The sequence below is a fragment of the Kineosporia rhizophila genome (genome assembly GCF_021277265.1).
Classification (GTDB): Bacteria; Actinomycetota; Actinomycetes; order Actinomycetales; family Kineosporiaceae; genus Kineosporia; species Kineosporia rhizophila.
This window is the reverse complement of record NZ_JAJSOH010000033.1, coordinates 1-56,233: the sequence shown is the minus strand read 5'-3', so window position 1 is coordinate 56,233 and position 56,233 is coordinate 1. Positions and strand designations below refer to the sequence as shown.

Annotated in this window: 59 protein-coding genes (1 of these 59 cut by a window edge); 22 read left to right on the top strand and 37 right to left on the bottom strand. The window is 70.6% G+C overall.

Translation table 11 applies throughout. The features are described from left to right. From ruvX to aspS, 8 genes are all read right to left on the bottom strand, one after another. Positions 1-186 carry the 5' portion of a Holliday junction resolvase RuvX gene (ruvX, locus tag LWF15_RS31085; RefSeq protein WP_269811135.1) on the bottom strand. 324 nt of this gene lie to the left of the window's left edge, so the window shows 186 of its 510 coding nt (coding positions 1-186); its start codon is at positions 184-186; the stop codon falls past the left edge of the window. A 5-nt stretch (positions 187-191) separates the two neighbouring features. After that, positions 192-2,864, bottom strand: a complete 2,673-nt coding sequence (gene alaS, locus LWF15_RS31080) for an alanine--tRNA ligase (RefSeq protein ID WP_232814544.1) — start codon at positions 2,862-2,864, stop codon at positions 192-194. A 109-nt stretch (positions 2,865-2,973) separates the two neighbouring features. After that, on the bottom strand, positions 2,974-3,333 hold the full coding sequence (locus LWF15_RS31075; RefSeq protein ID WP_232814543.1) for a DUF6167 family protein: 360 nt from the start codon (positions 3,331-3,333) through the stop codon (positions 2,974-2,976). Positions 3,334-3,340: 7 nt separating this feature from the next. Further along, positions 3,341-3,706, bottom strand: a complete 366-nt coding sequence (locus LWF15_RS31070; protein ID WP_232814542.1) for a DUF948 domain-containing protein — start codon at positions 3,704-3,706, stop codon at positions 3,341-3,343. 153 nt (positions 3,707-3,859) lie between these two features. Next, complete coding sequence (locus tag LWF15_RS31065) at positions 3,860-5,272, bottom strand: replication-associated recombination protein A (protein WP_232814541.1); 1,413 nt, start codon at positions 5,270-5,272, stop codon at positions 3,860-3,862. Positions 5,273-5,320: 48 nt separating this feature from the next. Continuing rightward, positions 5,321-5,506 (bottom strand): hypothetical protein, encoded by a 186-nt coding sequence (locus LWF15_RS31060; protein ID WP_232814540.1) that lies wholly within the window; start codon positions 5,504-5,506, stop codon positions 5,321-5,323. A 137-nt stretch (positions 5,507-5,643) separates the two neighbouring features. Further along, entirely contained in the window at positions 5,644-5,958 is a 315-nt protein-coding gene (locus LWF15_RS31055) for a hypothetical protein (RefSeq protein ID WP_232814539.1), read from the bottom strand. Positions 5,959-6,090: 132 nt separating this feature from the next. Further along, on the bottom strand, positions 6,091-7,911 hold the full coding sequence (gene aspS / locus LWF15_RS31050) for an aspartate--tRNA ligase (protein WP_232814538.1): 1,821 nt from the start codon (positions 7,909-7,911) through the stop codon (positions 6,091-6,093). Between the two features lie 150 nt (positions 7,912-8,061). Between aspS and LWF15_RS31045 the strand changes: the two genes are divergently transcribed. After that, a complete protein-coding gene (locus LWF15_RS31045) occupies positions 8,062-9,261 on the top strand; it encodes an Rv2578c family radical SAM protein (protein WP_232814537.1) in 1,200 nt (399 codons plus the stop codon). Positions 9,262-9,294: 33 nt separating this feature from the next. On the opposite strand, the gene LWF15_RS31040 is transcribed toward LWF15_RS31045, so the two are convergent. Further along, positions 9,295-9,993 carry an MBL fold metallo-hydrolase gene (locus LWF15_RS31040; RefSeq protein WP_232814536.1) on the bottom strand — a complete coding sequence of 233 codons (699 nt, stop codon included), beginning with the start codon at positions 9,991-9,993 and terminating at the stop codon, positions 9,295-9,297. Positions 9,994-10,163: 170 nt separating this feature from the next. On the opposite strand from LWF15_RS31040, the gene LWF15_RS37945 reads away from it, so the two are divergent. From LWF15_RS37945 to LWF15_RS31025, 3 genes are all read left to right on the top strand, one after another. Continuing rightward, on the top strand, positions 10,164-11,009 hold the full coding sequence (locus LWF15_RS37945; protein ID WP_232814535.1) for a peptidylprolyl isomerase: 846 nt from the start codon (positions 10,164-10,166) through the stop codon (positions 11,007-11,009). 74 nt (positions 11,010-11,083) lie between these two features. Next, on the top strand, positions 11,084-12,334 hold the full coding sequence (locus LWF15_RS31030; protein ID WP_232814534.1) for a DUF349 domain-containing protein: 1,251 nt from the start codon (positions 11,084-11,086) through the stop codon (positions 12,332-12,334). Between the two features lie 150 nt (positions 12,335-12,484). Beyond that, positions 12,485-13,069 carry a hypothetical protein gene (locus LWF15_RS31025; RefSeq protein ID WP_232814533.1) on the top strand — a complete coding sequence of 195 codons (585 nt, stop codon included), beginning with the start codon at positions 12,485-12,487 and terminating at the stop codon, positions 13,067-13,069. Positions 13,070-13,150: 81 nt separating this feature from the next. Here LWF15_RS31025 and LWF15_RS31020 read toward each other — a convergent pair whose 3' ends face one another. The 17 genes from LWF15_RS31020 to LWF15_RS30940 form a co-directional block, all read right to left on the bottom strand. Next, on the bottom strand, positions 13,151-15,412 hold the full coding sequence (locus tag LWF15_RS31020) for a RelA/SpoT family protein (protein ID WP_408624387.1): 2,262 nt from the start codon (positions 15,410-15,412) through the stop codon (positions 13,151-13,153). Positions 15,413-15,984: 572 nt separating this feature from the next. Next, positions 15,985-16,512, bottom strand: coding sequence for an adenine phosphoribosyltransferase (locus tag LWF15_RS31015; RefSeq protein WP_408624385.1), 528 nt, complete (start codon positions 16,510-16,512; stop codon positions 15,985-15,987). Between the two features lie 23 nt (positions 16,513-16,535). After that, positions 16,536-17,699, bottom strand: coding sequence for a protein translocase subunit SecF (secF, locus tag LWF15_RS31010; RefSeq protein WP_232814532.1), 1,164 nt, complete (start codon positions 17,697-17,699; stop codon positions 16,536-16,538). Continuing rightward, complete coding sequence (secD, locus tag LWF15_RS31005) at positions 17,699-19,744, bottom strand: protein translocase subunit SecD (RefSeq protein WP_232814531.1); 2,046 nt, start codon at positions 19,742-19,744, stop codon at positions 17,699-17,701. Before secD ends, secF begins: the two co-directional genes overlap by 1 nt. Before the next feature lie 58 nt (positions 19,745-19,802). Continuing rightward, complete coding sequence (yajC, locus tag LWF15_RS31000; RefSeq protein ID WP_232814530.1) at positions 19,803-20,201, bottom strand: preprotein translocase subunit YajC; 399 nt, start codon at positions 20,199-20,201, stop codon at positions 19,803-19,805. Positions 20,202-20,342: 141 nt separating this feature from the next. Beyond that, complete coding sequence (ruvB, locus tag LWF15_RS30995; RefSeq protein ID WP_232814529.1) at positions 20,343-21,461, bottom strand: Holliday junction branch migration DNA helicase RuvB; 1,119 nt, start codon at positions 21,459-21,461, stop codon at positions 20,343-20,345. Then, positions 21,461-22,087: a Holliday junction branch migration protein RuvA gene (ruvA, locus tag LWF15_RS30990; RefSeq protein WP_232814528.1), complete on the bottom strand. Its 627-nt coding sequence runs from the start codon at positions 22,085-22,087 to the stop codon at positions 21,461-21,463. Before ruvA ends, ruvB begins: the two co-directional genes overlap by 1 nt. 101 nt (positions 22,088-22,188) lie before the next feature. Beyond that, on the bottom strand, positions 22,189-22,767 hold the full coding sequence (gene ruvC, locus LWF15_RS30985) for a crossover junction endodeoxyribonuclease RuvC (protein ID WP_232814527.1): 579 nt from the start codon (positions 22,765-22,767) through the stop codon (positions 22,189-22,191). Positions 22,768-22,845: 78 nt separating this feature from the next. After that, positions 22,846-23,604 (bottom strand): YebC/PmpR family DNA-binding transcriptional regulator, encoded by a 759-nt coding sequence (locus LWF15_RS30980; protein WP_232814526.1) that lies wholly within the window; start codon positions 23,602-23,604, stop codon positions 22,846-22,848. 54 nt (positions 23,605-23,658) lie between these two features. Continuing rightward, complete coding sequence (locus LWF15_RS30975; protein ID WP_232814525.1) at positions 23,659-25,092, bottom strand: MFS transporter; 1,434 nt, start codon at positions 25,090-25,092, stop codon at positions 23,659-23,661. A gap of 116 nt (positions 25,093-25,208) precedes the next feature. Further along, positions 25,209-25,832 carry a pyridoxal 5'-phosphate synthase glutaminase subunit PdxT gene (gene pdxT, locus LWF15_RS30970; RefSeq protein WP_269811147.1) on the bottom strand — a complete coding sequence of 208 codons (624 nt, stop codon included), beginning with the start codon at positions 25,830-25,832 and terminating at the stop codon, positions 25,209-25,211. Beyond that, positions 25,826-26,728 carry a pyridoxal 5'-phosphate synthase lyase subunit PdxS gene (gene pdxS / locus LWF15_RS30965; protein ID WP_285622362.1) on the bottom strand — a complete coding sequence of 301 codons (903 nt, stop codon included), beginning with the start codon at positions 26,726-26,728 and terminating at the stop codon, positions 25,826-25,828. The genes pdxT and pdxS overlap by 7 nt, the downstream gene beginning before the upstream one ends. 105 nt (positions 26,729-26,833) lie before the next feature. Next, positions 26,834-27,391, bottom strand: coding sequence for a hypothetical protein (locus tag LWF15_RS30960; protein ID WP_232814523.1), 558 nt, complete (start codon positions 27,389-27,391; stop codon positions 26,834-26,836). Next, the gene (locus LWF15_RS30955; protein ID WP_408624370.1) at positions 27,391-28,569 is read right to left on the bottom strand and encodes a glycosyltransferase family 4 protein; all 1,179 of its coding nucleotides are present in this window, start codon (positions 28,567-28,569) and stop codon (positions 27,391-27,393) included. The genes LWF15_RS30960 and LWF15_RS30955 overlap by 1 nt, the downstream gene beginning before the upstream one ends. Then, positions 28,566-29,489, bottom strand: coding sequence for a phosphatidylinositol mannoside acyltransferase (locus LWF15_RS30950; protein WP_232814521.1), 924 nt, complete (start codon positions 29,487-29,489; stop codon positions 28,566-28,568). Before LWF15_RS30950 ends, LWF15_RS30955 begins: the two co-directional genes overlap by 4 nt. 2 nt (positions 29,490-29,491) lie before the next feature. Further along, positions 29,492-30,124 carry a phosphatidylinositol phosphate synthase gene (pgsA, locus tag LWF15_RS30945; RefSeq protein WP_232814520.1) on the bottom strand — a complete coding sequence of 211 codons (633 nt, stop codon included), beginning with the start codon at positions 30,122-30,124 and terminating at the stop codon, positions 29,492-29,494. 66 nt (positions 30,125-30,190) lie between these two features. After that, on the bottom strand, positions 30,191-30,709 hold the full coding sequence (locus LWF15_RS30940; protein ID WP_269811145.1) for an HIT family protein: 519 nt from the start codon (positions 30,707-30,709) through the stop codon (positions 30,191-30,193). Between the two features lie 73 nt (positions 30,710-30,782). Here LWF15_RS30940 and LWF15_RS30935 point away from each other — a divergent pair, with 73 nt between their 5' ends. Both LWF15_RS30935 and LWF15_RS30930 read left to right on the top strand, forming a co-directional pair. Then, the gene (locus LWF15_RS30935; protein ID WP_232814518.1) at positions 30,783-31,328 is read left to right on the top strand and encodes a hypothetical protein; all 546 of its coding nucleotides are present in this window, start codon (positions 30,783-30,785) and stop codon (positions 31,326-31,328) included. Further along, positions 31,325-32,185, top strand: a complete 861-nt coding sequence (locus LWF15_RS30930) for a hypothetical protein (RefSeq protein ID WP_232814517.1) — start codon at positions 31,325-31,327, stop codon at positions 32,183-32,185. Before LWF15_RS30935 ends, LWF15_RS30930 begins: the two co-directional genes overlap by 4 nt. Here LWF15_RS30930 and LWF15_RS30925 read toward each other — a convergent pair. The 4 genes from LWF15_RS30925 to LWF15_RS30910 all read right to left on the bottom strand — a co-directional run bounded on the left by LWF15_RS30925 (position 32,175) and on the right by LWF15_RS30910 (position 34,119). Beyond that, positions 32,175-32,456, bottom strand: coding sequence for a hypothetical protein (locus tag LWF15_RS30925; protein WP_232814516.1), 282 nt, complete (start codon positions 32,454-32,456; stop codon positions 32,175-32,177). The genes LWF15_RS30930 and LWF15_RS30925 overlap by 11 nt on opposite strands. 122 nt (positions 32,457-32,578) lie before the next feature. After that, a complete protein-coding gene (locus LWF15_RS30920; protein ID WP_232814515.1) occupies positions 32,579-32,824 on the bottom strand; it encodes a hypothetical protein in 246 nt (81 codons plus the stop codon). Positions 32,825-32,947: 123 nt separating this feature from the next. Continuing rightward, positions 32,948-33,658 (bottom strand): hypothetical protein, encoded by a 711-nt coding sequence (locus LWF15_RS30915; protein ID WP_232814514.1) that lies wholly within the window; start codon positions 33,656-33,658, stop codon positions 32,948-32,950. A gap of 53 nt (positions 33,659-33,711) precedes the next feature. Beyond that, entirely contained in the window at positions 33,712-34,119 is a 408-nt protein-coding gene (locus tag LWF15_RS30910) for a thiol-disulfide oxidoreductase DCC family protein (protein ID WP_232814513.1), read from the bottom strand. 18 nt (positions 34,120-34,137) lie between these two features. Here LWF15_RS30910 and LWF15_RS30905 point away from each other — a divergent pair, with 18 nt between their 5' ends. Beyond that, a complete protein-coding gene (locus LWF15_RS30905; RefSeq protein WP_232814512.1) occupies positions 34,138-34,743 on the top strand; it encodes a hypothetical protein in 606 nt (201 codons plus the stop codon). Next, positions 34,740-35,618 carry a hypothetical protein gene (locus tag LWF15_RS30900; protein WP_232814511.1) on the top strand — a complete coding sequence of 293 codons (879 nt, stop codon included), beginning with the start codon at positions 34,740-34,742 and terminating at the stop codon, positions 35,616-35,618. Before LWF15_RS30905 ends, LWF15_RS30900 begins: the two co-directional genes overlap by 4 nt. A 52-nt stretch (positions 35,619-35,670) precedes the next feature. Here the strand turns inward: LWF15_RS30900 and thrS are convergent, their stop codons facing one another. Next, complete coding sequence (thrS, locus tag LWF15_RS30895; protein WP_232814510.1) at positions 35,671-37,650, bottom strand: threonine--tRNA ligase; 1,980 nt, start codon at positions 37,648-37,650, stop codon at positions 35,671-35,673. 185 nt (positions 37,651-37,835) lie between these two features. On the opposite strand from thrS, the gene LWF15_RS30890 reads away from it, so the two are divergent. Both LWF15_RS30890 and LWF15_RS30885 read left to right on the top strand, forming a co-directional pair. After that, positions 37,836-39,848, top strand: coding sequence for a sensor domain-containing diguanylate cyclase (locus tag LWF15_RS30890; RefSeq protein WP_232814509.1), 2,013 nt, complete (start codon positions 37,836-37,838; stop codon positions 39,846-39,848). Between the two features lie 5 nt (positions 39,849-39,853). Next, positions 39,854-41,134 carry an alpha-amylase family glycosyl hydrolase gene (locus LWF15_RS30885; protein WP_232814508.1) on the top strand — a complete coding sequence of 427 codons (1,281 nt, stop codon included), beginning with the start codon at positions 39,854-39,856 and terminating at the stop codon, positions 41,132-41,134. Here the strand turns inward: LWF15_RS30885 and LWF15_RS30880 are convergent. Continuing rightward, entirely contained in the window at positions 41,131-42,504 is a 1,374-nt protein-coding gene (locus LWF15_RS30880) for a serine hydrolase domain-containing protein (protein ID WP_232814507.1), read from the bottom strand. The genes LWF15_RS30885 and LWF15_RS30880 overlap by 4 nt on opposite strands. A gap of 115 nt (positions 42,505-42,619) precedes the next feature. On the opposite strand from LWF15_RS30880, the gene LWF15_RS30875 reads away from it, so the two are divergent. The 7 genes from LWF15_RS30875 (at position 42,620) to LWF15_RS30845 (ending at position 48,893) form a co-directional block, all read left to right on the top strand. Next, the gene (locus tag LWF15_RS30875) at positions 42,620-44,296 is read left to right on the top strand and encodes an L-lactate permease (protein ID WP_232814506.1); all 1,677 of its coding nucleotides are present in this window, start codon (positions 42,620-42,622) and stop codon (positions 44,294-44,296) included. Positions 44,297-44,335: 39 nt separating this feature from the next. After that, the gene (locus tag LWF15_RS30870; RefSeq protein ID WP_232814505.1) at positions 44,336-45,082 is read left to right on the top strand and encodes an SDR family NAD(P)-dependent oxidoreductase; all 747 of its coding nucleotides are present in this window, start codon (positions 44,336-44,338) and stop codon (positions 45,080-45,082) included. Between the two features lie 5 nt (positions 45,083-45,087). After that, positions 45,088-45,933: an aldo/keto reductase gene (locus LWF15_RS30865; protein WP_232814504.1), complete on the top strand. Its 846-nt coding sequence runs from the start codon at positions 45,088-45,090 to the stop codon at positions 45,931-45,933. A 96-nt stretch (positions 45,934-46,029) separates the two neighbouring features. Beyond that, a complete protein-coding gene (locus LWF15_RS30860) occupies positions 46,030-46,719 on the top strand; it encodes a class I SAM-dependent methyltransferase (protein WP_269811139.1) in 690 nt (229 codons plus the stop codon). A 42-nt stretch (positions 46,720-46,761) separates the two neighbouring features. After that, positions 46,762-47,265 carry a tryptophan-rich sensory protein gene (locus LWF15_RS30855; protein ID WP_232814502.1) on the top strand — a complete coding sequence of 168 codons (504 nt, stop codon included), beginning with the start codon at positions 46,762-46,764 and terminating at the stop codon, positions 47,263-47,265. Between the two features lie 86 nt (positions 47,266-47,351). Next, positions 47,352-47,705, top strand: coding sequence for a hypothetical protein (locus LWF15_RS30850; RefSeq protein ID WP_232814501.1), 354 nt, complete (start codon positions 47,352-47,354; stop codon positions 47,703-47,705). A gap of 54 nt (positions 47,706-47,759) precedes the next feature. Then, positions 47,760-48,893 (top strand): glycerate kinase, encoded by a 1,134-nt coding sequence (locus LWF15_RS30845; protein WP_232814500.1) that lies wholly within the window; start codon positions 47,760-47,762, stop codon positions 48,891-48,893. Here the strand turns inward: LWF15_RS30845 and LWF15_RS30840 are convergent. After that, positions 48,881-50,341 (bottom strand): benzaldehyde dehydrogenase, encoded by a 1,461-nt coding sequence (locus LWF15_RS30840; RefSeq protein ID WP_232814499.1) that lies wholly within the window; start codon positions 50,339-50,341, stop codon positions 48,881-48,883. The two genes, LWF15_RS30845 and LWF15_RS30840, sit on opposite strands and share 13 nt — an antisense overlap. Before the next feature lie 168 nt (positions 50,342-50,509). Between LWF15_RS30840 and LWF15_RS30835 the strand changes: the two genes are divergently transcribed. Continuing rightward, entirely contained in the window at positions 50,510-51,052 is a 543-nt protein-coding gene (locus tag LWF15_RS30835) for a GrpB family protein (protein ID WP_232814498.1), read from the top strand. On the opposite strand, the gene LWF15_RS30830 is transcribed toward LWF15_RS30835, so the two are convergent. The 4 genes from LWF15_RS30830 to rpmB form a co-directional block, all read right to left on the bottom strand. After that, positions 51,020-51,724, bottom strand: coding sequence for an alpha-ketoglutarate-dependent dioxygenase AlkB family protein (locus tag LWF15_RS30830; protein ID WP_232814564.1), 705 nt, complete (start codon positions 51,722-51,724; stop codon positions 51,020-51,022). The genes LWF15_RS30835 and LWF15_RS30830 overlap by 33 nt on opposite strands. A gap of 2 nt (positions 51,725-51,726) precedes the next feature. Beyond that, positions 51,727-51,978: an Ada metal-binding domain-containing protein gene (locus LWF15_RS30825; RefSeq protein ID WP_232814497.1), complete on the bottom strand. Its 252-nt coding sequence runs from the start codon at positions 51,976-51,978 to the stop codon at positions 51,727-51,729. Between the two features lie 161 nt (positions 51,979-52,139). Further along, on the bottom strand, positions 52,140-52,445 hold the full coding sequence (gene rpsN / locus LWF15_RS30820) for a 30S ribosomal protein S14 (RefSeq protein ID WP_232814496.1): 306 nt from the start codon (positions 52,443-52,445) through the stop codon (positions 52,140-52,142). After that, complete coding sequence (rpmB, locus tag LWF15_RS30815; protein ID WP_232814495.1) at positions 52,445-52,681, bottom strand: 50S ribosomal protein L28; 237 nt, start codon at positions 52,679-52,681, stop codon at positions 52,445-52,447. The genes rpsN and rpmB overlap by 1 nt, the downstream gene beginning before the upstream one ends. 82 nt (positions 52,682-52,763) lie before the next feature. On the opposite strand from rpmB, the gene LWF15_RS30810 reads away from it, so the two are divergent. The 4 genes from LWF15_RS30810 to LWF15_RS30795 all read left to right on the top strand — a co-directional run bounded on the left by LWF15_RS30810 (position 52,764) and on the right by LWF15_RS30795 (position 56,134). Beyond that, a complete protein-coding gene (locus tag LWF15_RS30810; RefSeq protein WP_232814494.1) occupies positions 52,764-53,870 on the top strand; it encodes a GTP-binding protein in 1,107 nt (368 codons plus the stop codon). A gap of 38 nt (positions 53,871-53,908) precedes the next feature. Then, positions 53,909-54,031 (top strand): type B 50S ribosomal protein L36, encoded by a 123-nt coding sequence (ykgO, locus tag LWF15_RS30805; protein ID WP_232814493.1) that lies wholly within the window; start codon positions 53,909-53,911, stop codon positions 54,029-54,031. Position 54,032: 1 nt separating this feature from the next. Continuing rightward, the gene (locus LWF15_RS30800; protein WP_232814492.1) at positions 54,033-54,275 is read left to right on the top strand and encodes a type B 50S ribosomal protein L31; all 243 of its coding nucleotides are present in this window, start codon (positions 54,033-54,035) and stop codon (positions 54,273-54,275) included. Between the two features lie 149 nt (positions 54,276-54,424). After that, complete coding sequence (locus LWF15_RS30795) at positions 54,425-56,134, top strand: HNH endonuclease signature motif containing protein (RefSeq protein WP_232814491.1); 1,710 nt, start codon at positions 54,425-54,427, stop codon at positions 56,132-56,134. Positions 56,135-56,233 lie beyond the last annotated feature (99 nt).

Here is a 56,233-nt window from a genome sequence, read left to right as displayed (position 1 = left end):
CCCGACGATTACCTCACAGACCGCAAGTTCGGTGACTAAGAGTGCGATTCGCTCATAATGCGAATCGTCGCCCTCTGTCCGCTGCACGGTCTCCAGCGGTGTGGCCAGGAGCCCGGCCGCGTCCGAGCGGGAAAGACCCACCCGGACGCTGCCGACGTCCACCCCGAGGCGGACACCCTGACGCATGCCGCTCAGCTGCCGGCCGATCGCTCGGCGACGACGGCCTCGATCCGGCGCATCGCCTCGGCGATCTTTGACGCGTCCGCGCCACCGCCCTGCGCCACGTCGTCCTTGCCGCCGCCTCCGCCACCGAGGACCTTGGCCGCCTCGCGCACCAGTTCGCCGGCCTTGACGCCGCGCGCCCGGGCCTGCTCGTTGGTGGCGACGACCACGACCGGCCGCTCCTTGGCGACCGCGGCGACCGCGACCACCCCGGCCCGGGACTCGGCGATCCGGCCCCGCACGTCGAGCGCCAGCGCCCGGGCGTCGGCCGGGTCGGCCGGGCCCGCGTCGTGCGCGACCAGGGCCACGCCGTTGATGTCGGCGGCCTTGTCGACCAGCGACGAGGCCGCGTTCAGAAGAACCTGACGGCGGCCCTTCTCGAGCTCCTTCTCGGCCTCGCGCAGGCGGGCGACCAGGGCGTTGACCCGCTCGGGCAGCTCTTCGGGGCGCACCTTCAGCGCCTCGGTGAGCTGGCTGACCAGGGCGCGCTCACGCCCCAGGAAGCGCAGCGCGTCGAGACCGACGTAGGCCTCCAGCCGGCGGGTGCCGGCGCCGACCGAGGACTCGCCGATCAGCGAGATCGCGCCGATCTGGGAGCTGTGCTCGACGTGCGTGCCACCGCACAGCTCACGCGACCAGGCCCCGCCCATCTCGACGACGCGGACCTCCTCGTCGTACGTCTCGCCGAACAGCGCCAGGGCGCCGATCTCGCGCGCCTTCTGGATCGGCATGTAGGTGGCCGAGACCGGGTAGTCGTAGCGCAGCGCCAGGTTCGCGACCTGCTCGAGCTCCTCCTTGACGGCCGCGTCGAGCCCGGACGTCCAGGCGAAGTCGAGCCGTAGGTAGCCGGGGCGGTTGAAGGAACCGCTCTGCAGCGCCGTGGGCCCGAGCACCTGCCGCAGCGCCGCGTGCACCACGTGGGTGCCCGAGTGCGCCTGGCAGGCGGACAGCCGCCACTCGCGGTCGACGCTGGCCAGCACGTCGGAACCGGACCGGATGGTGCCCTCGGTGACCTCCACCGTGTGCACGATCAGGCCCTTGACCGGACGCTGGACGTCGAGCACGCGCAGCCGTGCACCGTCGGCGGTGATCTCGCCCTCGTCGGCGATCTGGCCACCGGACTCGGCGTAGAACGGGGTGCGCTCGAGCACGACCTGGATGGTCTGGCCCTTGTCGGCCGACTCGACCGGGCTGCCGTCGAGGATCAGGCCGCGCACGGTGGAGTCGGTGGACAGCTCGCGGTAGCCGGTGAACTCGGTGATGCCGGGCTCGCGAAGCTCGCGGTAGACCGAGGTGTCGGCGTGCCCGACCTTCTTCGCCTTGGCGTCGGCCTTGGCCCGGTTGCGCTGCTCGGCCATGAGCCGGCGGAAACCGTCGTGGTCGACGGTCAGGCCCTGCTCGGAGGCCATCTCCAGGGTCAGGTCGATCGGGAAGCCGTAGGTGTCGTGCAGCTGGAACGCGCGCTCGCCGGAGAGCGTGCTCTCACCCGCCGACTTCGCGCTCGCCACGGCCGTGTCCAGGATCGTCGTGCCGGCGCTGAGGGTGCGGGTGAACGCCTGCTCCTCGGCCTGCGCGATCTGGCTGATCCGGGCGAAGTTGGTCTCCAGCTCGGGGTACGAGGCCGCCATCCGGTCCTTCGACACGGTGAGCAGGTCGGTGATCGCCGCGTCCTGCACACCGAGCAGCCGCACCGAGCGGATCACCCGGCGCAGCAGGCGGCGCAGCACGTAGCCGCGCGCCTCGTTGGACGGGGTGACGCCGTCGCCGATCAGCATCAGGCCGCTGCGCACGTGGTCGGCGATCACCCGCATCCGCACGTCGTCCTGCGCGTCGGCGCCGTAGCGCCGGCCGGTGATCTCCTCGACCCGGGCGATGACCGGGTAGACCTCGTCGATCTCGTAGAGGTTGTCCACCCCCTGCAGCAGGCTGGCCATCCGCTCCAGGCCCATGCCGGTGTCGATGTTCTTCGACGGAAGCGGCGCCTCGACGTCGAAGTCGATCTTGGTGCGGACCTCGCTCAGCATCTCCTGCATGAAGACGAGGTTCCAGATCTCCAGGTAGCGGTCCTCGTCCGCCTCCGGGCCACCGTCGGGGCCGTAGGCCGGCCCGCGGTCGAAGTAGATCTCGCTGCACGGGCCGCCCGGGCCCGGAACCCCCATGTGCCAGTAGTTGTCGGCCAGACCACGCTGGACGATCCGCTCGTCGGGCAGGCCCGCCACCCGGCGCCAGATGCCGCGCGACTCCTCGTCGCCCTGCAGCACGGTGACCCACAGCCGGGACTCGTCCAGGCCGTAGCCGCCGTCGGACTGGTCGCGGGTCATCAGCTCCCAGGCCAGCTCGATCGCCTTCTCCTTGAAGTAGTCACCGAAGGAGAAGTTGCCGTTCATCTGGAAGAACGTGCCGTGCCGGCTGGTCTTGCCGACCTCGTCGATGTCGAGGGTGCGGATGCACTTCTGGACGCTCGTGGCGCGCTGGTACGGCGGCGTCTCCTGGCCCAGCATGTAGGGCTTGAAGGGGACCATGCCGGCGTTGACGAACAGCAGGGTCGGGTCGTCGTACAGCAGCGGAGCACTCGGCACGACCGTGTGCCCACGCGTCGAGAAGTACCGCAGCCAGCGGCGGCGGATCTCTGCCGTCTCCATGGATCTGACCTTTCGCGTCACGGTGCGACCTGCGTCGCGGACCGGTTGTGCCTGTAGCCCCTCACCGTGCCCGGAGGGCGACGGCGGGGGCCAGGGGTTTTCCGGCGATTCAGTAGGGGCGGCGACCGTTGCCCGGCCCGCCCAGGCCGAACTCGTCCTCGTCGTCGTACCGGGGGTACTGCCCCGGGCGGGACGGGCCGGTGGGGTCGTCCACCAGCGATTGTGCGGCCTCGGGACTCATCGTCCCGGCCTCGACACCCAGGGCGAGACGCAGCTCCTGCTCGCGCTCGGCCATCCCCTCACGGATCACCGCGGCCATCTCGCGCAGGCCGTCACCGAGGGAGGAGATCGACGAGGAGAGCGAGTCGCTCATCCCGGCCGGGGAGTACTGCTCGACCGTCTTCGTCAGCTTGCGCACGGCGTAGACGCCGGCCCCGGCGCCGACCGCGATCCAGAAGAGCCTGGCCATCAGTGCCTCACCGCTTCCGCTGACCGGCGGCCTTGCGGCCCCCGACGGCCTGGCGCACGCCGTAGGTGAACGCGGCGACCTTGACCACCGGCGAGCCCAGGGTGGCGGCGAACAGCGCGGTCAGCGCGGAGACGTTGGTGGACACCTGGGCCACGTTGTTCGTGATCGTGTCGACCTTGCCCAGCTGCTGGTTGGTCGAGGCCACGGTGGTGGTCACCTCGGACAGCAGCGGGAGCGCACCGTCGGAGAGGCCACGCACGGTGTTGCGCGTCTCGTCCAGCACCTTGCCCAGCTTGATCAGGGGGATCGCAATCACGCCGACGAGGAGGACGAAGGCTATGGCTGCGATCAGCCCGGCGATGTCGCCCACCATGAGTTATCCCTTTCATCGCGCGCTGCGGACTGGTTCGGCCAGGTCCGGTAAACCGGTCACTTCCCGGCCGAACGGGGTTGACCCTATCGCGGTCCGGCGGTACCGCTGTCCCGGTGGTTCTGCGACACTCCCCGGCCGGTGCCGCAGCGGCGTTCAGCGGCGCCGGTTGCCGCCGCGGAGCACGGATCTCAGGCGGGCCAGGCGTTCGGCCATACCTCGCTCGGCGCCCCGGTCGGTGGGGGCGTAGTACTCCCGGCCGGCCAGGTCGTCGGGCAGGTACTGCTGGGCCACCACCCCGTGGGGATGGTCGTGGGCGTACTTGTAACCCCGCCCGTGGCCGAGTTTCTTGGCACCGGAGTAGTGCGCGTCGCGCAGGTCCGGCGGCACCGGACCGCCCAGCCCGGAGCGCACGTCCTGGGTGGCCGCGTTGATCGCCATGTAGGAGGCGTTCGACTTGGGCGCCATCGCCAGGTGCACCGTGGCCTGGGCCAGGATGATCCGCCCCTCGGGCATGCCGATCATCTGCACCGCCTGGGCCGCCGCCACGGCCACCGGCAGCGCGGTCGGGTCGGCCATGGCGATCTCCTCGGAGGCGGCGATCATGAGCCGGCGGGCGATGAACCGCGGGTCTTCACCAGCCTCGAGCATCCGGGCCAGGTAGTGCAGGGCGGCGTCGACGTCGGAACCGCGGATGCTCTTGATCAGCGCGCTGGTGATGTCGTAGTGCTGGTCGCCCTCGCGGTCGTAGCGGACCATCGCCTTGTCGACGGCCTGCTCCACGTCCTCCACGGTGACGGTCTCGTGCTCGCCCCGGCTGAGCGCGCTGCCGGCTGCCGCCTCGAGCGAGGTGAGGGCCCGGCGGGCGTCTCCGTCGGAGAGCCGGACCAGCGCCGCCGTGGCCTCTTCACCCAGCTCGACCGTGCCGTTCAGGCCGCGCTCGTCCTGCACCGCGCGCTGCAGCAGACCCGCGATGTCGGCGTCTTCCAGCTGCCGCAGGGTGAGCAGCAGCGAGCGGGACAACAGAGGGGAGATCACGCTGAACGAGGGGTTCTCGGTGGTCGCGGCGACCAGGATGACCCAGCGGTTCTCCACCCCCGGCAGCAGGCCGTCCTGCTGGGACTTGGTGAAACGGTGGATCTCGTCGAGGAAGAGGACGGTGCGGGTCTCGGACCGGTCGCGCAGCTGGCGCGCCTCTTCCATCACCCGGCGCACGTCTTTCACGCCGGCGGTGACGGCCGACAGTTCGACGAACCGGCGGCCGCCGGTGTTGGAGACCACGTGCGCGAGCGTGGTCTTCCCGGCTCCCGGAGGACCCCAGAGAATGACGGACGCCGGGCCCGCCAGCCCGTCGGCCCCCTCGGCCAGGCGGCGCAGAGGGGAACCGGGGCCGAGCAGATGCTCCTGGCCGACCAGTTCGTCGAGGGTGCGTGGACGCATACGGACGGCCAGCGGCGGGCGGTCGCCGCTGCCCGCGTGGCCGAGGCTGCCGGGGCGGACAGGGTTGAGCGCGGCCGCCGCCCCCGCGTCGGGGGCCTCGGCTTCGTCGGAGGAGAACAGATCGGCCATCGGTCGCAGATTATCCGCAGCCACCGACAACGATGCGCCGCAGGGTGATCAGCGGGGTGGGGTGCCGTTCTGGCCGCGGTTGAGCAGCCAGTCGACGCCGAACGAGAGCACGGCGGCCACCAGGCCGAGGACCAGCCCCACCACGACACCGTTGCCGAGCACCAGGTTGAGCACCAGGGCGATCACGAAGGCCACGGCCGGGAACAGGAACGACCGCAGCAACTGAGGGCTCACGACCGGACCTTGTGGCTATTGTGTCTCATGAGCACCACCGTAGAGGCCCGAACCGGGGACAGCACGACGGCTGCCACGGCCGGGTCGGCAGTGGCGGCCAGGGTCGCGATGCCGGCGAAGAGGAAAATGCCGGGGTTTCAGTAACTGCCCCCGCCGCCACCCCCATCGCTACCGCCGCCGGAACTGTCTGACGGAGGGCTCCAGCCGCCGTCGTAAGAAGCGGCCGATCCGCCCGCCGCACCGGACGAGCCGACTCCCCGGCCTTTCGTCCCCCCGGCGACCGATGATGCGGTCATCCGCTTCCAGATCATTCCCACGACGAAGGCGACCACGAAGGCGCCTGCCGTGATGCCCAGCGCGACCGGAACGGATGCCCCGCCCAGCAGGCTCACCAAGCCTGCGAACACGGCGACGCCCAGTTCGACGGTCAGCACGATCGCCCCGTTACCCATGTCTCCCCCTCTCCCCCCAACCCAACGACGGTACGGGGGCACGAAGCGTCCATTAATCGGAGGGCGGTGCCGGGGCAGCAAAACACGATCCCCGGCCCGCACGACGCGGACCGGGGATCGTAAATGCGGAAATCAGGCCTGCTTCTGGCCTTCCAGGCCCTGCTCCACGAACGCCTCGTCAGTGGCCGGCTTGGGCTTGGGCGGCACGAAGTCGACCCCGGCCTCCTTGCGCTGGGCCGGGGTGATCGGCGCCGGAGCAGCGGTCAGCGGGTCGTAGCCGCCGCCGCTCTTCGGGAACGCGATGACCTCACGCAGCGAGTCGGCCCCGGCCAGCAGCATGACGATCCGGTCCCAGCCGAAGGCGATGCCGCCGTGCGGCGGGGCGCCGAACTTGAAGGCGTCGAGCAGGAAGCCGAACTTCTCCTGGGCGTCCTCGTCGCTCAGGCCCATCATCGCGAAGACCCGCTCCTGCACCGAGCGCTGGTGGATACGGATCGACCCGCCACCGATCTCGTTGCCGTTGCAGACGATGTCGTAGGCGTAGGCCAGGGCGTTGCCCGGGTCGGACTCGAACTTGTCGATCCACTCCGGCTTGGGCGAGGTGAAGGCGTGGTGCACGGCCGTCCAGGCGCCCGAGCCGACGGCCACGTCACCGCTGGCCACCGCGGCCGAGGCGGGCTCGAACAGCGGGGCGTCGACGATCCAGACGAACTCCCAGCGGTCGGCGTCGATCAGGCCGCAGCGCTTGCCGATCTCCAGCCGGGCGGCGCCCAGCAGGGCCCGGGCCTCGGAGGTGATCCCGGCACCGAAGAACACGCAGTCGCCCGGCTTCGCGCCGACGGCCTCGGCCAGACCGGCCCGCTCGGCCTCGGAGATGTTCTTGGCCACCGGGCCGGACAGCGTGCCGTCCTCGGCGATCAGCACGTAGGCCAGACCCCGGGCGCCGCGCTGCTTGGCCCACTCCTGCCAGGCGTCGAGCTGCCGGCGCGGCTGCGAGCCACCACCGGGCATCACCACGGCGCCCACGTACTCGGACTGGAACACCCGGAACGGCGTGCCCGCGAAGTACTTGGTCATGTCGACCAGCTCGTTGCCGAAGCGCAGGTCGGGCTTGTCGGAGCCGTACCGGGCCATCGCGTCGCCGTAGGTCATCCGCGGGATCGGCGTGGTGATCTCGTGGCCGATCAGCTTCCACAGCGCCTTGACGATCTGCTCGCCGACCGCGATCACGTCGTCCTGCTCGACGAACGACATCTCGATGTCGAGCTGGGTGAACTCGGGCTGGCGGTCGGCCCGGAAGTCCTCGTCGCGGTAGCAGCGGGCGATCTGGAAGTAGCGCTCCATCCCGCCGACCATGAGCAGCTGCTTGAACAGCTGCGGGCTCTGCGGCAGGGCGTACCAGGAGCCGGGCTTCAGCCGGGCCGGGACGACGAAGTCGCGGGCGCCCTCGGGGGTGGAGCGGGTCAGGGTCGGCGTCTCGATCTCGACGAAGTCCTGGTCGAGCAGCACGTTGCGGGCGGCCTGGTTGACCTTGCTGCGCAGCCGGATGGCCGCGGCCGGGCCGCTGCGGCGCAGGTCCAGGTAGCGGTACTTCAGCCGGGTCTCCTCGCCGACCTCGATGTGGTCGTCGAGCTGGAACGGCAGCGGCGCCGACTCGTTGAGCACCTCGACCCGGGTGGCGATCACCTCGATCTCACCGGTGGCCAGGGCCGGGTTCTCGTTGCCCTCCGGCCGGGGCGAGACCTCACCGGTGACCCGCAGGCAGAACTCCGAGCGCAGGCCGTGGGCGACGGCCTCGTCGCGGACGACCACCTGGGCGACGCCGGAGGCATCCCGAAGGTCGACGAACGCCACCCCGCCGTGATCCCGGCGGGAGGCGACCCATCCGGTGAGGATGACGGTTTCGCCGACGTGGCCGGACCGCAGGGATCCGGCCTGATGGGTGCGCAGCACGGTGTGGCCTCTCGAAAGTTGGTGGTTCCTGTCTGGACGACGGCGATTCTACGGATCCACGGCGACGGCTTCACCCGGGTTCCCACCGGTGACACGCAGGGCCGCTTTCCGTACTTGCCCGCAGCTTCGAACACGTGTTCGAATACCGGCATGCGTTGGGATGCACAACGGGTGGGCCAGGCCCATCGAGCCACCACCGGGCCGCTCGGAGGGACCGGCCCGGTGGTGGCTCCGGCTCTGCCCGGTCTCGACGCGCCGGCCGTCCGGGCGATCAGCGGTCTGCTGCGCTCGGTCACCACGCCCGAGTTCGCCGGGATGACGTTCCACGAAGTGGCCGCCCGCAGTGCGCTGAACCAGGTGCCGGGCGGTTCACCGATGCCGTTCCGCTACACGGTCAACGCCTACCGCGGCTGCTCCCACGCCTGTGTGTACTGCTTCGCCCGGGGCACCCACTCCTACCTGGAGCTCGACACCGGCTCCGGCTTCGACACCGAGATCGTGGTCAAGGTCAACCTGGTCGAGGTGCTGCAGCGCGAACTGGCCCGCCCGTCGTGGCAGCGCCAGCACGTGGCGATGGGCACCAACACCGATCCGTACCAGCGGGCCGAGGGGCGCTACCGGCTCATGCCCGGGGTGATCCGCGCCCTGGCCGGCTCGGGCACACCATTCTCGATTCTCAGCAAGGGCGGGCTGCTGCGCCGCGACCTGCCGCTGCTGCAGGAGGTCGCCGCCGACGTGCAGGTCGGCCTGGGCATGTCGATCGCGATCTGGGACGATTCGCTGCACCGCAGTCTGGAACCGGGCACACCGAGCCCGAAGGCCCGGCTCGAGGTGGTCCGGGCCGCCCGCGAGCGGGGTCTGCCGTGCGGGGTCTTCCTGGCGCCGGTGCTGCCCTGGCTCACCGATACGGAAGAGCACCTCGACGAGGCGATCGGCCGGCTGGCCGCCGCGGGGGCGACCGGGGTCACCGTGGTCCCCCTGCACCTGCGGCCCGGCGCCCGTGAGTGGTTCTTCGCCTGGCTGCAGCGCGAGCACCCCAAGCTGGTCCGGCGTTACCGCGAGCTCTACGGCAAGGGCGCCTACGCCACCCCCGACTACCGCCGATGGCTGGCCGAACGGGTGCAGCCGCTGCTACGTCGGCACGGGATTCATCAGGCCGGGGCGGGAACCCGGGGCGACCGAGGCGCTGGAATGGAAGGCATCCCGGGCGATCCGGAGAGCCGCTTTCCGGCCGGCAGCATGCCCGGCGGCGGCTCCGGCCGAACAGACGGCGACCAGTCTGCGACGATCGGGCCCACCTCTCCGAAGGCGACCAACAACCCCGTCCGCGAGCAACTCAAACTGCTGTGACCCGTCCTCAGGCTCGAAACCCGGGATACAGCCTCACATCACCGCTCGCAGGAACGGGTTGTCCCGGCGCTCGCGCCCGATCGTGGTCGGGTCCCCGTGCCCGGGCATCACCAGCGTCGCGTCGTCCAGCGGCAGCACCTGCTCGCGCAGCGACCGGTTCATCGCCTCCGAACTTCCCCCCGGCAGATCCGTACGCCCGATCGAGCCGGCGAACAGCACGTCCCCCGTCAGCATGGTCGAGGTCAGTCCCGCCTCGGCCGCCATCCCCGCCGGTATGCCGTCCAGCGAGAACATCACCGACCCCTCGGTGTGTCCCGGCGCGTGCACCACGCCCAGGTCCAACCCCGCCAGGGTGAGGCGTTCCCCGTCCCTGATCGTGCGGATGTCGTCCGGCTCCTTCCAGCTGGTCGCGCCGTACTGCTGGCGGAGCATGTCGCCGAAGGCCTCCGGCAGCGAGCCCAGCGGATCGGTCAGCCGGTAACGATCGTCCTCGTGCACGCTCATCGCCACGCCGTGCGCCCCGCACACCGGGGTCACCGAGAAGACGTGGTCGATGTGCCCGTGGGTGACCAGTACCGATGCGGGCTTCAGCCGGTACTCCCGCAGAACCGCCGAGAGCCGGTCGAGCACCGCCACCCCCGGGTCGACGATCACGCACTCCTCGCCCGCCACCGGGGCGAGGATGTAGCAGTTGGTGCCGAACACCTCTGACGGGAACCCCAGCAAGAGCATTCCCCGAGCGTACTCAGTCCCCTGACGGCTCCCCCGGCCTCCTACCGTCCACCGCTCGGCACGTCGTGGCAGCTCACTGCGCCGATCACTCACTCCGTACCCCCTAGACTGCCTAACGGGTGACCCGCGGCAGGTGTACCGACGGGGCGACAACGGCTGGAGGGAAGCACGTGACCCCGAAGAATCGGGAGCGCGCGTACGAGAAGCGTCGTTACGAGGAGTGGCAGGGCCGGCTCTCTGCGAAGCAGGTGCGCGCCCAGCAGATCCGGCAGCGACTGGCCATCGGTGGTGGTGCGCTGATCGTCGTGCTCGTGATGGTGATGGCGTTCCTGCTGATGAACGAGGCGGACGACGACGAGTCGACGCCCTCGGCCGGCAGCACCACCCCCGCCGCGACCGCCTCTGCCGCCGCTTCCACCTGCCCTCCGGTCGAGGTCAAGGCCCCGGAGAGCCCGAAGCAGTTCGACAAGGTCCCGGACAAGAGCCTCGCCGCGGGCAAGAGCTGGACCCTCGAGATGAAGACCACGTGTGGCGACATCACCGTCGAACTCGACGGCAAGGCCGCCCCGCAGGCGGTCTCCTCGATGATCCAGCTGGCCCGCGACGGCTTCTACGACGGCTCCCCCTGCCACCGGCTGACCACCGCCGAGCGCTTCAAGGTGCTGCAGTGCGGCGATCCCACCGGCACCGGTACCGGCAGCCCGGGGTACAGCTACGGGCCGATCGAGAACGCTCCCGAGGACCAGGTGTACACCGAGGGCACGGTGGCGATGGCCCGGGCCGGCGGCGACGGTGAAAGCATGGGCAGCCAGTTCTTCCTGGTCTACGGCGACACCGACATCCCGGACGACGCCGCGGGCGGCTACACCGTGCTGGGCAGGATCACCGAGGGCCTGGACGTGGTGAAGAAGATCGCGGAAGGCGGCGAGGACACCGGCTCCGGTGACGGGAAGCCGGTCTCCGCGGTGTCGATCGAGACGACCGGGGTGGCCGAGTTGGCCGAGTTGGCCGAGTAGATGTGAGCAGAAGTGAGCAGGGCACACGGGGTTGACGGGTTTGACATGGGTGGCGAAGCAGAAGGCGTGAGATCGTGACCGGACAAGAGTGGGGCCGCGCGGACGAGGACGGCACCGTCTGGGTGCGGACGGCCGACGGGGAGCGCAAGGTCGGCCAGTACCCGGGTGTCAGCCAGGACGAGGCGCTGGCCTACTTCGTGCGCAAGTACGAGGACCTGGCCGCGCAGGTGAGTCTGCTGGAGCAGCGGGTGAAGGCCGGGCAGGTCTCCCCCGCGGACTCCGAGACCACCATCAAGCGGCTCGAGCCGACGATCCGCGACGCCAACGCGGTGGGCGACCTGGACGGGCTGCTGACCCGGCTCACCGGGCTGGCCCCGGCGGTGGAGCACCTACGCGAGGAGACGCAGCGGGCCAAGCAGGAGGCGCGCGCGGCGATCGTGGCCGAGCGCACCACCCTGGTCGAGGAGGCCGAGGCGCTCGCCGGGGCCGACCCGCAGCGGATCCCGTGGAAGAGCTCCGGCGACCGGCTGCGCGAGCTCTTCGACGAGTGGCGTCGCCTGCAGAAGGAGTCGCGCCTCGACAAGCACACCGAGGACGAGCTCTGGAAGCGGTTCAGCCACGCCCGCACCACCTTCGACCGTAAGCGCCGGCACTACTTCGGCGCCTTGGACGAGGAGCGGCACCAGGCCAAGGCGGCCAAGGAACAGCTGATCGCCGAGGCCGAGGCGCTCAGCACGTCGTCCGACTGGGGCAACACCGCCGCTGCCTACCGCGACCTGATGACCCGGTGGAAGTCCGCCGGGCGGGCCGCGAAGAAGGAGGACGACGCGCTCTGGGCCCGCTTCCGGGCCGCGCAGGACGCGTTCTTCACCGCCCGGCAGAACGCGAACTCGGCGCTGGACGAGGAGTTCCGCGGCAACCTGGAGATCAAGGAGCAGCTGGTCGAGGAGGCCGAGCGGCTCCTGCCGGTCACCGACATCGCCGCTGCCAAGGCCGCGCTGCGGGATCTGCAGGTGCGCTGGGACGAGGCCGGCAAGGTGCCGCGCAACGACATGCAGCGCATCGAGGGCCGGCTGCGGCGGGTGGAGCAGGCCGTGCGCGACGCCGAGCAGGACAAGTGGCGGCGCAGCAACCCCGAGGCCCGGGCCCGGGCGAACGACATGGTCAGCCAGCTCGAGCGCACCATCGCCGACGCCGAGGCCGACCTGGCCAAGGCGCAGGCCTCGGGCAACGCCCGCAAGATCAAGGAGCTCGAGCAGTCGCTGGCCTCCCGCCGCGCCTGGCTGGAGCAGGCCCAGCAGGCGATGAACGAGTTCACCGAGTAGGCCCCGACTTCGGGCGCCGAGGGCAGGTTTTCACCTGCCCTCGGCGCCCGTTGCGTTTTCTGCAGGCTGCGGTCGGCAGGAACCCCCGGTCATCCACAGGCGTGGTCCGGCGGGCTGCGGGCCGGCACCCGGACCGGGCAGATTGCTCCCGTGAGCATGTCGGAGGGCGAAGGGCCGTTCCTGGTCGCCGGATACCGTGAGCGCGCCGAACTTCTGCGCGACGGTCTGGCCCGGGAAGTGCTTGATCTGGTGGTGGTTTCACCCTCCACGCCGATCACGCCGAGCATCCGGGCGCTGGCGGTGCGGGAGAAGCTGGGCCACTGGGAGACGGATCCGGCTCGGGGGCGCTCGATCGGGTTCGGTACTGCGGGCTGGGTTCTCACCGGTTCCTGGCCCTCAGGCAACGCATCGGCCGAGCACGAACGGCGCCTTGATCTGATCATCGGCCGAAATCGACGCTCCCCCCGGCTGGCTCAGGTGCGCGTACGCCAGATCGATGTCCCCGCCGAGCATTTGTACGTCCTGGAGGGTCTCCAGATCACCACCCCGGTACGCACCGCAGCAGACCTGGCGCGTGATCTCCCCCGCGACGAGGCGCTCCCCCGGCTACGGCTTCTGCAGGAGATGCACGACGTGCACCCGCCCCAGGTGCTCGACCTGCTTACGGCCATGCCCTACGCCCGAGGGGCAGCAGTCGCGCGGGCGGTGGTGCGGGAGTGGGCCGAAATGGCCTGACTGCGAAGAGCTCTCCAACAATGGACGGGTGCCCGCCCGCCTTGGGGAGGCGGAGCGGGCTCCCTCCGGATCGGCGTCGTCTCAGTCGAGATCGGTGTCGCTACGGCGCCCGGTGATGCGGTAGGCGTCGAACACGCCGTCCACCCGGCGGACCGCGGCGATCACGTGCCCCAGGTGGGCCGGGTCGGCCATCTCGAAGGTGAACCGGGAGATCGCCATCCGCTCACGTGAGGTGGTCACGTTCGCCGACAGGATGTTCACGTGCTCGTCGGACAGGGTGCTGGTCACGTCGGACAGCAGCCGGTTACGGTCGAGCGCCTCGACCTGGATCTGCACCAGGAACACGCTGGCCTGGTTGGGCGCCCACTCGACCTGCACGATGCGGTCGGGCTCCTCGCGCAGACCGCTCACGTTGTTGCAGTCCTCCCGGTGCACCGAGACACCGGAGCCCCGGGTGACGAAGCCGATGATCGGGTCGCCCGGCACCGGGGTGCAGCACCGCGCGAGCTTGACCCAGACGTCCTCGACGCCCTTGACCACCACACCCGGGTCGCCCATCCGCGGCCGGCGCGGCCGCATCGGGGTGACCGTCTCGGCCAGGTCCTCCTCGGTGCCGGCCTCGCCACCGGCCGAGTCGACCAGCTTCTGCACCACGTGCGCGGCGGAGATCTGGCCCTCGCCGACCGCCGCGTACAGACCGGACACGTCCTGGAAGCGCAGCTCGGTGGCCAGGCCCATCAGGGACTCGTGGGTGAGCAGGCGGCGCATCGGCAGGTTCTGCTTGCGCATCGCCTTGGTGATCGCGTCCTTGCCGGACTCGATCGCCTCCTCGCGGCGCTCCTTGGAGAACCACTGGCGGATCTTGTTGCGGGCCCGGGGGCTGTGGACGAAGTTCAGCCAGTCCCGGCTGGGCCCGGCCGCGTCGGTCTTGGAGGTGAACACCTCGACCACGTCGCCGTTGTCGAGCGAGCTCTCCAGCGGCACCAGGCGGCCGTTGACCCGGGCGCCCATGCACCGGTGCCCGACCTCGGTGTGCACGGCGTAGGCGAAGTCGACCGGGGTGGACCCGGCCGGGAGCGCCACCACGTCACCCTTCGGCGTGAAGACGTACACCTCCTGCGCCTGGATCTCGAACTGCAGCGACTCCAGGAACTCGCCCGGGTCGGTGGTCTCCCGCTGCCAGTCGAGCAGCTGGCGCAGCCAGGTCATGTCGGTGGCGTTGCCGGTGCCCGCGCCCGGGGCGCCGTTCGCGTCGTCCTTGTACTTCCAGTGGGCGGCCACGCCGTACTCGGCCCGGCGGTGCATCTGGTGGGTGCGGATCTGGATCTCGACCGGCTTGCCCTCGGGACCGATCACCGTGGTGTGCAGCGACTGGTACATGTTGAACTTGGGCATCGCGATGTAGTCCTTGAACCGGCCCGGGACCGGGTTCCAGCGCGCGTGCAGCGCACCCAGGACGGCGTAGCAGTCGCGCACCGAGTCGACCAGGACCCGGATGCCCACCAGGTCGTAGATGTCGGCGAAGTCGCGGCCGCGCACGATCATCTTCTGGTACACGGAGTAGTAGTGCTTGGGCCGGCCGGAGACGACCGCCTTGATCTTGCCCGCCCGCAGGTCGGCCGAGACCTGCTCGCGCACCTGGGCCAGGTAGTCCTCCCGGGCCGGGGCCCGCTCGGCCACCAGGCGGACGATCTCGTCGAACACCTTGGGCCAGAGCGTGGCGAAGCTCAGGTCCTCGAGCTCCCACTTGATCGTGTTCATGCCCAGCCGGTGGGCCAGCGGCGCGTAGATCTCGAGGGTCTCGCGGGCCTTCTTCTCGGCCTTGTGGGCGGGCACGTAGCGCCAGGTGCGGGCGTTGTGCAGCCGGTCGGCCAGCTTGATCACCAGGACGCGGATGTCCTTCGACATGGCCACGACCATCTTGCGCACGGTCTCGGCCTGGGCCGCGTCGCCGTACTTGACCTTGTCGAGCTTGGTGACCCCGTCGACCAGCATGGCGATCTCGTCGCCGAAGTCGCCGCGCAGGTCTTCCAGGCCGTAGCTGGTGTCTTCCACCGTGTCGTGCAGCAGGGCCGCGGCCAGCGTGGCCGGGGTCATGCCCAGCTCGGCCAGGATCTGGGCGACCGCCACCGGGTGGGTGATGTACGGGTCGCCGCTCTTGCGCTTCTGCCCCGAGTGCGCCTTCTCGGCGACCTGGAACGCCTTCTCGATGATGGCGAGGTCGGCCTTGGGGTGCGCGTTGCGGACGCTGCGCAGCAACGGCTCGAGCAGGGGCGAACTGGGGGTGCGCGAGGCTGCGCCCAGTCGCGCGATGCGCGAGAACACCCGCACCGGGGAGACCAGCGGCTCGCTGGTGCGTGGGCGGGGCTCGACCGCGGCGCGGGGCGCGGTTGCCGCCGCCGGACGGGGACGGCCGGGCGCGGGCGGGATCTGGTAGCCCGCCGGCTCCTGCCCGGCCGGTTCGCCCGAACCGCCGGAACTCGCGGGGGGTGCTGCGGGAGCGGGGACGGGGCGGGCCGGCTGACCGGCGGCCTCCTGGGCGTCGTGGTCCTTCACGGTCGACAGCGCAGGGCGGCCTTCCCGCCCGTCCCGCAGCGCCTGCTGCGCGACCCTCGCTGCGACCTCTTCGGACACCCGATCCTCCCGACGTCGTACGTCTCGCACGGAGACTCTTGCTGGACGAGTGTAGGGCCCGCGAAGCTCCCGTGCCTCGGCTCTCGGCAAGCTCACCGCCCGCCTTGAGCCCGCCCAGCGGTTACCAGAGCGGCTCCGGACGCCGATTCATTCCCGATTCTGCGGGTAACGGTCACTTCCGATCTTGACTAACCGCCCGACTTGAGCCCTACGTGTTGAATACATCACGGCAGGTCGAACAAAAGGGGTCATCCGCCCCAAAGGGCGGCGACCGCCCGTTCTCAGTAGTTCAGCAACGATTTCACATCGCGCCCGGCGAGCCGCTCCCGGCCGTTGAGGAATCCGAGCTCGACCAGGAACGCCACCGACACGACCTCGGCCCCCACCCGCTCGAGCAGACCGGCCGCGGCCTCGGCCGTGCCCCCGGTGGCCAGCACGTCGTCGAGCAGCAGCACCCGCTGCCCCGGCCGTACCGCGTCGTCGTGCATCTCGATGACGGCGGTGCCGTACTCGAGCGTGTACTCCGCCGACACCGTGGTGTGGGGCAGCTTGCCCTTCTTACGGATCGGCACGAAACCGACCCCCAGGGCCAGGGCCACCCCGGCGCCGAAGATGAAGCCCCGGGCCTCGACCCCGGCCACCAGATCGACCTCGGCCCCGCTGCCCGGCCGGTGCGCCGCGGCGAGCGCGTCGACCGCGGCCGCGAACAGCGCCGGATCGGCCAGCAGCGGGGTGATGTCCTTGAACAGGATGCCCGGGGACGGGTAGTCCGGGATGTCCCGGAGCCCCGCCTCGAGCTTCTGCAGCACGGCCTGGTCGGCCTGGTCGGCGGTCACCGCCGCTTGCCCCGCTTGGGCTGGGCGCGCTGGCCGGAGTCGGCCCTTCTGGTCGCCGGACCTCGGCGGGAAGGTGCCGCCGGAGCGTTGCGCACCGCCGTGGCGGCACCGGCACCCACCGGGGAGAGGCCCTCGCCCTCGTCGGCCGAGCCGTACTCGGGCGCCGGGTCCGCGGCCGGGGCGCCGCCCTCGGCCCGCCGCTTGAGCAACTTGCGGGTGTGCGCGACGATCTCCGGCTCGCGGCGGCGCATGTCCACCAGCAGCGGGGTGGCGATGAAGATCGAGGAGTAGGTACCGGCAGCGATACCGATGAACAGGGCCAGCGAGATGTCCTTCAGGGTGCCCGCGCCGAGCACGAAGGCACCGATGAAGAGGATCGAGGCGACCGGCAGGAGGGCCACCACCGAGGTGTTGACCGACCGCACCAGGGTCTGGTTGACCGCCAGGTTGGCGGCCTCCTCGAAGGTGCGCCGGGTCGAGGAGGTGATCCGCTCGGTGTTCTCCCGGACCTTGTCGAACACCACGACCGTGTCGTACAGCGAGTAGCCCAGGATGGTCAGGAACCCGATCACCGACGCCGGGGTGACCTCGAAACCGGTGAGCGCGTACAGGCCGGCAGTGATGATCAGGTCGTGGAACAGCGCGATCAGCGCGGCCACCGACATCTTCCAGGTCCGGAAGTACGCGGCAATGATCAGCCCGACCAGCAGGACGAAGACCAGCAGACCCTGAACGGCCTTGGTGGTGACGTCGCGGCCCCAGCTGGCGCCGACGAAGTTCGAGGTGACGTCGCTCTCGTTCACCCCGTAGGCCTTGGCCAGGGCGGCCCGGACCTCACCGGTCTCCTCGGGGTCCAGCGTCTCGGTCTGCACCCGGATGCCGTCGTCACCGATCACGGTGACCCGGGCCTCGGCCCCGGAGACCACCTCGCCGACCGCGTCGGAGCCGATGATGGTGCTGGTGTCGGAGACCTGAGAGAGCTGGAACTCCGAGCCCCCGCGGAACTCGATGCCGGGGTTCAGCCGGATCAGGGCGAGCGAGAGGATCGACAGCAGCGTCATGGCGACGGCGATCGCGTACCAGATCCGGCGCTTGCCGACGAAGGCGAAGGAGCGCTTGCCGGAGTGCAGGTCGTTACCGAAGGCGGCGAAGCTGAACATCAGGAGTTCCTCCCCGAGCCGGACGTGGTGACGTGGTCCTGGCCGGACGGACCGCCCGGATCACCGGGCTCGCCACCGTTGGCCGCGCGGGCCGCGGCGGCCCGGCGGGCCGCGATGCTCTCACCCGCAGTAGCGCCGGAGGTGGCGGCCGGCCCGGCGGTGGCGGGGGTCGGGCGCACCCGGCCCCGCCCGGCGTAGGCGTTGGGCCGGCCGAGCTGCTTGGCGCTGAACCCGGACAACGTGTGCCCTTCGGAGAAGAAGCGCGTCCGCGACAGCACGGTCACGGCGGGCTTGGTGAAGAGGAAGACGATGACGACGTCGATCAGCGTGGTCAGGCCGAGGGTGAAGGCGAACCCGCGGACACCGCCGACGGCGACCAGGTAGAGCACGATCGCGGCGACGAAGTTGACCGCGTCGGAGGCCAGGATGGTGCGCCGGGCGCGCTTCCAGCCGGCCTCGACCGCCGAGCCCAGCGGCCGGCCCTCGCGGACCTCGTCGCGGACCCGCTCGAAGTACACGATGAACGAGTCGGCGGTGATACCGATGGCCACGATCAGGCCGGTGACCCCGGCCAGGCTGAGCCGGTAGCCCTCGGTCTCGCCGAGCAGCACCACCAGGCCGTAGGTGAGGGCGGCGGCCATGCCGAGGCTGAAGATGGTGACCAGGCCCAGGGCCCGGTACTGCAGCAGCGAGTAGATCACCACCAGGATCAGGCCGATCAGGCCGGCCAGCAGACCGCGCTCCAGCTGCTCACCACCGAGCAGGGCGGAGATCTGGTTCTCGGTCTGCACCTGGAAGGAGACCGGCAGCGAGCCGAACTTCAGCTGCTGGGCCAGCAGCTGCGCCGAGTCCTGGGTGAAGTTGCCGGAGATCTCGGCCTGGCCGTTGGTGATCGCCGCGTTCGCGGTGGGGGCCGAGACGACCAGCTGGTCGAGCACGATGGCGAACTGGTTCTGCGCGCCGGTGAGCTGGATCAGCCGCTCGGTGACCTCGGCGAACTTGTCGCTGCCCTCGGAGTTGAACTCCAGGTTGACCACCCAGGCGCCGGTGGCGAAGCCCTGCTGGTTGGACTGCATGCCGGCGGTGGCGTCGGAGATGTCCGAGCCGGGAACTTCCACCGGGCCCAGGACGTATTTGTAGGTGCCGTCCTGCTCACAGGTGACCAGCGGCTTCTTCGGGTCGGAGGCCGCGCCCTGGATCTTGGCCAGGTCCTGGCAGGTCTCGGCCTGGAACTGCTCCTGCAGCTCGGGCGTGAGCTGGGCGAGGTCCGAGGCCGTGCCGGTGGAAGGATCGGTGGCCGCCGTCGCGTCGGGAGCCTCGGTGCTGCTGCTCGACGCCGAGGGCTCGCTGCTCTCCTCGGCCGCGTCGCCCTTGTCGGCTGCGTCGGCCTTGTCGGCCGAGCCCGACGGCGAGGAGGTGGGCTCCGTGGTCGGCGTGGAGTCGGCCCTCAGCGCCGACGGCACCAGAGAGTTGTTCTCGTCGCTCTTCTCGTCCGCCTTGTCGTCAGCCTTGTCGTCCGCCTTCTCCGTGGCCTTGGAGGTGGCCGAGGCAGAAGCGGAGGCCGAGGCGGACGGGGTGGCCCCGGTCTCGTCGCCCGACTCGTCACCGGTGGCGGACTCGGTCGGCGTGGTGGTGGGCATGCCCACCGCGGCCGCGACCAGGACCGGCCGGAAGTTCATCTGGGCCGACTGCTTGACCAGGTCACGGGTGGCCTGGTCGGGGTTGCCGGGCAGCGAGACGACGATGTTCTTGCCGCTCTGCGTGGTGATCTCGGCCTCGGAGACGCCCGAGCCGTTGACCCGCTGGCGGATCACGTTCACGGCCTCTTCCAGCTGCTCACCGGTCGGCGTGACGTTCTCGCCGTTGAGCGGCCGGGGCTCGAGGATGATCTCGGTGCCCCCCTCGAGGTCGAGGGCGAGCTGGGGCGTCCAGCCGCCGTCCGAGGTCACCGTGCGGACGCCGACCACGGCGTACACGACGGCCAGGATGGCGACCATGAACAGCAGTGCCCGACCTGGTCGGGAGGCGTTGCTGGATCGTGCCACGGTTGCGGGTCTCTTCTCGTTGTCCCAAGGACGGCGGATGCCGTCGCGGTCTGTCCGGCTAGCGGCCGCTGGTTCCGGGGGTGTCGTCGGCGTCGCTCGGGGGCGCCGCGTGTCCCGCCTCGGAGCGGACGTCGACCACCGGAGCGTCTTCGGTGCTCTGGACGTTCTGGATGTTCTGGCTGTTCTCGGTGCCGGCCGCCGGGTCGTCGGCGGTCACGGTCACGACCTGGGCGATGGCGCGCCGGGTCCACCGGGTGTGCACACCGGGGGCGATCTCGAGAACGACGGCCTCACCGTCGATCTCGACGACCTCGGCGTACAGACCGGAGGTGGTCATCACCCGGGTGCCGGGGGTGACCGAGTCCTGCAGCGCCATCAGCTCGCGCTGCTGCTTGCGGCCGCGGCTGACCATGAGCCAGAGCAGGACCAGCGGGACGGCCAGGATGATCAGTTCCATGTCGTCCTCCACATGGTCGGAGCTGTTCTCGTGAGTGTCACAACCGACCCATCATGCCCGACCGGCCGCCACTCGTGAGCACGCATGCTCCCACAGCAGACTGGGTGCTCTGTTCAGCCGACCCTTGACCTGGGCAGTTCGTCAGACGTCGGGATCGGGTAACGATTCCTGCACCATGCCCGAGCGACTGGTGAGCGTGCTGCCGCCGGTGCCCGCCCCCACCCAGGAGAATCCCGCGGGCGGAGTCAGGCCCAGGTGCTCCCAGGTGGCCGCGGTGGCCACGCGCCCGCGCGGGGTGCGCCCCAGCAGGCCTTCGCGCACCAGGAACGGCTCGGCCACCGTCTCTACCGTCTCGGGTTCCTCGCCGACCGCGACGGCCAGGGTGGACAGCCCCACCGGGCCCCCGCCGAAACGACGGCACAGCGCCTCCAGCACCGACCGGTCGAGCCGGTCCAGACCTCGCGCGTCGACCGCGTAGACCTCGAGCGCGGCCCGGGCGGCATCGAGGTCGAGCACCCCGTCACCGCGGACCTGCGCCCAGTCGCGCACCCGGCGCAGCAGCCGGTTGGCGATCCGGGGCGTGCCGCGCGAGCGCCCGGCGATCTCGGCCGCGCCCTCGGCGGTGAGCCGCACCCCGAGCAGTTCGGCCGACCGCCGCAGCACCCGCTCCAGCTCGGCCGGGGTGTAGAAGTCGAGATGGCCGGTGAAACCGAACCGGTCGCGCAGCGGGCCGGGCAGCATGCCGGCCCGGGTGGTGGCACCGACCAGGGTGAAAGGTGGCAGCTCGAGCGGGATCGCGGTGGCGCCGGGCCCCTTGCCGACGATCACGTCGACCCGGAAGTCCTCCATGGCGACGTAGAGCATCTCCTCCGCCGGGCGGGCCATCCGGTGGATCTCGTCGAGGAAGAGCACCTCCCCCTCGGACAGCGAGGACAGCACGGCGGCCAGGTCGCCGGCGTGCTGGATGGCCGGCCCGGAGGTGACCCGCAGCGGGGCGTTCAGCTCGTGCGCGACGATCATGGCCAGGGTGGTCTTGCCCAGCCCGGGCGGCCCGGACAGCAGCAGGTGGTCGGGCGCCGCGCCGCGCGCCTTGGCCGCGTCGAGCACCAGGCTGAGCTGCTCGCGCACCACCTGCTGGCCGACGAAGTCGCCGAGCATCTGCGGCCGCAGCGCACCCTCGATGACCCGCTCGTCGACGGTGGCCCCGGAGGCCAGCAGTTCGAGCGACTCGTCGGCGGCGGCCCGCGCGTCCTCGTTCATCAGCCCGTCCGCCCCAGCTGGCGCAGCGCGGCCCGCAGCACCTGGGCCATGTCGGGCGCCGCCCCGTTCACCTCCGGCGAGGAGGCGAGCACCGAGTCGACCGCGTCGGACGCGGCCTTGGCGGGCCAGCCCAGACCGGTGAGGGCGTCGAGCACCTGGTCGCGCCAGCCCTCGGCATCGGCCGCGGGCGCACCGGCCGCCGCCACCGTGGCCCCGGAACCGCTGGGAGCCCCCAGCTTGTCGGTGAGCTCGAGCACGATGCGCTGGGCGCCCTTACGGCCGATGCCCGGCACCTTGGTCAGCGCCGTCAGGTCCTGGTTGGCCACGGCCAGCCGCAGCCCTTCGGGGGTGTGCACCGCCAGCATGGCCAGGGCCAGCCGGGTCCCGATCCCCGAGACCGTCTGCACGATCTCGAACACGTCGCGCTCGTCCGGATCGGCGAAGCCGAACAGGGTCAGCGAGTCTTCCCGGACCACCAGGCTGGTGGCCAGTTCGGCCTCCTGCCCGGGCCGCAGCTCGGCCAGCGTGCCCGGGGTGGCCAGCACCTTCAGCCCGACCCCGCCGACCTCGAGAACCACCGAGTCCAGCCGGACGGCCGCCACCCGCCCCCGCACCGACGCGATCACCGCGAACTCCTCACCCTCCGAACATCTGTACGAGAAGGAAATCTAGCCGCTGCCACCGACAGAACCGGCCACCGGGCCCGGACGCGCCCGGACGCGCGCCCTCAGCGAGCCCGGGCCGACTTCTTCGACGCCTCGATCGCCGCCACCCAGGCCTGCTGGGCCCGGGTCGCCCCGCCGCCCGCCTTCGACACCGGCATCACCGCGGCCGTCCCGTCCCGCCACAGATGACAGATCGCCAGGGCCAGGGCGTCGGCCGCGTCGGCCGGCCGGGGCGCCTCACTGAGCTGCAGGATCCGCTGCACCATGGCCGTGACCTGGGCCTTGTCGGCCCGCCCGGACCCGGTGACCGCCGCCTTCACCTCCGACGGCGTGTGCATCACCACCGGGATGCCCCGGCGCGCCGCGGCCAGCACGGTGACCCCGGCGGCCTGCGCCGTACCCATCACCGTGGACACGTTGTTCTGGCTGAACACCCGCTCCACCGCCACCACGTCGGGCCGGACCTGGTCCATCCAGCCCTCCACCGCATCGCTGATGCCCAGCAGCCGCGAGCCCAGGTCGGTCCCGGCCGGTGTGCGGATCACGTCCACCGCCACCATCTCGGCCCGCCGCCCGGGCAGCCCGTCGACCACGCCCAGCCCGCACCGGGTCAGCCCCGGGTCCACCCCTAGAACACGCATGCAGCCACGATCACAGTCAAAACGGAACCGGGCCAGGAGCGACCCGGCCCGGTTCCCGTCGAACTCCCGCCGAGAAGGTCACTCGGCGTTCACGAGCTCCATGACCTCGTCGGACACGTCGAAGTTGGCGTAGACGTTCTGCACGTCGTCGCAGTCCTCCAGCGCGTCGATCAGCTTGAAGATCTTGCGCGCGCCCTCTTCCTCGAGCGGCACGTTCATCGACGGCACGAACTGGGCCTCGGCCGAGTCGTAGTCGATCGAGGCGTCGACCAGCGCGGTGCGCACCGCGACCAGGTCGGTCGGCTCGCTGACCACCTCGAAGACCTCGCCCTGGTCGTTGACCTCCTCGGCCCCGGCCTCGAGCACCGCCTCGAGCACGGTGTCCTCGGTCATCCCGTCGGTCTTCGGGACGATCACCACACCCTTGCGGTTGAACAGGTACGCCACGCTGCCCGGGTCGGCCATCGTGCCGTTGTTCCGGCTCATCGCGGTGCGGACCTCCATGGCGGCCCGGTTGCGGTTGTCCGAGAGGCACTCGATCAGCATCGCCACGCCGTTGGGGCCGTAGCCCTCGTACATGATCGTGACGTACTCGGCCCCACCGGTGTCGGCGCCGGAGCCGCGCTTGACCGCGCTGTCGATGTTGTTGTTCGGCACCGACGACTTCTTGGCCTTCTGGATGGCGTCGTACAGCGTCGGGTTGCCGGCCGGGTCACCACCACCCGTGCGGGCCGCGACCTCGATGTTCTTGATCAGCTTGGCGAACATCTTGCCGCGCTTGGCATCGATGACGGCCTTCTTGTGCTTGGTGGTGGCCCACTTGGAATGGCCCGACATCGGGTCGCCTCCCGTTACGCAAATCAATCAGAAACCAAAGCTCAGCGAGTCATGCTACCCATGCGCGGGGGTGACCTCGGACGTGGACGTCGCCCGGGCCGCCCGCTCGGCGCTGGCCCGGGCCCGCGGCCCGGACGAGACCACCCCGAAAACCAGGGCGAGGAGCGCGGACCCGGCCACCACCCACCAGCCGGCGTGGGCCGCGTCCAGACTGCCCCCGGCCCCGCGCGACGCCGCCGTGTAGACCGAGCCGACCACCGCCACCCCCACGGTGGTGCCGACCTGCCGGCTGGTCGAGGCCACCGCGGCGGCCAGTCCGGCCTGCGCGGGCGGCATCCCGGACACGGCCGTGCTGGTGATCGGCGCGTTGATCATGCCGAAGCCGACCCCGAACAGCACGTAGGCCACGAACAGCAGGGCCGTCGGCCGGGAGGGCTCGACGAAGGTCAGGGTCAGCGTGCCCGCGGTCATCCCGAGCCCGCCCAGCACCAGCGAGGGCCGGGTGCCGTAGCGGGCCACCATCCGGCCGGAGACCGGCGCCAGGGCCATGATCACCACCGCCATCGGCAGCAGGTACAGACCGGCCCGGAACGGGGACAGGCCCAGGTCGCCCTGCAGGTACAGGGTGTTGACGAAGAGACAGCCGCCGAACGCGGCGAAGGCGGTGAGGGCGATCAGCGTGGCCCCCGAGAACGTGCCGCTGCGGAAGAACCGCACGTCCAGAAGCGGCTCGGCGTGGCGCTTCTCGTACCTCACCAGAGCCGCTGCCGAAGCGGCGGCCACCAGCAGCAGCCCCAGCACCAGGGGTGAGTCCCAGCCCAGGTGCGGCACCTCGATCACCGCGTAGATCAGAGCGGCCAGGGCCAGCACCACCAGCACCTGCCCGACCGGGTCGAACCGGCGGGCCCGGGCGGCCCGCGACTCCGGCACGAACACCGCCGTCAGCGCGATCGCGGCCAGCCCGATCGGGATGTTGATCAGGAAGATCCAGCGCCAGCCCACGGTCTCGACCAGCAGGCCGCCCAGCACCGGCCCGAGACCGATGCTCACCCCCACCACCGCACTCCACACCCCGATCGCCCGGGCCCGTTCGCCGGGTTCGGGGAAGGCGTTGGTGACGATCGACAGCGCCACCGGGTTGAGCATCGAGGCGCCCACCCCCTGCAGCATCCGGAAGGCGATCAGCCAGCCCAGGCTGGGTGCCAGGGCACACAGCAGCGAGGCCACCACGAAGATCGCCAGGCCGGTCTGGAAGGTCCGGCGCCGGCCCAGCCGGTCCCCGGCCGAGCCGGAGAGCATCAGCAGGCTGGCCAGGACCAGCGTGTAGGAGTCGATAGCCCACTGCAGGCCCGACACGGAGGCGTCCAGGTCCTCCTGCAACGCGGGCAGCGCCACGTTCAGGACGGTGGCCTCCAGGCCGACGATCAGCAGGCTCATGCAGCAGATCAGCAGAACCAGCCGGCGGCGGCGGGGGCTCAGTTCGGTCATCAGGCTCTCGGTTCGACGCGGAAACGGTTCGTTACCCACGCTAACCAACCGCGAACCGGCGGTTCCTGTTCCGAGCCGACGATTCGGATCACACAGGTCGGATCACCCGGCCTGGATCAGACTGGGCCGGAAACCCCCGAACTGTGGACGTGGGTGCGCACCATCGCGGCGAACAGGGAGTGGACCCGGTGGTCACCGGTGATCTCCGGGTGGAACGAGGTGGCGAGCAGGTTGCCCTGCCGGACCGCGACCGCGTGACCCTCCGGAGTCCGGGCGAGCACCTCCACGCCGGCGCCGACCTTCTCCACCCACGGCGCCCGGATGAACACCGCATGCACCGGGCCGCCCTCGATCCCGGTGAAGTCCAGATCCACCTCGAAGGAGTCGACCTGACGCCCGAAGGCGTTCCGCCGGACGGTGACGTCGAGGCCCCCGAGAGTCTGCTGGCCCGGGGCGGTGTCGACCACCCGGTCGGCCAGCATGATCATCCCGGCGCAGGAGCCGTAGACGGGCACCCCGGACCCCAGCAGCTGCAGCAACGGCTCGCGCAGCCCGAAGATCCGGGTGAGCTTGTCGATGGTGGTCGACTCGCCGCCGGGCAGCACCAGACCGGACAGGCCCTCCAGCTCGGCCGGCCGGCGCACCGCCCGGGTGTGCAGCCCCTGCCCCTCGAGAACCGCCAGGTGCTCGCGGAAGTCGCCCTGGACCGCGAGCACCCCTACGACCGGAAGGCTCACCAGCCGCGCTCGGCGAGCCGGTGGGGCTGCGGGATCTCGTCCACGGTGATCCCGACCATGGCCTCGCCCAGGCCCCGCGAGACCTTGGCGATCACGTCCGGGTCGTCGTGGAAGGTGGTGGCCTTGACGATCGCCTCGGCCCGGGCCACCGGGTTGCCGGACTTGAAGATGCCCGACCCGACGAACACCCCGTCGGCGCCCAGCTGCATCATCATCGCGGCGTCGGAAGGCGTGGCGATGCCGCCGGCGGTGAACAGCACCACCGGGAGCTTGCCGGTGGCCGCGATCTGGCGCACCAGGTCCAGCGGGGCCTGCAGTTCCTTGGCCGCGACGTACAGCTCGTCCTCGCTCAGGCCGCGCAGCCGGCGCATCTCGGCGCCGATGGTGCGCATGTGGGTGGTGGCGTTGGAGACGTCACCGGTGCCGGCCTCACCCTTGGAGCGGATCATCGCCGCGCCCTCGGCGATCCGGCGCAGCGCCTCGCCCAGGTTGGTGGCGCCGCAGACGAAGGGCACCGTGAACTTCCACTTGTCGATGTGGTTGGCGTAGTCGGCCGGGGTCAGCACCTCGGACTCGTCCACGTAGTCGACGCCGAGCGACTGCAGCACCTGGGCCTCGACGAAGTGCCCGATCCGGGCCTTGGCCATCACCGGGATCGACACCGCGGCCTGGATGCCCTCGATCATCTCCGGGTCGCTCATCCGGACCACGCCGCCCTGGGCCCGGATGTCGGCGGGCACCCGCTCCAGCGCCATCACGGCCACGGCGCCGGCGTCCTCGGCGATCCGGGCCTGGTCGGGGGTGACCACGTCCATGATCACCCCGCCCTTGAGCATCTCGGCCATGCCGGTCTTGACCAGGCTGGTGCCGGTGACGGAGGGAGCGGGGCTGTCGGACACGGGAACCTCACAGACGGGAAACGAACCGGGCCGGGCGACAGGTTAGGCCGCCCTCCGGCTTTCCTCTCGGGCCAATCGCACCGCACTGGACTGCCCCGGAAGACCTCAGGCCAGGCCGTCGGGCGAGGAGTCGTCGATCTCCACCATCTGCGGCATCTGCGCCGTCCCGGCCAGCTTCGCCCAGCGCACCACGCGTTTGCGCCGCATCCGCTGGGCGTGCGAGACCGCGTCGTTGTGGAACCGGCGGGCCATCCGCACCCGTTCCCCGGCCAGGACCAGCTCGTCCAGGAGTTCGCCGGTGGCCGGGTCGGCCCGCAGCCGATTCACCCGATCGGCGTCTGGGAACGCCTGATGCAGTGCGCGGGCCAGCAGGTTCTCCCCCGCCTCGGACACCGGAGCATCCGGCGCGCGGACCATCCGGGAAGCCGCCAGCCGCAACCGTTCGCCCTCAGGCGGTCCAAGCGCCCGCGACACCTCCAGTGCCACCGCCGCCCGCCGGGCCAGTCTCGTCTCCAGGGCGGCCCGCGACGTCTCGACCCGGTGGTGCAGCCGGTCCAGCCGCGCGGCCAGGTAGGACAGGTACCAGCCGACCACGAGCAGGACCAGGACACTCAGGAGGACGACGCCCCAGGCTCCGTCGAGCCAACCAACAGCGTTGGACATCAGCTGACCTTGGGGCGCCAGCGGGCGAGCAGTCCCGTCCGCGGGTCCTCCCCCACCCGGTCGGCGCCGATCGTCACCGTCTCGTACACGTCGAAGATCTGGGCAGCCACCCGGGGCCAGTCATACCTACGCACCGCGACCGAAGCGCGAGCCGCGCGTTCCCGGGCGCCCGCCCGATCGTCCAAAAGCGAAATGATCCCGGCGGCCAGCGCGGCCGGATCTCCCGTACGGATGAGCAGACCTAGGTCACCCTCTTCGAGCACCCGCCGGAACGCCCCCAGATCACTGGCGATCACCGGCGCCCCCGCGCTCATTGCCTCTACGAGCACGATGCCGAAACTCTCGCCCCCGATGTGCGGGGCGACGTACGCATCGACCGAGCGCAGCAACGACGCCTTGGCCTCGTCGTCGAGAGCGCCGAGGAACTCGATCGATTCCCGGGCCGCCGGCTGATCGGCGAGCACCTGCAGCGCCTCTTCCGCCTCCCCGCGCCCCAGAACGAGCAAACGCGCTCCTGGATAAGAACTAAGGACGGTCGGCAGGGCAGCAGTGAGGATCTGCAGCCCCTTACGGGGTTCGTCCAGGCGTCCGAGAAAAGCCAACGTGGGACGCTTTTCGCTCCCCTGCCACTCGGGGCGGGGTTGGGCGGTTGCGAACCGGTCGACGAACACCCCGTTCGGGATCACCACCGCGTCGCCACCGACGTGGTCGACGACCGTGCGCCGCGCATCTTCGGAGACCGCGATCCGGGCCGACAGCTTCTCGAACCCCGGGCGCAGCAGCGGATAGGCCGCCTGCATCGCCCGCGAGCGCGGGTTGGAGGTGTGGAAGGTGGCCACGATCGGCCCGGTGGCGGCCCACATCGCCAGCATCGACAGGGACGGGCTGGACGGCTCGTGCACGTGCAGCACGTCGAAGTCGTTCTCCGCCAGCCAGCGCTTCACCCGCGCCGAGGCCACCGGGCCGAAGCTGATCCGGGCCACCGACCCGTTGTAGGGCAACGGGACCGCGCGCCCGGCGGAGGCGATGTACGACGGGAGCGGGGTCTCGTCGTCGGAGGGGGCCAGCACGCTGACGTGGTGCCCCTGGCCGAGAAGGTGCTCGGCCACGTCGCGGATGTGGAACTGGACGCCGCCGGGCACGTGGAAGGAGTACGGCGAGACCATGCCGATCCTCACGGCGCACGCCGGTTCGGGTCGCGGTCGGGATCCAGGTCGGCGTCGAACACCACCTGCATCATGTGCCAGTCCTCCGGGTGCTGCCGCAGCCCTTCCGACAGGGCATCGGCGCAGCTCTGGGTCATGGCGGCGATCTTCTCGGCCTTGGTCCCGGTGGCCGGGACCGGCACCGGCTCGTGCAGCTGCAGCACCAGGCCGTGTCCGCCGCCCGGCAGTTGCTCGTAGTAGGTGTTCACCGGCATCAGCGGGGCCTTGGCGGCCAGCGCGATCGCGGCCGGGCCGGGCGCCATCCGCGAGGCCTCGCCCAGGAAGGTGACCGGCACCCCGTTGCCGCTCAGGTCACGGTCGGCCAGCAGCGGCACGAACGCCCCGGCGTGCACCTTGCGCACCAGCTGCGCGGCCAGGCCGGGCTCGCCGAGCGGGAAGATCTCGATGCCGATGCTCCGGCGGTAGTTGAGGAACTCCTGGTAGACCGCCTCGGGCTTGAGCCGTTCGGCAACCGTGGTGACCTGGCGCAGGTGCACCCCGGCCCAGGCCCCGGCGTGGTCCCAGTTGCCCTGGTGGGCCAGGGCGGCGACCACCCCGCGGTCGCCCTCGAACACCCGGGCCAGCCGTTCCGGGTCGTCGACCCGGCAGGTCCGGGCCAGCCGGTCGCCGTCCCAGCCGGGCAGCAGGAAGGCGTCGCACCAGTAACGCATGTACGAGCGCATCCCCCGCCGGGTGAGCCGGCGCAGCTCGGCCGGCCCGGCGTCGGGCACGGCCCGGGCGAGATTGGTGGCGAGCCGCTGCACGGCGGCGCCGTTCCGCCACCAGACGAAGTCGGCGATCAGCTGGAACAGCGTGTAGGCCAGGCGTTCGGGCAGCAGCCGCACCACCCGCCAGGCGTACAGGTAGGCACCGGCGATCAGCCGTTCCCACATGGTCAGACCGCTTCGGTGCCGGCGACCTCGCGGGCCAGGGCCTGGCGCCGCACCATCATGATCCGCTGGAAGATGGTGATCGTGCTGCCCACCACCAGCAGGATCAGCACGCCCATGAGCAGGTAGTGAGTGACCCCGATGCCGACGAACCCGGCGGCGACCAGGGTGAACACCAGCCGCTCGGAACGTTCGGCGACGCCCACGTTGGCCTGCATGCCCAGCCCCTCGGCGCGGGCCCGGGCGTAGGACACCAGGAAGCCGAGCACCAGACAGGCCAGCGACAGAACCATCATGACGTCGTTGTCCTTCGGGCCGGCGTAGCAGAGCACCAGACCGCCGAACACCGCCGCGTCGCCGAAGCGGTCGAGCGTGGAGTCGAGGTAGGCGCCCCAGACCGAGGAGCGGCCGGACATCCGGGCCATCGTGCCGTCGATCAGGTCCGAGAACACGAAGGCCGTCACGACCATCACGCCCCAGAACAGCTCGCCACGGGGGAAGAAGGCCAGGGCGCCGAAGCACACGCCGACGGTGCCGACCAGGGTGACCACGTCGGGGCTGACGCCCCAGCTCAGCAGCAGCCGGGCGACGGGCGTGAAGATGCGGGTGAAGAGAGCCTTCGCGAATCGGTTGAGCATGGTGAGATCACTCTACCGACGCCGGAGAGGCCCAGATGTCGCTCAGGAGTCTCGAACGGTAACGGTTCAGGCGAACCAGGCGTCGGCCAGCTTCCGGCGGGTGTCGGCCAGCAGTTCGGGCAGGGCCTTGGTGCGGGCGATCACCGGCAGGAAGTTGGCGTCGCCGCCCCAGCGCGGCACCACGTGCTGGTGCAGGTGGGCGGCGATCCCGGCGCCGGCCACGGCCCCCTGGTTCATGCCCAGGTTGAATCCGTGCGGGGCGGAGACCGCGCGGATCACCGTCATCGCGCGCTGGGTCATGGTGGCGACCTCGACGGTCTCCGCCTCGGTGAGGTCGGTGTAGTCGGCCACGTGCCGGTAGGGGCAGACCAGGACGTGACCGGGGTTGTACGGGAACAGGTTGAGCACGGCGAAGGCGTGCTCGCCGCGGGCCACGACCAGACTCTCCTCGTCGGAGACCTGCGGGGCGCGGCAGAACGGGCAGTCCTCCCCCGGCGCCGACGTCTTCGGCTTCTCCTCACCGCTGATGTAGACCATGCGGTGCGGCGTCCAGAGCCGCTCGAACCCGTCCGGCTCGCCGCCCATCGTGTCCGAGACCTCGTACCCGTTGCTCACCTGCCGGAGTCTAGGGCTTCGGCCCGCTGGCTACTCTTACCCGGTGAACGGGCCGAGAACGACGCAACCCACGCCTGGTCCCGAGCCCGAGGTGATCCGGCTCGGCCGGCCGGCCAAGGCCCTGCTGGCGACCACCCTGGCCGTGGTCAGCGCGCTCTTCCTGGGCGGCACCTTCGTCGGCACCGACGCCTGGTGGCCCTTCGCCCCGTGGAAGATGTACTCCACCTCCACCGCCCCCTCCGGTCCGGTCGGCTCCACCCGCATCGAGATCCAGGAGAACGGCTCCGGCCCGTGGCAGCCGGCCTCCCTGCACCCCGACACCGTGGGCCTGAACCGGGCCGAGGTGGAGGGCCGGATGCCGCTGATCCAGCAGGACCCCTCGGTCCTGGGCACCCTGCTCGAGAGCCACGCCGAACTGCAGCCGGACGCCCCGCGCTGGACGGCGATCCGGATCGTGCGCAGCGACGTGCTGCTGGAGAACGGCCGGCGCACCGGTGAGACCCGCGACACCACCCTGGCGGTCTGGCCCGAATCGGCCCGCACGGCCGAGGACGACGCGCCCCGCATCATCACCGGGGACGCGCAGTGAACCGGCTGAGCGCGTGGCTGTTCACCCCGGTCCCGCTGGCCCGGGTGGCCCTGTTCCGCCGCTTCGTCTACGCGTTCGTCATCGTCGACGTGCTGCTCCTGCACACCTCCGGCTTCCGGCACGGCTGGGCCGACCCGGTCTGGTACCAGCCGCTGATCATGGGCGAGTGGCTGAACATCCCGGCCGCGGACGTGGCCCAGGTGATGATCCTGAAGTGGGGCACGGTGGCCGCCGCCGCCCTCGCCCTGACCGGCCGGTTCCCCCGGCTCACCGGGCTGCTCGTGGCGGTGGGCTGGATCTGGTACCAGTACGTGGCCTTCGCCTACGGCAAGGTCGACCACGACCGCGGCGACTTCGTGGTCGCCCTGGCCGTGCTGCCGCTGATCGGGCTGGCCGCCGCCACCGACCACCGGCGCAGCGAGAGCGCCGGCTTCGCGTTCCGGGCGATGCAGCTCGCGGCCATCGCCACCTACTTCCTGTCGGCCTGGGCGAAGGTCCGCTTCGGCGGCTGGGACTGGGTGAACTCGGCCACGATCACCCGGGCGGTGATCCGGCGCGGCACCTTCCTGGGCGACTGGCTGCTGCACATCCCGTGGAGCCTGCACGCCTTCCAGTGGGTGCTGTTCAGCGCCGAGATGCTGTCCCCGGTGATCTTCTTCGTCGGGGAGAAGTGGCGGCGCCGGATGGTGGCGGCCTGGTTCGTCTTCCACGCGGCCACCTACTCGGTGATCACCATCGCGTTCTGGCCGCACCTGATCATGATGCTGGCCTTCCTCCCGCTGGAGGAGTACCGCGACCAGGTGATGTCCAGGTGGGCCCGGCGCAGAGGCCGGGCCCGCCTACGAGCTACCCCTTGAGCCCGAGCGACTCCAGCAGTGAGCGCACCTTGGTGGCGAACGCCTCGTCTCGGGCCATCGCGGTGGCCACGGCGTGCTGCACCCGGTCGCGGGCCCACCCGGAGGGGCCCTCCGGCGTGTGCGCCTCGGCGTCGAACTCCGCCATGTAACGACGGGTCCCCTTGGCGCCGGAGAGCTTCCCGGCGACCAGGTCGTGCAGCTCCTGAGCCGTGGGACCGGGTTTCGTGTCGGGCGACCCGAGCACACCGATGACAACGTCCGCACCCAGCACTGTGCCTCCTCGTTAAGGCGTTACCTGTTTCCCTATCGAGCGGCTCGGAGGCGGCTCGGGTCAAGGGCACAGGCGGCAAGTTCCGCCGAACGAGGGAATCGGTACAGCCGGAAAAGAGGCAGCTACAGCAGGTTGCGCAGCTTCTCGGCGAAGACCGGGTCACGGGCGATCGCGGTGGCCACGAGGTGCTGCACCCGGTCGCGGGTCCAGCCGGACGGTCCCCGCGGGGTCCGCACCTCGGCCTCGAAGTCGGCCAGGTACTTCGAGCCCGCGAGCTTCCCGGCTACCAGGTCGTGCAACGCGTCGAGCTGCTGGTCCCGCCCGGGCCCCCAGTTACGCAGTCTGGCGACGACAACATCCGCACCCATCGTTGGGCCTCCCGTTCGGCTGAAAGACGGTCCAGGAGCTAGAACCGCCGATCGATCTCCCTATTCAGGTGGGGAGTGACGTACGTCGCAAGGCCGACACACGTGCGGTGCGCCGAGCGGTCGCTAAGCGCGGACCTGGTGCACCCCGCCGGTGGCCCGGCCCAGCCGGCCCAGGGCCCGGCCGAGCCCTCGCCGCTCGCGCGTGTGCCGCCCGGTCGAGGGGGCCGGGGTCGGCTCGGCCCGCACGATGGACAGGCTGCTGACCTCGTCGGCCCCGGAAATGAGCCAGGGCCCGAGGCGGTTCAGGACGTCCTTCACCCGGACCTCCCACGACCCCTCCAGGGTGCCGCTGACGTCGAGCGGGCTCAGGCCGTCCACCAGCTCCCGGGCGAGCTGCCCCCGGTCGGCGGCCAGCAGATCGGCGACCCGCACGGCCGGAGTCAGGATGTAGGCCAGCCGCTCCCCCGTGCGCGGCTCCTGCCCGTAGAGCACCAGCAGCCCGCCCGGCATGCCCTCACCGCCGATGCGCACCACGGCCAGGTCGAAGCGGCTGGTCCCCTCCCGCAGGCTCTTGCCCACGGCCCGCACGGCCGCCACCGCCCGCTCGCGCCGGGCCTGGTCGTGCGGCTGCTCGGCCAGGGCACTCACCGCCCAGCGCGCGGGCGCGGCGGTGACCAGGCGCTCCAGGTCGATGGCCACGTCCAGCCGGAACGTGAGATCACTGCTGCGGACCTGGAACTCGTCGACCTGGACATCGCGTACCCGCGTCTCACCGTCAACCCCGAGCACAGCGTCCTCCTGACCGTAGGTGATCTCCTGGTCACCATGAGGCACTCAGTGCCCCGGAGGGGTCAAGGACGATGCAGCGTCACTGCCATAGGCAGCGATCAGGCCTTCGGAGGGCCCGCCGGGGGCATTGCGCAGGCCGGCGTACCCCCGGGCAGACGGTGCCGGTTCCGGGCCACCCAGCGGTAGATCACCCCGGCCAGCTGACGCACGCCGGGCAGCTCGATCACGTAACCGGCCGGGCGGGCCCACGGCCGAGAAGCCTTGAGCAGCCGGGCCACCGCCAGCTCGGCGGCGTAGACGTTGCCCTCGGCGTCGACGTACTGCAGCGCCTCGACGCACGCCTCGACGCTCAGCCCGTAGGCGGCCAGGTCGAGCCGTTGCCACGGTTCCACCGCCGCCGGAGGCTTCAGGTAGCCGGTGACCACCCCGGCCAGCTTGGTGCAGATTCCGCAGTCGCCGTCGAAGACCAGCACGGGACGGGGAGACGGGAGATCGGGCTGCGGCATAGGCCCTAGATTACTGGCGTGCCCAGTACAGCCGAACAGCCGCCGGTGAAACGGCTCTCCACCCGTAGCCGAGCCTGGCGGGCCGTGGCCCTCACCGTGGGCACACTGCTGATCGCCAACGGTTCGGTGTTCGGCAACGACGTACACTGGCCGTTCGCGCCTATGAGCCAGTTCGCCTTCCGGGTGGGCACGAACGACGCGATCCGCGCCACCTTCCTGGCCGCCGTCGACTCCGAGGGCATGTTGCAGCGGGTGGCGCTGAGCACCAACAACATCGGTATCGCCCGGGCCGAGGTGGAAGGACAGCAGACCCGGTTCGTGCGCGAGCCGGAGTTGCTGTCCACCCTGGCCGCCAACTACGCCGAGCGGCACCCGGACGCTCCGGAACTGACCCAGCTCTGGCTTTGCCAGGAGGTCACCGAGCTGCGTAACGGCCGCGACGTGGGCACCAGCCAGGAGACCATCGTCGGCTGGCCGGCCAACACCCTGGTACCGGAGTCACTGCCGCCGTCGGGTGCCCCGGCCGACGCGGCGAAGGTCCCGGTCGATCTGCGGGCCCCCGAGAACAGCCAGGAGAACACCGGCGAGAACACCGGTGAGAGTGGTCAGGAAGGCCGCAAATGAGTACGCAGACGGCCGTCACCGAGGCCCCCGCCCGCGAATCCGCCCTGCGCAGATGGGTCTTCGAGCCACTCCCCCTGGCCCGGGTGGCCGTGCTGCGGGTGTTCGTGTACCTGTTCGTGGTCTACGACATGTTCTTCGTGGTCGCCGACCCGCCCGCGCTCTCCCGCAACTCGGACCTGCTCTACCGGCCGATCGACCTGCGCGAGATCCTGCACCTGCCCACCCCGTTCCCCGGATACGTCTACACGTTGCGGGTTCTGGTGATCCTGGGCTGCCTGCTGATGGTCCTCAGCGCGTTCCGCCGGATCCCCGCCTGGCTGACGCTCACGGCCGGGCTGCTGGTGGCGGCGGCGTTCACCGACTGGGTCTCGGTGGGGATGTCCTACAGCAAGATCGACCACGACCACTTCCCGCTGATCGCCGCGCTCTGGCTGCTGCCCACCGTGGGCGCGGCTCGGGCGAACGACCGCCGGACCCGCTCCGAGGCGGCCGGCTGGGCCCTGCTGGCGATCCAGATCGCCTGCGTGGCCACGTACTTCCTGTCCACCGTGGCGAAGATCCGTTTCGGTGGCTGGGACTGGGTCACCGGATCCACCTTCGCCTGGGCGATGACCCGGCGCGGAACCGGTCTGGGCCGGGCGATGCTCGAGCCGCCGTGGATCCTGACCGCGTCACAGTTCCTGATCTTCGCCGTGGAACTGCTCTCCCCGCTGCTGCTGGTGGCCCGGGGCCGGCTGCGTTACCTGATGATCCTCGGCTTCATGCTCTTCCACCTGAGCACGTACCTGACCCTGAAGATCCACTTCCTGCCGCTGGTGGTCTGCCTCCTGGCCTTCCTGCCGCTGGAGAAGCTGGTCCGCAAAAGCAACCACTGACAAGACTGAGGACGTCCGCGGAGGCTCCGCGGACGTCCTCAGTTTGGTGGTTCTAGACCTGCGCGCGGGTGCGGATCGCCTCGGTGATCCGCTCGATCGCCGCCTCGACCGGCACGCCGTTGTCCTGCGAGCCGTCACGGAAGCGGAACGAGACCGCCCCCTTGGCCACGTCGTCGTCGCCCACGATCAGCATGAAGGGCACCTTCTGCTTGGTGTGGGTGCGGATCTTCTTGGGCATCCGGTCGTCCGAGTCGTCGACCTCCACCCGCACGCCGGCCGCGCGCAGCTTCGCCGCGACCTCGTTCAGGTAGGGCACGTGCTCGTCGGTGACCGGGATGCCGACCGCCTGGACCGGGGCCAGCCAGGGAGGGAAGGCGCCGGCGTAGTGCTCGACCAGGACCCCGAAGAACCGCTCGAGAGAACCGAACTTGGCCGAGTGGATCATCACCGGCTGCTGCCGGGTGCCGTCGGCGGCGGCGAACTCCAGACCGAAGCCCTTGGGCTGGTTGAAGTCGTACTGGATGGTGGACATCTGCCAGGTGCGGCCGATCGCGTCCTTGGCCTGCACCGAGATCTTCGGCCCGTAGAACGCGGCGCCGCCCGGGTCGGGCACCAGCTCGGCGCCGGACTCCTCGGCCACCTGGCGCAGCACCTCGGTGGCCTTGGCCCAGTCCTCGTCGGAGCCGACGAACTTGTCCTTCTTCGCCGGGTCGTCGGAGCGGGTGGACAGCTCGAGGTAGTAGTCGCTCAGGCCGAAGTCGCTGAGCAGACCGGTGACGAACTTGAGCAGGTGCCGGATCTCGTCGGGGGCCTGCTCGGGGGTGACGTAGCTGTGCGAGTCGTCCTGGGTCAGACCGCGCACGCGGGTGAGACCGTGCACCACGCCGGACTTCTCGTAGCGGTAGACCGAGCCGAACTCGAACAGGCGCAGCGGCAGCTCACGGTAGGACCGCCCGCGCGACCTGAAGATCAGGTTGTGCATCGGGCAGTTCATCGCCTTGAGGTAGTACTGGCTGTTCTCCAGGTCCATCGGCGGGAACATGGTGTCGGCGTAGTACGGCAGGTGCCCCGAGGTCTCGAACAGCTGGCCCTTGGAGATGTGCGGGGTGCCGACGTAGGAGAAGCCCTCCTCGATGTGCCGCTGCCGGACGTAGTCCTCCATCACTCGCTTGATCACGCCGCCCTTGGGGTGGAACACCACCAGGCCGGAGCCGATCTCGTCGGGGAAGCTGAACAGGTCCAGCTCGGTGCCGAGCTTGCGGTGGTCGCGGCGCTCGGCCTCGGCGAGGCGCTCCAGGTAGGCCTTCAGCTCGTCCTTGGTGGCCCAGGCGGTGCCGTAGATGCGCTGCAGCTGCGGGTTCTTCTCGCTGCCGCGCCAGTAGGCGGCGGCCGAGCGCATCAGCTGGAAGCCGTTGGCGATCAGCCGGGTGCTGGGCACGTGCGGCCCCCGGCACAGGTCCTTCCAGGCCACCTCGCCCTTGCGGTTGAGGTTGTCGTAGATGGTCAGCTCACCGGCGCCGACCTCGACGTCGGCGCCCTCGGCGTCGCTGTTGCCGCCCTTGAGACCGATCAGCTCGAGCTTGTACGGCTCATCGGCCAGCTCGGCCCGGGCCTCGTCGTCGGTGACCACGCGGCGGCGGAAGGTCTGGCCCTCCTTGATGATCCGCTGCATGGCCTTGTCGAGGGCCTTCAGGTCTTCCGGGGTGAACGGCTTCTCCACGTCGAAGTCGTAGTAGAAGCCGTCGCGGATCGGCGGCCCGATCCCGAGCTTGGCCTCCTTGAAGGTCTCCTGCACGGCCTGGGCCAGCACGTGGGCGGCGGAGTGGCGGAGCACGGCCAGGCCCTCCGGGTCGGCCGCGGTGACCGGCTCGACCTCGTCGCCGGCGGCCAGCTCGTGGGTGAGGTCGCGCAGCTCGCCGTTGACCCGGGCGACCAGCACGGCACGGTCGTCGGCGAACAGGTCCGCGGCCGTGGTTCCCGCGGCGACCTCCCGCGGTGAACCGGATACGGACACGGTGACCTGGGCTGACACGGTGACTCCTCGAAGACTCGTCGATGTGCTCGCAGAAAGAGCAGCGGACCCGATGCTACCGAGAGGCCGGGCCCCGCTGCCCCCGGGTTTCCGCCGTGTCCACTCCTGTCCACTCAGATCCACTCAGGTCCACTCAGGTCCGGTCTCTGCTCAGGGGGAGAGCCCGATCTGCCGATACCGAGCGCGTGGATGAACTGGTGGGGCAGCCGGGCAGCAGGGGGTCGCAGATCGAGGCCGCTCACCGGGAGCAGACCCGGGTCGAGGCGGTGCACGCGCTGGGCCTGCTCGAGGCGCCGGTCTCGGACGGGATCGGCAAGGTGGTCTCGCTGGCCGCCGAGCTGTGCGACAGCCCGAACGCCACGATCAACATCGTGGACGAGGAGTGGCTGCACTCGATCGCCTCGGTCGGCGAGCCGATGGGCCGGTTCCCCCGCGAGGACATCCCCTGCGACCTGGTGGTGCGCTCCGGCGAGGAACTGGTCGTGGAGGACGCCTCCCAGGTCCCGGACCTGGCCCGCAGCCCGATGATGGACGGCACCCTGGGCCGGATCGGGTTCTACGCCTCGGTGCCGCTGCGTACCGTGACCGGCCACGTGGTGGGCACCCTCTGCGCCTGGGACGAGCAGCCGCACCCGGTCGGCGACGGCCAGGTGAAGATGCTGCGGATCCTGGCCGACCACGCGATCGGCATCGTGCAGATGGGCGACGCGCTGGACCGGGCCCGGCACGCCACCGAGCGGCTGGCCCAGCAGTCGATGCACGCCAACGAGATCCTCGAGACCACGCCGGACCCGTTCTACTCCTGCGACGAGCAGGGCCGGATCACCTACTGGAACAGCGCGGCCGAGCAGACCTTCGGCTGGCCGCGGGACGAGGCGGTGGGCGCCGACCTGGTCGAGCTGCTGGTGCCGCCGCCGGACCGGGCGATGATCACCAGCCGGCTCTCGCAGGGTCCGGCCGACGACGCCGCGGGCCTCGCGAAGGTCGAACGGGGGTCGCTGGTCTGCAAGGACGGCACCCAGAAGCTGGTCGACTACCAGATCTGGGCGTCCCGCCACGTACCCGGCCGGCACGTCTTCGCCCGCGACGTGACCCGCCACGAGACGGCCGAGAAGGCCCGCCGGTCGGCCGAGGAGCTGTTCGCGGCGGCCTTCCACCACGCTTCCGACGGCATCGCGGTGCTCGCCGTCTCCGGGCCCGAGGCCGGACGCATCGTGCGGGTGAACCCCGCCGCCAAGACCCTCACCGGGCGGTCCGAACTGGTCGGGCTCACGCTGGCCGACGTGCTCGGGGGGCCCGGAGCCACTCCGCAGTCCACCCCCAACCGCCGGCAGCTGACCGACGCCCCGGCCCACCCGGGGGATCCCGCCCAGCAGGCGCGGCACCAGTCCCTGATCCAGGACATCGCCCTGCTGGTCTCCGAACCAGCGGGCACCTTCGCCAACGACACGCTGGAGCACACCACCCGGATGCCGGTGGGCACCGGGCACATCTTCATCCACCTCGTGGTCACCCTGACCCGGGACGACCAGGACCGCCCGGAGCACATCCTGGTGCAGATGCGCGACGTGACCGCCCGGCAGGCCCACGAGCAGTGGCGGGTGCGCCAGACCCAGACCGACTCGCTCACCGGGCTGGGCAACCGGCTGGCCATGAAGGAGCAGCTGACCGAGGAGATCGGGGCGCTGCGGGCGCCCGGCTCCGGCCTGGGCGTGCTGATGATCGACCTGGACAACTTCCGGGCCGTCAACGAGCGGCTCGGCCGCCCGGCCGGCGACGACCTGCTCTGCCGGATGGCCACCGCTCTGGTCGGCGCGGTCCCGCTGGACGCGTACGCGGCCCGGGTCGGCGGTGACGAGTTCGTGGTGCTGGCCCCCAGCCCCTCGCTGGAGGCGGTGCAGGAACTGGCCGGGCAGGTCTCCGGGGCGCTGACCGAGACGGCGTCCTACTTCGGCGACCGCCTGCAGGTGGAGGTCGGGGCCAGCATCGGGCTGGCGTTCACGCAGAGCCCGGACAGCGATCCGGAGGACCTGCTGATGCGCGCCGACCAGGCGATGTACGAGAACAAGCGGATGCGGCGCTTCGCCGGGCCCAGGGACAAGGGCGAGCCGGCTCCCCTCTACGCAGTGCCCGCTCCGCGTGACACCGAGCCGATCGTCTATCCCCCGCCGACCCCGGCACCCCGTCACATACCCTGACTCAGGTGACAGCCTGGTCGGACCACGTCATCTGGTGGCAGCTCCACCCCCTCACCTTCACCGGCGCCCCGTCGACCGCCACTGGCGAGCCGGGGCCCGGGCTGGCCCGGATCACCCCCTGGCTCGACTACCTGATCGACCTGGGCGCCAACGGCCTGCTGCTCGGGCCGGTCTTCGCCAGCCAGACGCACGGCTACGACACGGTCGACCACTTCCGGATCGACCCGCGGCTCGGGCAGCTGCAGGACTGGGAGAGGCTGGTCGGGGACTGCCGCGAGCGGGGCGTGATGCTGCTGCTGGACGGGGTCTTCAACCATGTCGGCCGCGACTTCCCGCAGTTCCGCGACGTTCTCGAGCACCGCGGCGACTCGCAGTACCGCGACTGGTTCCACCTCGACCTGACCGCCACCGACGCCCCGGACGGTTTCGCCTACCGCGACTTCGAGGGCCACTCCCACCTGGTGGCGCTCAACCACGAGAACCCGGACGTGCAGCGGTACGTGGCCGACGTGATGCGGTTCTGGCTCGACCGGGGCGCCAACGGCTGGCGTCTGGACGCGGCCTACGCGGTGCCCACCTCGTTCTGGCGGGCCGTGATCGGCGAGGTCCGCACCTCGCACCCGCAGGCCTGGTTCCTCGGAGAGGTGATCCACGGCGACTACGCGCAGATCGCCGCCGACGCCGAGCTCGACTCGGTCACCCAGTACGAGCTCTGGAAGGCGTTGTGGAGCAGCCTGAACGACGCCAACCTCTGGGAACTGGCCTGGGCCCTGGAGCGTCACGGCGAGTTCGCGGCCCGCTTCACGCCCCAGATCTTCGCCGGCAATCACGACGTCACCCGCATCGCCAGCCGTCTGGAAGACCCGCGTCATCTGGGCCACGTCCTGGCCGTGCTGTTCACCGTGGCCGGGGTGCCCAGCATCTACGCCGGTGATGAGCAGGCCTTCCGCGGTGTGAAGTACGAGCGGGCCGACGGGGACGCGGAGATCCGGCCCGAGTTCCCTGCCACCCCGGCCGAGCTGTCCGAGCTCGGCCGCCCGGTGTACCGGCTGCACCAGGAGCTGATCGGCCTGCGCCGGCGGCACGCCTGGCTGGTCCGCGCCGGGTTCCGCCAGCTGCACCTGGCCAACGAGACGCTGGCCTACGAGGCGGTGAACCCGGACGGCGGTCCCGGACTCGTCGTCCTGCTGAACCTTTCGGACCAGCCCTACACCTTCGACCTCGACCGGCCGGTCCGGCGGCGGGTCGAGGTCGAGGCGCACGGCTGGCGCGTGCTCGAGGACTAGAGGCCGTTGCGCCAGCCGCCCGGATCGACCCCGCCCGGGATCGGCCCGCCCGCCTCGTAGGGTTCACGGGTGAACACGAAGGTGCCGATGTCGAGGGCGGTCACCCGGCCTTCGGCGTCGCGCACCGGGCGCAGCCGCTCCCCCTCGTGATACCCGTCCTGCCCCACCCAGTACCCGTCGTCGTCGCGCCGGAACAGCCCGGAGCGCCCGCTGCGCCCCAGCACGACGAGTTCGAGACCGGCGCTGCTGAGCCGCACCGCCATCGCGCTCGAACCCCAGTACCAGGGCCCCACCAGCGACAGGGCCTCCTCGTCGACCTGTGACAGCGGCGCCCAGACCGGCCCGGCCCAGGGCTCGTGCTCGCGCATCACGTCGAGCAGCGTCATCGCCAGCGTGCCGGTGCTGTCACCGGTCGTGGCGTTGCCGAGGACCACGACCCCGGTCTGCTGGGCCGGCTCGACGAACAGGGCAGCCACGAAGCCGGGCATCGAGCCGCCGTGCCCGACCACGGCCCCGTCCGGCCGCCCGAAGTTGAACAGGCCCAACCCGAATCCCCGGCGGCCGCCACCGACGTCCACCCCGGTCGGCCGGATCATCTCGGAGAGGGTCCGGGCGTCCACCACACCGGACGCCTGGTCGCCCAGCAGCAGCCCGGCCCAGCGTCCCAGATCCTCCACCGTGGACCACAACTGACCGGCGGGGGCGCCCACGCCGGTGTCGTGGGCGGGTTCCGGCAGAACCAGGTCGGCCCACGGGTGAACGGCCCATCCCGCAGCCGCGCCCGGGCCGGGGTGGTAGGTCGTGCGGCTCATCCCGAGCGGGTCCAGGACCTCCTCGCGCAGGACGTCCCACCAGGGGCGTCCCCGCAGCCGGGCCACCAGTTCCCCCAGCACGGCGTAACCCAGGTTCGAGTAGTGGAACTGGCGCCCGGCCGAGAACAGCACGTCCTCACGGCGCAGCCGGTCCACGAACTCCGCCCACGCGACCCCGGCCACCCGCTCCCACCACTCGCCCGGCAGCTCGGCCCGCAGCCCGGCCTCGTGGGCGAGCAACTGCCCGATCGTCCGCTCCCCGAAGGGCACCTCGGGCAGATGGTCACCGATCGGGTCGTCCAGCGTGAGCAGCTTCTCGTCGCGCAGCCGGAGTACCGCCACCGCCGTCATGGTCTTGGTGATCGACCCGATCCGGTACTGCGTGCCGGAACCGGGCACCGCCCCGTCCACCGTTCCCCGGCCGCCGCTCCAGAGAAGCCGACCGCCCCGGGTGACCCCGGCCACCAGGCTCGGGTACCGGCCCTCGCGCTGCAGGCGGGCCAGTTCGGCGGTCAGCCGGCGGGCGGTGGCCGACCCGATCGTCTCGTCCCCAGTCATCCCAGGATTAAAGCCCACACCAGCACCTACAGATGTCAGCCTCGGGCGATCCGGCGCACCATGGTGGCTGAACCCTCCAGACCGTCACACCGCCGTGCGTCTTCGGGAGGCCCTGGTGTATCAGCAGGAAACGGCTCCGCTGGGCGACAGTCTCGCCTGGTCGGCCCTGTTCGCCGCGATCCCTCTGCTCGTGCTGTTCGTCCTGCTCGGGGTGTTCCGGGTCAGAGCCTGGCTGGCCGCGGTCACCGGTCTGGTGCTCGCGCTGCTGGTCGCGCTCGTGGTCTGGTCGATGCCCGCCGACCAGGCCTTCCTGGCGGCCACCGAGGGGGCGGCGTTCGGCCTCTTCCCGGTGATGTGGATCGTGATCAACGCCATCTGGGTGTACGAGCTGACCCGCCGCTCGGGGCATTTCGACGTGCTGCAGCGCACGTTCACCAACATCAGCCCGGACATCCGGATCCAGGGTGTGATCATCGCCTTCTGTTTCGGCGCGCTGCTGGAGGCCCTGGCCGGTTTCGGGGCGCCGGTGGCGATCTGCTCGGTGATGCTGGTGGCGATCGGCCTGACCCCGATCAAGGCGGCCACCACGGCACTGGTGGCGAACACCGCGCCGGTGGCCTGGGGTGCGGTGGCGACCCCGGTGATCACTCTGGCCCAGGTCTCCGGGCTGCCGCTGCGCGACGTCAGCGCGATGACCGGGCGGCAGGTGCCGTTGCTCGCCCTGCTCGTGCCGTTCCTGCTGCTCTACCTGCTCGACGGCCGTAAGGGCCTGCGCGAGGTCTGGCCGCTGGCGGGCGTTGTCGCGCTCACGTTCTCCGGGGCCCAGTTCGCCGTGTCCAACTACGGCCCGGTCGAGCTCACCGACATCGTCGCGGCGCTGGCCGCCGCCGCGGCCGCCCTGGCGTTCCTGCGCACCTGGTCGCCCGCCACGATCCAGACCACGATGGACGACGATCGGGGCACCGAGAGCCGCACCGTCGCCTCCGGTGAGGCGACAGATCGAACAGAGGACGAGCGTCCGTCCACTTTGGCGGTCCAAGACCCTCACGACGACCGCCGTGACCGCTACCTGGCCTTCGCCCCCTACGCGATCGTGATCGCGTTGTTCAGCATCGTCGCGATTCCCGCGGTCAAGGAACAGCTTTCGAAGACCACGGTCACATTCGGCTGGCCCGGTCTGGACATCGTCCGGCCGGACGGTTCCGAACTGGCCCTGACCACCTTCAAGTTCGACTGGCTGGTCTCCGGCGGAACCGTGCTGCTGCTCACCGGGGTGCTCACCGGGCTGGTGCTCAGGCTCGGGATCGGTGACTGGGTGGCCTGTTACGGCAAGGTCCTGGTTCAGCTGCGCACGGCGATCCTGACCGTGGTGGCCGTGCTGGGCATCGCCTACGTGATGAACACCTCCGGCATGACGGTCACGCTGGCGGCCTGGCTGGCCGGGGCCGGAAGCCTTTTCGCGCTGCTGTCGCCGCTGCTGGGCTGGTTCGGCACCGCGGTCACCGGCTCCGACACCTCGTCCAACTCGCTGTTCGGGGCCCTGCAGGTGAGCGCGGCGGCCGAGACCGGTCTGGATCCGGTGCTGCTGGCCGCCTCGAACGGCTCGGGCGGGGTCCTCGGCAAGATGGTCAGCCCACAGAACCTGGCGATCGGGGCGGCCGCGGTGGGCCTGGCCGGACGGGAGGGCGAGCTGTTCCGCTCGGTTCTGCGGGCCACGCTGATCCTTCTGCCGGTAATGTGCCTGATCGTGGTGCTTCAGGCCTCACCGGTGCTCAGCTGGATGGTGCCCTGAGGTCCGCAGGCCGGCCAGGAGACTCAGGATGGAGCAGGCATGAGTGAGTACCAGGGGATCCGGGCGATCGTCACCGGTGGCGCCTCCGGCATCGGCCGGGCCACCGCGCTGGAACTGCAGTCCCGCGGTGCGAAGGTGGCCGCGCTCGACCTGAACCAGGGCGCCGACGAGGGCATCGCCCAGATCGTCTGCGACGTCTCCGACCAGGCCTCCGCCGAGGACGCGGTGACGAAGGCCGCGGTGCTGCTGGGTGGCATCGACGTGGTGGTGAACAACGCCGGGATCGGCGCGCGCGGCACCATCGAGGACACCCCCGACGAGACCTTCCTGGCCCTGCTGAACGTGAACGTCCTGGGCGCGGTCCGGATCACCCGCGCCGCCCTGCCCTGGCTGCGGCAGTCGAAGTCGCCCGTGGTGGTGAACACCTGCTCGATCGCCGCCTGGACCGGGCTGGAACAGCGGGCCGCCTACAGCACGTCCAAGGGCGCCCTGCAGGCCCTGACCCTGGCGATGGCCACCGACCACGTGCGCGAGGGCATCCGGGTGAACTGCGTGCAGCCCGGCACCGCCGACACTCCCTGGGTGCAGCGCCTTCTCGACTCGGCCGAGAACCCGGACGCCGAGCGAGCGGCGCTGGACGCCCGGCAGCCGATGGGCCGGCTGATCTCGGCCGACGAGGTGGCCCACGCCATCTGCTACCTGGCCAGCCCCCGAGCCGGTTCCACCACCGGTACGCTCCTGGCCGTCGACGGTGGATCGCACGCTCTACGGCCGATTCCCCGGTAGTCGCAGTGCTTTCCCTCCGAGCGAAGCTGGGCCCGATCGGCTTCGCTTACACCTGCGCCGCCCCGGACACCGAGCAGACCGTGGAAACCGCCTGGAACCTGGGAGTCCGCTCCTTCGACACCGCGCCGCACCACGAGCTCGGGCTGGCCGAGAAGCGGCTGGGGGCAGTACTGGCGCAGTATCCCCGTGACGAGTACGTGCTTTCGTGCGAGGTCGGGCGGCGGCTCGTGCCTGCCACCCGGACCTTCTCCCTGGAGCACGGCCGCGAACCCGGCCAGAACCTTCGCCTGGTCAGGGACTTCAGCCAGGACGGGGTGCTGCGCGCGATCGAGGAGAGTCTGCACCGGCTCGGCACCGACCGGCTGGACATCGTGTATCTGCCCGATCCGGACGAGGACTGGGAACGGGCGCTGAAGCAGGCCGCGCCCACGCTGGCCGAACTGCGCGACCAGGGCACGATCGGGGCCTTCGGGGTGGGGACGAGCCGGCCGGCCGTGCTCAGCTGGTTCGTCCAGGAGAGCTCCGCCGACATCGTCCGGGCCGACTCGTCGGCCGTCTCCCGACTCCTCCCCATCGTTCGCCGAGGCGACCTGACCATGGTGGCCACAGGCGTCCTCAAATCTGATTTCCCCGCCACATCTGATTTGCCCGCCGCGGTGTGCCAGGCGCACGGCGTCACCCCGCTCGAGGCCGCGATCGCCCGACCCTTGCGATTTCCCGAGGTGGCCGGCGTGCTGCTCGAGATGCGCAGTGCCCGGGAGGTGACCGAGAACGTCCGGGCGGCCTCGGCCCGGGTGCCCGAGGCGTTGTGGAAAGCCCTGGCCGAGGAGGGAACGGCCGACAAGGGGTAGGTTTCCGCGAACGACGAAACACGCGGAAAGGCGGGCACAGTGGATCGGGTGGCTCCGGGCGGACGCAGTCTGCGGTCGATCGACGACGTTCTGCGCATGCTGGACGAGGCGTTCCCCACTTCGAACGGCCGCTGGACGGGCAATACCGACGGCGCCTGGTGGGACGGCTTCTACAGCGATCGCGAGCGTCCGGTGCCCTTCTTCGCCGAGAAGCCCGACGAGAACCTGGCCGACTACCTGGGCCGCGGTCTGGTCCGGCCGGGCCGGGCCCTGGACCTCGGCTGCGGGCCCGGCCGGAACGCGTTGTTCCTGGCCACGAACGGTTTCTCGGTAGACGCGATCGACCTCTCGGCGGAGGCGATCGCCTGGGCGCGGGAGCGGGCGTCCACCCGCGACCTGGACGTCACCTTCCACCAGGGGGACGCCTTCCAGGACGGGGGTGCCGTCCTCACCGGCCCGTACGACCTGATCTACGACTCGGGCTGCCTGCCGCACCTCCCGCCGCACCGCCGGATCGGCTACCTCGACCTGATCGACCGGCTGCTTGCTCCGGGTGGGCATTTCGGGGTCGCCTGCTTCGCCTCCGGGTTGATGGGGTCGGAGTCGCCGGACATGGAGCTGTACCGGGAGGGATCGCTGGGCGGCGGGCTCGGGTTCACGCCCGACGACCTGCGCTGGCTGTTCCAGGACCTGAAGGAGGTCGAGATCCGGCCGATGCGCCCACAGGGCGAGAACAGCCCCTACTTCGGGCCGGAGTTCCTCCTCGCCGGGCTCTTCACCAGGTAGTACGCAGGTGCGGGATGCCGGTCGGGCGCCGAGACTGGGGCGATGAACGTTCTTCGCAGCATGGGTAAGCCGCTGGCCCTGACCGTCGGCCTGATGGCGGCCGGCGCCGCGGCCGGACGCCCGGAAGACCCGGAGTACTACCGCTCGCTGCGCCAGGCTCCCTACGCGCCACCGGCGGCCGCCTTCGGGCCGGCCTGGGCCATTGCCAAACTGGGCTGGTCGGTGGCCACGATCCGGGCTGCCCGCTCGGTCGAGGGGCCTGACCGTAAGCGTCTGCTCGCGCTCGCCGCAGTAGACGCTGCTGTGTACGTCAGCTTCTCCTACGCCTACTTCCGGCGGCGCAGCCCCGTGCTGGCCGCCGCGTGGACCGCCACCGACGCTGTGGTCACCGCAGCCTCCCTGCCCCTGCTGGCCCGGCACGACAAGGCCGCGGCGGCCGCACTGCTGCCCCAGGCCGCGTGGCTGAGTCTGGCCACACCGGTCTCGGTGTACCAGGCCCAGGCCAATCCGGACCCGATCTTCGGCGACCGGCTGGTCACTCGCTGATCCGAGGTCAAGCTTCGCGGAGGAAGCAGTTAAGACCGGCCCAAGCCGCTTCACCCGGGGCCCGGCCAGTACCCATACTCGGCGACGTGCGTCCTCCTCGAGCCCTTGCCCTGGCCACCTTCGCCACCGCCGTCCTGCTCACGGCCTGCAGCGGAGGTGACGCCGAGAAGACCCCCGACGCGGGTGGTGACGGCGGCACCAAGAGCACGGGCCAGGTCTCCGAGGCCTCGAAGGGTGAGGCCTGCGAGCAGTACCGCGACCTGTCGGCCCAGGTCGAGGCGGCCAGCAACGAGGCCGCGAGCGTGACCGTCAGCAACGAGGAGGACGGCCAGAAGGTCACCGAGCTGATGACCAAGGTCAGCGAGCTGACCGAGAAGGCCGACGCCGCGTACGCGCTGTGCTACGCCGAGGGGGCCGAGCCGCAGGCCACATCCTCCTGACCCCTGGTCCGGCTCGGGTGATGTCACAATACGGGCGTGCCGAAGGAGGCCCTTGTGACGACGCCCCACCGTGTCCTGGTCGCTGCGGACAAGTTCAAGGGGTCCCTCGACGGGGCCACCGCGAACGCCGCCATCGCCCGAGGTCTGAGCTCGGCCCTACCTGAGGCCGAGATCCGGGTGCGCGGGGTGGCCGACGGGGGCGACGGAACTCTGGCGGTGCTGCTGGACAACGGGTTCCAGGCGGAGCCGGTCGATGTTGCCGGGCCCACCCTTCTCCCCCGCCGCTCGATGATCGGGCGCCGGGGTGACGAGGCGTTCGTCGAACTCGCCGAGATCTGCGGCATCGTGCAACTGCCCGGTGGCCAACTCGACGGCCTGGGATCCAGTACCTGGGGGCTGGGACTGGCCGTACGGGCGGCACTGGATCTGGGGGTACGCACGATCCACATCGCCATCGGCGGAAGTGCCTCCACCGACGGCGGGCTTGGGCTGTTGTCGGCGCTCGGTGCGGTGGCCACCGATGCCGACGGGGAACTGGTGACGAATGACGCGGCCGGGTTGCTGAAGGTCGCCGAACTGGATCTGTCGGGTCTGGACCAGCGACTCAGGGCAGTCGAGATCGTCGCCGTGACGGACGTCCGTAATCCCCTCACCGGACCTGACGGCGCAGCCCACGTCTACGGACCGCAGAAGGGCCTGACGCCGGAACAGGTTCTCGCCGTAGACGCAGCGATGGCCCGTTGGGCGCAGCTCTTGGGTGGAGAGCCGAACATCCCGGGAACGGGGGCGGCCGGCGGAGTGGGGGCAGGCATCCTGCACGGCCTGGGAGGAAAGCTGACTCCCGGAGCACCGTTCGTGCTCGACGCCGTGGGCTTCGACGAAGCTCTGGCCGGCGCCGATCTCGTGGTGACCGGAGAGGGATCCTGGGACGAGCAGAGCGCTCACGGCAAAGCCCCGGCCGAAGTGCTGCGGCGGGCGCATGCCAACCGCGTCCCCGCCGCCATCATCGCCGGGCGGGTCACCACCCGGGATGGGCTGGCGGAGCTGGGGGTGGGCTCGGTGACGGCGTTGGTCGACCTGGCCGGAAGCGCCGAGACCGCGATGCGCGAGGCGGAGCGTCTACTGGAACGAGCGGGAGCCGAGCTCGGACAGGAACTCGGCTTCCCCAGCGCTTTTCAGAACGGGTAGACCGGAAGGTCGCCGCGCAAGGTGACCCACTGGGTCTCGGTGAAGGCCTCGATGTTCGCGGCCGCACCACCGTGCCGCGCACCGGTGCCCGACGCCCCGACCCCACCGAACGGCGCCACCGCCTCGTCGTTCACCGTCTGGTCGTTGATGTGCACCAGGCCGGTCGGGACCCGCTCGGCCAGCTCAAGCCCGGCATACACGTCCTTGGTCAGGATGCCCAGCGACAGACCGTATTCCGAGCCGACCGCGAGCGCGGCCACCTCGTCCACCGAGGAGAAGGAGGTGACCGGGGCGACCGGCCCGAAGATCTCCTGCTGGTAGGCCGGGGCCTGCTGCGGCACCCGGGCGAGCACGGTGGGCCGGTAGAACAGGTCTTCGTAGGAACCCCCGGTGAGCAGCTGCGCCCCGGCGGTGACGCTGGTGGTGACCAGCTCGTGCACCCGGTCGCGCTGACCGGCGTCGATCAGCGGCCCCAGCGCCACCTGCTCGCGGAACGGGTCGCCCACCGGCAGCTTCTCCACCCGGGCGGCCAGCGACTCGGCGTAGGCGTCGGCGATCGACTCGTGCACGAGGTGCCGGCTGGTGGCCATGCAGATCTGGCCGGAGTGCAGGAACGTGCCCCAGGCCCCGACCGCGGCGGCCTTCTCCACGTCCACGTCGGGCATCACGATCAGGGCCGAGTTGCCGCCCAGCTCCAGGTGCACCCGCTTGAGGTGCTGCCCGGCGATCGCCCCGACGGCCCGCCCGGCCCTGGTCGAACCGGTGAACGCGATGACCCGGACCTCGGGGGCGACGATCAGCGCCTCACCGACGTCGGCACCTCCCGGCAGCACCTGGAACACCCCGGCAGGCAGACCGGCTTCTTCGAAGACCCGGGCGAACACGGCGCCGCCGCAGATGGCGGTGCGCGGGTCGGGCTTGAGGATCACTGAGTTGCCCAGGGCCAGGGCGGGGGCGATGGCCCGGATAGCGAGGATGGTGGGGACGTTGAACGGGGCGATGACCCCGACCACGCCGGCCGGCAGGCGCCGGGCGAAGCTCAGGCGGGGAGCACCCGTCCGGAGCAGTTCGCCGTACGGGTGGCTGGGCAGGGCCGAGGCCTCATAGCACTCCTGGGAGCTGGTGTGGACCTGGAAGTCGCCGAACGGCGGGATGGCCCCGGACTCGCGGGAGAGCCAGCCCTTGATCTCGTCGGCCGAGGCGGCGAGCAGGTCTCCGGCTCGGCGTAGTACGGCCGCGCGCTCTTCGAAGGGCCGGCGCGCCCAGTCCTTCTGGGCGGCGGCGGCAGTCGAGGCCGCGTCGGTCACGTCGTCGGGGGTGGCGCGGCCGACCGAGGCGATGGTCTGCCCAGTGGCTGGTTCCACCGCGTCGTAGACGCCCCCGGAGCCGGTGGTCCAGGCTCCGGTCCAGATCTTGCCGTGCCAGGCGGTGCCCTCCAGCAGTGCCATCGATCAGCCTTCCCGTTCGCCTTCGTACAGGTCTCGTGGCCCCCAGCCGCCAGCATAGGACGGGAACTGGACCGGGGCGTTGGCGGCCGCGGACGCACGCCCGGCGTATCCGGGCGTACCCGGCATAGGTGTAGCCCTGCATCGTTGTCGGGGCATACTGTTCATGTGATGTTCGAGCTCATCGGCGGCCCAGAGAAGCGCGACATCGTCCTGACGGGGTACAGCGAGTCCTGGCCGGCGATGTTCTCCCAGGAGCGCGAGCGGATCGTCGGCGCTCTGGGCGAAAAGGCCTTCCGGGTGGATCATGTCGGCTCGACCTCGGTGCCCGGGCTGACCGCCAAGCCGATCATCGACATCGATCTCAGCGTGTTCGACGCCGAGGACGAGGCCGACTACGTGCCGGCGCTGGAGTCGGCCGGTTACCAGCTGGGGGTGCGGGAGACCGGGCATCGCATGATGCGCACTGCCGACCGCTCGGTGCACCTGCACATCTGCTCAGCCGGCAGCGAGTGGGAGCGCCGGCATCTGCTGTTCCGCGACTGGCTGCGGACCGACCAGGCCGACCGCCAGGCCTACGCAGCCCTGAAACTGCAGCTCGCGCAGCGGGACTGGCCGGACGCGGAGGCGTACGCCGACGCCAAGAGCGGCCTGATCGCCGAGATCACCGACCGGGCCGAGTCATGGGCGGCCGCCACGAGCTGGACCGTCTGACAACCCCGTCACTCGCATGGTGATGTTGATCCGCCCCTTCTCCAGGCCGCACCCCGGCGGCGCGGTGCCCGGATAGACCTTGGGGATCCCGTGATAGGCCAGCCGTGAAGCACCTCCGAACACGAACAGGTCTCCCGACGCCAGGTCGATGTCCTGGTAGGGACGCCCCCGGTTCTCGGTGTTGCCGAACCGGAACCGGCAGGTGTCCCCGATCGACAGCGAGACCACCGGAGCCCGGGAGACCTCGTCCCGATCCTGGTGCATGCCCATCCGGGCCTCGGCGTCGTAGTAGTTCACCAGGGCCGTGTCCGGGGTGTACTCAGCCTCCTCCCACCCGGCCTCCTTCCCCGCGACCGGCCCGACCTCGGCCAGAGCCTTGCGCCCGAGCCGGACCATCCAGTCGGGGAAGTCGAGCACCCGGTTGCCGTTCACATCAACGGCCTCGCGGGTGTACTGGTACGGCCGCCAGTGCCACCCGAGGCACACGGTCTTGACACTCATCTCGTGCCCGTTGACCACCGCGCCGCGCGGCGGCACCGGCCCCGCACCCCATTCCCGGAACCGCGCCACGATCCAGGCCTGCTGATCCGGAGTGAGCCACCCCGGCACCCAATAGGCACCCGGCGCCACCTCACGCCGGGGACGTTCCAGCAACTCGTCTCCGAACAGCATGCTCACGCCTGAGTCTCCCTCCAGGCCCGGTACTTCGCCGGCAGGCACGCACCACAGGGCCGGTAGCCGGCGGCCACCGCGACAGCCTCGGTCGCGAAGAACACCCGGTACTTCACGTATCCACCGCGGGCGACCGCCCGCACCGCAGACGGGCAGTCCAGCCGACCGTAGACCTTGAGCCGGCGATGCCCGCCCAGAAGCCCCGGCACGTCTGACCGGTACAACCGCCCGTCTGCCCCCAGCAGCGTATACACGACCGCCCCACCCTCCGCCCGAGCCGCCCCATCGAGGACCAGAGCCGGTATGACCCGAATTCCGGACCGGCTCGCTCGGAGTATCTGCCGATCCCGGATGCCCTCACATCAGGTAAACGCTCCGGGCACCCCCGGACGTGAGGTCGTCCAGAAAGAAATTCTCACCAGCTCGACTTGGTGACCCCGGGCAGCTCGCCCCGATGGGCCATCTCCCTGAACCGGACCCGAGACAGACCGAACTTCCCGAGGTGGCCCCGCGGACGTCCGTCCACAACATCCCGACTGCGCAGACGGGTCGGCGAGGCATTGCGGGGAAGGCGGTGCAGCGCCGCCATCGCGGATTCCCGCTCCGACTCGCTCACGTGGGGGTTGATGCTGAGTCGCTTCAGCTCCCGACGGCGCTCGGCGTACTGGGCGACCACCTCACGGCGCTGCGAGTCCCGGGCGATCTTGCTCTTCTTCGCCATCAGAGCCTCACCCCCCGCGCCAGGATCGCCCGGACGACCGGTTCGACCCCGCGCCGGTCGATCGTCTTGATCCCTCGCGCGCTGAGGGTGAGCGTCACGTGGCGGCCGAGGAACGGCACCCAGTAGCGCTTCGACTGGATGTTGGGGTCCCACCGGCGCTTGGTGCGCCGATGGGAGTGCGAGACGGAGTGACCGAAGCCGGGAACCGCTCCGGTCACCATGCACACCCGGGACAAGACTGCCTCCTGCGAGGTCGGGAATGAATCGCGATCAGGCTAGCTTATTGAAAACGATTCTCAATCCACCTAAGGTCTGCGCATGCCCGACGTTCCCGTCCTGACCGTCACCTCGATCGATCCCGTCCTGCGCGACAGCGCCGTCGCAGCTCTGCTGCTCGACCTCCCCGGGGCCGTTGCCGTGCGCCACGACATCACGCCCGACGGGTGGCTCCACCGCGTTGTGCACGACTGGTCCGGCGTGCGCGACCAGCACGTGCAGCCCCTGGAACACGGCTGCCTGTCGTGCGCCCTGCGCGCCGACCTGCTGCCGGTGCTGCGAGGGCTGGTCGACGACACCGAGAACCCGCACAGCAGGCCCGCGCAGATCATCGTCGGACTACCGGTCAGCAGCGAACCGCACCCCCTGGTCCACGCACTGCTGCCCTCCCCCGGCGCAGCCCTGGTGCCAGGGGCGCGGGTGGCTGCGGTCGTCGCGACCGCCTCCCCCGCAACCCTCTGCGAGGACCTGTTCGGCGACGAACTGCTGGCCGAGCGTGGCCTGGAACTCAACCCGGACGACCGTCGATCCGTGGGCGAGGCCTTCGCCGCGCAACTGGAATACGCCGACGCAGTCCTGTTCGACACGTCGCCCGACCAACGCGAACTGGACCTGCTCGACCGCCTGGCGGGCGATCGTCCATTGTTTGGTCTGATCTCCGAGGCCGACACCAAGAGCCTGCTCGCAGTGCCGCGCCCACCCGACGACCCCCGTGGTGATCTACTGCGGCTCCCGGCGAGCCAGAAGCCCGACACTGAGGACGTTTGGACGCTCGACCTCCACTCACACAAGCCGTTCCACCCTGAGCGCCTTCAGGCCGAGCTCGAAGCCATGGGGAACGGGCCGATTCGCGCACGGGGAACCTTCTGGTTGCCCGGTCGCCCCGAAGTGGTTGGGATCTGGGACGGCGCCGGCGGCCAGTTGAGCATCGGCGCCGCGGGCACGTGGCCGGGGACGGTTCGGTCGACCCGGCTGCGAGTGACCGGGATCGGCCCACAACGCGAGGCCTTCCGGCGGGCCTTCGACCGGGCCCTGATGACCAGCCACGAGATGGAACAGGGACTGGAGCGCTGGGACGGCCTCGACGACGGCTTCGATCCGTGGCTCGGCACGCCGGACGACGCCGACATCGACGACCTCAGCGCCTGAACCCCCACACCGAGACCGATCCCTAGGAGAGAAGAGCGATGAAGGTCCGCGCATCACTGAGATCCCTGAAGGAGAAGCCCGGCTCGATCGTCGTACGGCGACGGGGACGGGTCTTCGTGATCAACAAGAAGAACCCCCGATGGAAAGGACGGCAGGGCTGAGATGAAGTCAGGCATCCACCCCGAGTACCGGCCGGTCGTGTTCCGTGACCGCAGTGCCGGGACGGCGTTCCTCACCCGCTCGACCGTGACCACAGGGTCCACGATCGAGTGGGAGGACGGGAACGAGTACCCCGTCGTCGACGTGGAGATCTCCAGCGCCAGTCACCCCTTCTGGACCGGCCGGGCACGTTCCAACGACGTCGAAGGACGTATCGCCCGGTTCGAAAGGCGCTACCGCAAGTAGGTAATCACCGATCCGCAGTGGTCATGGGATCCGCTCTCGGCGGAATCCCATGACCACCGCTCGTGGTTCTCGGGCCTCTCGATATGCCCTACTATTCATACATACGTTCGAACGGACGTTTGTGGCCGACACCGGGGGGTGTGGGGGCTGTGGGGGACGAGACTCTTTCCAGCTGGCCTGAAGTCGAGCTGGTTCGCTTCGGCGACACCGATCTGCTGGCCAGCATCCTGGCGGTCGATCTCAAGACGGCTACCGAGAACGCCTGTCTGGGCGTGGCCGACGGAGTGGGGCAACTGATCCGCCGGATCAGCGCCCTGCAAGCCCAGTTCCTGGCCAGGGCAGCTGTTCTGGCCGGCGCAGCACAGGTTCAGCCGTCGGGACCAGGAGACGCGATCGACGGTATTGATTCGGCCGCGGCCGAAGTTGGTATGGCGCTGGCTCTCTCACGCGGTGAAGCGGTGAACCATGTCACCGATTCGGTACACGTCTACCAAGAACTGCCGGAGCTGTGGGCGATGGTGCGCGCGGGGCAGCTGGAATGGCGCACCGTGGTGGCCGTACACGGTCGTATGCGCGAGCATTTCGAGCCCGGTAGCGACCAGTGGCGACACGTGGCTCGTTTGATGGCAGAACAGTTGCCGGGCAAGACGCGACGGGCGGCCGTGGCGGCCGTGCAGCGTGAGATTGCGCGGGTGGATCCGCTGGCAGGCCAGAAGCGGGCCAGACAGGCTCGGAGCGAGCGCTGTGTACATGCTTTCCCGTTGGCAGACGGTATGGGCGGGCTGCAGATGAAGTTGCGCGCCGAGTCGGTGCGCATGATCGATGCGGTGCTGGATGCGCTGGCCGACGGATGCCGTGACGACGCACGTCGACGTGGAACGGCCGACCCGCGAACTCATCAGCAACGTCGCGCGGACGCCGCGGTGGCGGTCTTCCAGGCCATCCTCGCCGGCATGCCGTTGCCCTTCGTGCCGGTCCATCCGCCTGCTGATGACTCGTCTGCTTCTGACTCACCTGCGGCTGGCTCATTCGCGGACAGCAGCTCAGGACAGGCGGGCGAACGAGTGGCGAAGCTCCTGCCTGCGGATGCCTTCGGCAGTGCCCGGTCGGTCCTGGCCTGGTGGCTGCCACCTGCCCTTCCGACTCAGCAGGGCCGCCGGCCACACCTCATCGTCACACTGAGCCTCGACGCTCTGCGGGGTCTGAGCCAGGAACCCGGCGAACTTCAGGGGCACGGCGCCATCACCGCCGAACATGCTCGCGAGATCGCCCGTCAGGCAGGCAAGATCACGCTGGTTCCCGTTCCCGCAGCCGGTGAGGCCGCCCAGCTGCACGGTCCCGGCGACCAGGCCAACTGCCGTGAGTCCGCACGCCCGTACAAGCCCCGGCAGACGGTCGTCGACAGCGTTACGGGTCGCTTCCAGACCTGCGTGCACCCGGGCTGTCCGCGGGCCTCGTCGCAGTGCGACATCGACCATGCCGTCCCGTTCGCCAAGGGCGGCCGGTCGTGCCCCTGCAACCTGTTGCCGCTGTGCCGTTTTCACCACCGTCTCAAGACGCACGGAGGCTGGTCCCTGCGTCTCACCCGGCCCAGCGAACCCTTTCCGGCCGGAACCATCGAGTTCACCAGTCGCCTCGGGCAGCGTCGCTACGAGGATGCTCCGCCGCTGCCCGGTTCGGGCGCCCCATGGTCACCGGCGGGGGTGTCCACGGGCGTGGGGGATGAGCATGGCAAGCCAGCCGCGGCGGGTAACGCTGGCGAGGCGGGTACGACTGGGGCGGGGGGCGCGTGGGGGGGGGGGGGGCGGGGTGGGGGGGGGGCCCTCCCCCGGGGGGGGGTGGGGGGCGGGGGGGGTTAGGGGGCCCACCGTCGCCGGCCGGGGCCTGCTTTTGTCGTGGGGGAGACGGGCTCCCGCCTCTATCGCACGGGTGACGTGGTGCGGTGGAGCGAGGACGGG

Excerpts from the sequence above, each read along its gene's own strand:
- LWF15_RS30830 (WP_232814564.1), bottom strand. The coding sequence starts at position 51,724 with ATGCTGTTCGGAGACGAGTTGCTGGAACGTCCCCGGCGTGAGGTGGCG.
- ykgO (WP_232814493.1), top strand. The coding sequence starts at position 53,909 with ATGAAGGTCCGCGCATCACTGAGATCCCTGAAGGAGAAGCCCGGCTCG.
- yajC (WP_232814530.1), bottom strand. The coding sequence starts at position 20,201 with ATGGAACTGATCATCCTGGCCGTCCCGCTGGTCCTGCTCTGGCTCATG.
- ruvC (WP_232814527.1), bottom strand. The coding sequence starts at position 22,767 with ATGCGTGTTCTAGGGGTGGACCCGGGGCTGACCCGGTGCGGGCTGGGC.
- LWF15_RS30880 (WP_232814507.1), bottom strand. The coding sequence starts at position 42,504 with ATGACTGGGGACGAGACGATCGGGTCGGCCACCGCCCGCCGGCTGACC.
- LWF15_RS30800 (WP_232814492.1), top strand. The coding sequence starts at position 54,033 with ATGAAGTCAGGCATCCACCCCGAGTACCGGCCGGTCGTGTTCCGTGAC.
- LWF15_RS30940 (WP_269811145.1), bottom strand. The coding sequence starts at position 30,709 with ATGGGCGGCGAGCCGGACGGGTTCGAGCGGCTCTGGACGCCGCACCGC.
- LWF15_RS31065 (WP_232814541.1), bottom strand. The coding sequence starts at position 5,272 with ATGGCCGATCTGTTCTCCTCCGACGAAGCCGAGGCCCCCGACGCGGGG.
- LWF15_RS30975 (WP_232814525.1), bottom strand. The coding sequence starts at position 25,092 with ATGACCGAACTGAGCCCCCGCCGCCGCCGGCTGGTTCTGCTGATCTGC.
- LWF15_RS30980 (WP_232814526.1), bottom strand. The coding sequence starts at position 23,604 with ATGTCGGGCCATTCCAAGTGGGCCACCACCAAGCACAAGAAGGCCGTC.
- LWF15_RS30960 (WP_232814523.1), bottom strand. The coding sequence starts at position 27,391 with ATGTCCAACGCTGTTGGTTGGCTCGACGGAGCCTGGGGCGTCGTCCTC.
- LWF15_RS30950 (WP_232814521.1), bottom strand. The coding sequence starts at position 29,489 with ATGTGGGAACGGCTGATCGCCGGTGCCTACCTGTACGCCTGGCGGGTG.
- pgsA (WP_232814520.1), bottom strand. The coding sequence starts at position 30,124 with ATGCTCAACCGATTCGCGAAGGCTCTCTTCACCCGCATCTTCACGCCC.
- LWF15_RS30910 (WP_232814513.1), bottom strand. The coding sequence starts at position 34,119 with ATGCCGCAGCCCGATCTCCCGTCTCCCCGTCCCGTGCTGGTCTTCGAC.
- LWF15_RS30870 (WP_232814505.1), top strand. The coding sequence starts at position 44,336 with ATGAGTGAGTACCAGGGGATCCGGGCGATCGTCACCGGTGGCGCCTCC.
- LWF15_RS30810 (WP_232814494.1), top strand. The coding sequence starts at position 52,764 with ATGCCCGACGTTCCCGTCCTGACCGTCACCTCGATCGATCCCGTCCTG.
- LWF15_RS30855 (WP_232814502.1), top strand. The coding sequence starts at position 46,762 with ATGAACGTTCTTCGCAGCATGGGTAAGCCGCTGGCCCTGACCGTCGGC.
- LWF15_RS31055 (WP_232814539.1), bottom strand. The coding sequence starts at position 5,958 with ATGGGTAACGGGGCGATCGTGCTGACCGTCGAACTGGGCGTCGCCGTG.
- LWF15_RS30900 (WP_232814511.1), top strand. The coding sequence starts at position 34,740 with ATGAGTACGCAGACGGCCGTCACCGAGGCCCCCGCCCGCGAATCCGCC.
- LWF15_RS31040 (WP_232814536.1), bottom strand. The coding sequence starts at position 9,993 with ATGCTCTTGCTGGGGTTCCCGTCAGAGGTGTTCGGCACCAACTGCTAC.
- LWF15_RS31045 (WP_232814537.1), top strand. The coding sequence starts at position 8,062 with ATGCGTTGGGATGCACAACGGGTGGGCCAGGCCCATCGAGCCACCACC.
- ruvB (WP_232814529.1), bottom strand. The coding sequence starts at position 21,461 with ATGAACGAGGACGCGCGGGCCGCCGCCGACGAGTCGCTCGAACTGCTG.
- rpsN (WP_232814496.1), bottom strand. The coding sequence starts at position 52,445 with ATGGCGAAGAAGAGCAAGATCGCCCGGGACTCGCAGCGCCGTGAGGTG.
- LWF15_RS31075 (WP_232814543.1), bottom strand. The coding sequence starts at position 3,333 with ATGGCCAGGCTCTTCTGGATCGCGGTCGGCGCCGGGGCCGGCGTCTAC.
- LWF15_RS30920 (WP_232814515.1), bottom strand. The coding sequence starts at position 32,824 with ATGGGTGCGGATGTTGTCGTCGCCAGACTGCGTAACTGGGGGCCCGGG.
- LWF15_RS30835 (WP_232814498.1), top strand. The coding sequence starts at position 50,510 with ATGTTCGAGCTCATCGGCGGCCCAGAGAAGCGCGACATCGTCCTGACG.
- LWF15_RS30860 (WP_269811139.1), top strand. The coding sequence starts at position 46,030 with ATGCTGGACGAGGCGTTCCCCACTTCGAACGGCCGCTGGACGGGCAAT.
- LWF15_RS31070 (WP_232814542.1), bottom strand. The coding sequence starts at position 3,706 with ATGGTGGGCGACATCGCCGGGCTGATCGCAGCCATAGCCTTCGTCCTC.
- alaS (WP_232814544.1), bottom strand. The coding sequence starts at position 2,864 with ATGGAGACGGCAGAGATCCGCCGCCGCTGGCTGCGGTACTTCTCGACG.
- LWF15_RS30840 (WP_232814499.1), bottom strand. The coding sequence starts at position 50,341 with ATGGCACTGCTGGAGGGCACCGCCTGGCACGGCAAGATCTGGACCGGA.
- secF (WP_232814532.1), bottom strand. The coding sequence starts at position 17,699 with ATGTTCAGCTTCGCCGCCTTCGGTAACGACCTGCACTCCGGCAAGCGC.